Origin of the sequence: Brevundimonas sp. PWP3-1b1 (assembly GCF_049896065.1) — a bacterium.
GTDB lineage: Bacteria > Pseudomonadota > Alphaproteobacteria > Caulobacterales > Caulobacteraceae > Brevundimonas > Brevundimonas intermedia_B.
On sequence record NZ_JAFCTO010000001.1, the window covers coordinates 1565459 to 1621164 of the forward strand.

Here is a 55706-nt window from a genome sequence, read left to right on the forward strand (position 1 = left end):
TTGGCGGCGACGCGCACGGCGTGCCCCTCGTCCTCCAGCAGGCCGGACACCAGGTCGCGGATGTCGGCCTCGTCATCGACGACGAGAATGTCGGAACCGGTTGGTCGCATCTTGCCTCGCTATTCGGCGGCCAGGGTCTGGAGCCTGCGCTCCGCACCGTCGCCGCTTTTGCCATCGGGTTTCAGGGGGAAGATCATGCACACGCGCGCGCCGCGAAGCGTCTCGGCGTCGGCCAGCTTCAGCTCGCCGCCGTGGTCCTCGCAGATGCGTTTGACGATGGCCAAGCCAAGGCCTGTGCCCTTCTCGCGCGTGGTGACATAGGGTTCGGTCAGGCGGTCGCGGTCGCGTGCAGGCAATCCCACGCCATCGTCCTCAACCACGAACGTCGCGTGGCCATCCTCGACCGACAGGGAGACCATTACGCCTGCCGTCTCCGAGGCCGCCGCCTCGCCCGCCGCGAGACGGCGCGCTGCGACGGATTCGCCGGCGTTCTTAAGGATGTTGATCAGCGCCTGCCCCACCATGCGGCCGTCGGCCTGCAAGGTCGCCTTGGGCAGGGGTTCGGTGATGTCCACCACGATATCCGGCGCCGCCACCCGCTGGGCGAACACCGCCTCGCGCAGCATTTCGGCCGGGTCTTCGGGGGCGAAACGTGGCGCTGGCATCCGCGCAAACGACGAGAATTCGTCCACCATCCGGCCGATGTCCCCGACCTGTCGAATGATGGTGTCGGTGCAGCGATCGAAGATCTCGACGTCCTCGCCGATCCGCGCGCGATACTTCCGTTTCAGCCGCTCGGCCGATAGCTGGATGGGCGTCAACGGATTCTTGATCTCATGGGCGATGCGGCGGGCCACGTCCCGCCAGGCCGCATTCCTCTGCGCCGTCACCAGACGGGTGATGTCGTCGAAGGTCAGCACCATCTCGCCGCCCAGCCCGCCCTCGATGCGGACCCGTAGACGGCTGGTATCCCCGCCGCGACTGACGTCGATGTCTTCCTCGATATGAGCCTCGGCGCGGCGCACGAGATCGCTGAGTTCGGGCGACAAGGCCGCCAGTTCGTGGCCCAACACCTCGGCGTCTTCGATGTGCAGCAGTTGCAGGGCGCTGTCGTTGATGGCGGAAACCCGACCGCGCTTGTCCAGGCCGATGACGCCCGCGCTGACGCCGGACAGGACGGTCTCGATGAACCGGCTCCGGTCGTGCGCCTCGTCGCTGGCCGCCTTCAGCGCCGTCTGCTGCGCCTGAAGATCGCCGGTCATGCGGTTGAAGGCATCCGACAGGGTGGCGATCTCGGCCGGGGCGCCTTCGCTGTCCACCCGCGCGGTGAAGTCGCCGCCCGCCACCTGCCCCGCCGCCTTCACCAGCCGCCCGATGGGCGCCGAGATGCTGCTCGCTGCCGACATCCCCAGCCACACCGCCCCCACCAGCACCAGCAGCGCCGTCTCCAGATAGCTGAGGATGAAGGCCGATTGGATCCGCGCACGGCTGTCCTGCGCCTCGCGATAGGCCTGGATCGACTGGATCGACGTATTCATCCGCGCCACCAGCCCGTCCTGCAGCGGGCGCACCAGATAGAGATAGGCGTCGCCATAGGCCGGCAGAGCGATGATCGACCTTACGGCGTCCGGGTTCTGGGTGACGGTTTGCGGCGGTTGCCCCCCGTCGGCGGCGGCCGCCAGTTCGTCGCGTGGCGGCGCGAGATACGGAGGCGCGCCCGGCTTTTCCGCGCGGGCCAGCACCTCGCCTTGGCTGTCCAGAATATAGATGGCGGGATAGCCGAAGATGTCGCCGACCTGACCCAGGGCGTCATTGAACTGGATGCGATCGCTAAACAGGCTTCGTGCGCTGCCCAACTGATCTGAAATCGTCACAAGGTCGGCGTCCATCGCCGAGGACACGTCCTGAATATAGGCGCGCCCCACGATGGCGCCGTTTTCGACAGAAGCCTGCACGTTTTGGCTGAACCACTGGTCCACGCCGCGGTTGACCAGCACGCCGAACACCAGAGCGATCAGCACTGACGGGATCAGCGCCACCATCGAGAACAGGGCGACGAACCGTAGATGCAGCCGCGAACCCGCCTCCTCCTTGCTGCGGGCCAGGGCCAAAACGCGCCGACCGACGATAAAGGCCAGACCAGAAATCAGGACCAGATTGCAGGCCAGTACGATCAGCGCGATCTGGCTGCTCGATCCACGTGCCGCGCCCGATGTCGCACCTGGCGCTACGGCGACCAGCCAAATCGCCGCCGCCGTGATCGCCACGGCCAGGAAAAACGCCAACCCGAACCCGGTGCGCGCACGCTCCGTATCGACCCACCCCCAGAATGACCCGTCATCCGACGCGAGGTCGGGCGGAGAGGTCTTCGCTGAAGGCGTATCCGTCATGCCACAGCAGTCTCCAACACCTGTGGCGCATTTTCAACAGCAGACTTACGGATTTGCGGCAAATCCGGCCGCCACAGGTCCTGCATGGCCGCCTCGACGGCCTGAGGCTCGTCCAGTCGGCAAATTCTTGCCTTGGCCTCACGTCGGTGTTGCGGATCGGCCGGCCAGGGCGCCTGTTCGATATACCAGCCCAGATGCTTGCGGAACATCTTCAGCCCCAGCGGCAGGCCATAGAATTCGACCGACGCCCGCAGATGTTCGATCACGATGGCCAGCCGTTCGTCCGGCCCCGGCTCGTCCGGCGCCACGCCGTCGATCAGCGCCCGCTCCAGATGCGCCGCCAGCCAAGGCCGGCCATAGACGCCGCGCCCCAGCATCAAGCCATCGGCGCCGGATCTCGCCAGCGCCTGTCGCGCCTCGTCGGCCGTGATGATGTCGCCGTTGACGATGACGGGAATGCCGACCACCGCCTTGACCGCCCCGACCGCATCCCAATCCGCCCGGCCGGTATAGAACTGCTTGCGCGTGCGACCGTGAATCGTCACCGCCTTGACGCCGATCTCCTCGGCGCGCCGGGCCAGTTCGGCGGCGTTCTTGCTGTCGTCGTCCCAGCCCAGCCGCATCTTGACCGTCACAGGCCGGCTCGTCGCCTGAACCGCCGCCTCCATGATCCGGCAGGCCAGATCGGGCGCCCGCATTAGGGCCGACCCGGCGGCCGAGCCTGTGACCTCCTTGGCCGGACAACCGAAGTTCAGATCGACGATGTCCGCCCCGGCCTTTTCGGCCATGCGCGCGCCCTCGCCCATCTGTTCGGGATCGCGCCCGACCAGTTGGATCACCGTCATCGGCAGGCCCGCCCCCACGGCCGCACGCCGCACCACGTCGGGTCGGGCGCGCGCCAGCTCTTTTGCCGCCACCATTTCGGTCGCAACATAGGCGGCGCCCAGCCGCGAGGCGAGCACGCGGAACGGCAGGTCCGTGATCCCGGTCATCGGCGCCATCAGCACCTGGCCGTGCACGGTCACGTCGCCGATCTGTAAGGTCTTGGCCATAGGCGTCTTTCGCAGCATCCCAGCCCCCTTCGTCAAGCATGACCGCGGCCGATTGATGGTTTCGCCCCGTCGCGGCGCGCACTATCAAGGCCGCCATGACATTTTCGGGCATCATCGTTGCGGCCGGTTCCGGTTCGCGCGCCGGCGGCGACAAACAGTGGCGCACCCTGGGCGGCAAGCCCGTGCTGCGCTGGTCAGCCGAGGCTCTGCTAAACGCCGGCGCCGACGAACTGACCATCGTGGTCGCGCCCGACGCCCTGGATCGCGTGGCGGATCTGCTGTCCGACCTGCCCCGCTGGCGCGCCGTCGCAGGCGGAGACGCTCGCGCCGATTCGGTCCGCGCCGGTCTGGCGGCCCTGACCTGCGCGCCGGATCAGCCGGTGTTGGTTCACGACGCCGCCCGCCCTCTGCTGGAGCGCGCCGTCATCGAGCGCTTGCTGTCCGCCCTCGAAAACGCCGACGGCGCCCTGCCCGTCCTGGCCGTCGCCGACAGCCTGCGCCGAGGCGAAGCCCAGGTGATGACTGACGTGGTCGAACGCGACGGCCTTTGGCGCGCCCAGACGCCCCAGGCCTTCCGCCGTTGCGTGATCGAGGCCGCCTACGCCGCCTGGACCGATGCCGCCGCCCCGGCCGACGAAGCCGTGGTCGTCCAGCGCAATGGCGGCAAAGTCACACTGGTCCAGGGCGATCCACGCCTGATGAAACTGACCTATCCCGAGGATTTCGCCATGGCCGAGGCCCTGCTGCCCCGTCAGACCCGCATCGGCTCCGGCTACGATGTCCATCGCTGGGGACCGGGCGGTTCGGTCTGGCTGTGCGGGATCGAGGTGCCGCACGATCAAACCCTGATCGGCCATTCCGACGCCGACGCCGGTCTTCACGCCCTGACCGACGCCATCCTGGGCGCCATCGCGGCGGGCGACATCGGCGATCACTTCCCGCCCACCGATCCGAAATGGAAGGGCGCCTCGTCGGATCAGTTCCTGATCCACGCCGCCGAACTGGTCGCTCAGCGTGGCGGGCGCATCGTCAACGTCGATGTCACCCTGATCTGCGAGCGACCCAAGGTGAAGCCGCATCGCCAAGCCATGCGCGACCGCATCGCCGCCCTGCTGGACCTCCCGCTGGACGCCGTCAGCGTCAAGGCGACCACGACCGAAGGGCTTGGCTTCACCGGGCGCGGCGAAGGCCTGGCCGCCCAGGCCGTGGCGACCGTCGAGCTGCCAGCGCCCTAACGCGCCGCCATCTCCATCTGCCGGACCAGCGACCCGAACAGATTGAAGTAATCATCCGTCCACGGACGAACGGCCGTCGGCGACAGTTTACGCCAACGCCCATCTTCGCTGAAACCCTCCAGCGAGGCCTGGCTCTTGCCGATCAGCAAGGCCTCGGTCGAGGCCTCGGCCATCTGCCCCAGGCCCGACTGTTCGATATAGACCTGATGCAGGTGCGGGACCTTCAGCGCCTGCGCCGCCGCCTCGGCCGGCAGGGTGATCTCCAGGTTCCGGTTCGACAGGTGCAGCACCATGACCCCATCCGGCGCCAGCAGTCGCAGATAGCCCCGGATCGCCTCGACGGTCAGCAGGTGCGTCGGCACGGCGTCGGACGAGAAGGCGTCGATGACCAGCAGGTCGTAGGATCCCGCCGGCTCGCGATCCATCGTCAGCCGCGCATCCCCCATCACCGTCCGCACCGGCCCGTCCGCGCAGCCGTTGATGAAGCTGAACCATTCGGGATCGCGTGACAGCCGGTCCACCATCGGGTCGATCTCGAAGAAGGTCAGCTGGTCCTGCGCCCGCTTATAGGCCGCCATGGCCCCCGATCCCTGGCCCACCACCCCGACCCGCGCGCCGTCCAGACGGCGCGCCTGCATCTGCAGCATCGCCTGCCCCAAGGGTGTGGAGGTCGCGTAATAGAGCGTCGGCTGACAAAGTTTCTGCGCCCCTTGCGCCTGCGCTCCGTGCAGGGTCGTGCCGTGCATCAAGACGTGGACCGGCCCGCCCATCAGCGGATCGTCGATCTTGGCCACCCGCATCACGCCAAAGAAGCTGCGCTCCGACAGGGCCCAGTCATAACCACGCGCAAGGTGGTAACCAGACCAGACGATCGAGGCCAGAACCACGGTGAACAGCACCGCTCGATCCCGCACCAGAAACGCGAACAGGGTCGCGATGCCCAGTACGCCCTGCGCGATTCGCACCAGCTGCGCATCCGGGATGGTCGCACGCACGTCGGGCGCATAGCGCACAGCCTCCATTGACAGCGGCCCCAGGAAGGCGATGACCACGCCCGCGACGCAGCAGATGATCTCCCACGGGCGGATCTCGCGCCGGCTCCAGGGCCGCAGCAGCCCCGCCGCGACCAGCACCAGCGGATACTCCCACACCATGTTGAAGACGGCCGGCGCGATCAGGCCGTTGAAGACCCCGCCGACGACTCCGCCCAACGACAACAGCAGATAGAATTCCGTCAGCCGATCCGGCGCCGGCCGCCGCGCCGCCAGCCGCTGGTGACACATCAGGGCCGTGAAGAAGAAGGCCGCCAGATTGACCGTGAAGACCAGCAGCCACTCGCCGGTTCGGAACGCGATCAGGGCCGCGCACGCCGCCCCCGCCGCGGCCTGCAGCGCCAGCCCCAGGGCCGGCGGAATGGACGGTCGCGTCTGGAAGGCGATCACGAAGGTCAGCAGATACAGCGCCAGCGGTATGACCCACAGGAAGGGCGCCGAGGCCACATCGGTGGTCAGATGCGCCGTGACCCCCAGCATCAGGCTGGACGGCGCGGCGGCCAGCAGGACCAGCATCCCTTTCTCGCGCCAGGCGATGGGCGGGCTGATCGTCAGGGGCGCCGGATCGGCGGTCCCGACCTCGCGCCGCCGCCACACCTGCACCCCGAGCATCACGACCATCAACACGAACAGGCCATAGCCGAGGCTCCAGCCGATCCGCTGGTCTGACAGACTGGCCAGCGGCTCGATCAGCACCGGATAGGCCAGGAGCGCCAGGAAACTGCCCAGGTTGGACGCGGCATAGAGGACGTAGGGGTTCTTGCCGTCCGCATGGCCCGCGCGCACTCGCGCATACCAAGCCTGCAGCAAGGGCGCGGTCGCCGACAGCACCGCGAACGGCGCGCCGACCGACAGGGTCAGGGTCGCCAGCAGCCATAGCGTCGGCTGCGACGGATCGGGATCGCCCAGCAGGCCGCTGATCTGCAAAGGCAGGAAAAGCGCCGCCAGGATCAACAGCCCAAGATGCACCCCCACCTGCACCCGCATCGTCGGGATGCGCTGCAACAGGTGAGCATAGGCGTAGCCGGCCAAAAGGGCGGTCTGGAAGAAGACCATCGAGGCGTTCCACACCGACGGCGAACCGCCCAGCGTCGGCAGCACCAGCTTGGTCACCATCGGCTGGACGACGAAGACCAGACAGGCCGAGGTGAAGATGGCGACGGCGAACAGGATCGGCTGGGTGCGATCCCATGTCTTGGCGGCAGGGCGCAGCGGATCGACAGCCTCGGTCATGGCTCTGGTTAGAGCGGGACTCGCAGCCTATGAAAAGACCATGTTTGCCCAAGACATCCAGCGCAAGGCGCAACAGATCGTCGCAACCGCGACCGAACGCGGCCTGATGCTGGCCACGGCCGAAAGCTGCACCGGCGGCCTGGTCGCGGCTGCCCTGACAGCCATTCCAGGGTCCTCGTCGGCGCTGGATCGGGGCTTCGTCACCTACAGCAACGACGCCAAGGTGCAGATGCTGGACGTGCCAGAGGCGACCCTGGCCGCGCACGGCGCGGTGTCGGAGGCGACGGCACGCGCCATGGCCCTGGGCGCCGTCGCCCGGTCGCGCGCCGCCGTCTCGGTCTCGGTCACCGGCGTCGCCGGCCCCGGCGGCGGGTCGGACGAGAAACCGGTCGGCCTGGTGCATTTCGCGGCCTGTGGTCCCGCCGGCCAGATCCACCGCGAGGAGCGATTCGGCGACATCGGCCGCGACGCCGTTCGCCTGGCCAGCGTCCGCGTCGCTCTGGACATGCTGGCGGATCGGTTGGCGTGAGCGATTCCGTAGTCGTCGACGCAAAGGGCCACCGCTGCCCCGTGCCGAGTCTCAAACTGATGAAGGCGATGGCCGGCGCACCGCCCGGCTCGCGCTTCGTCCTGTTAGCTACCGACCCAATGGCGCGGATCGATGTGCCCTTCCTGATGTCTCAGAAGAACGGCCGGATGATCGGGGTCGAAGAAACGGAAGGCCTGCTGCGTCTTACGGTCGAGACCGGCGAATCGCGCGACGCTCCGACAGATTGACCACGCTGGCCGGTTCCTGGTCGGCCACAGCCCGCGCCCTGGCCGCCAATTCCATCTCGGTCGCGAAGGCGCCGCCGTAGAAGATGGCGTTGACGTTCCACGACAGCCAGATCAGCAGCACAACCACGGCGCCGACCGACCCATATGTGGCCCCCAACGGCGCGATCTGCTCGACATAGATGGCGCACAGCCACGACGACACGACCGACATCAGCGTCGCCACCAGGCCGCCTGCCGTCGCCGGCAGCCAGGCCACCGGCGTTCGGTGGCTCATGGCGTAGCGATAGAGCAGCGTCAGCCCGATCACGAGGCCGATGGCGGGCAGGAAGGCGTCCAGCGGCGCCATGCCGCTGCGCATCGGCGATCCCGCGGCCGCCGACGCATGGGCCAGGATCCGAACCGTCACGACCGCGCCGGACACCACGGTGAACAGCGCAAAGGCGAAAATGGCGACGAAGAAGGCCAGCAGGTTGAACTTGAAGAAGCCGTGCGGTTCGGTCTCGTCATGGATCAGGTTCAGTCCGGCCAACAAGGCCTTGAATCCCCTGTGCGCGGCATAGGCGCCGACGACCAGCGCAAAGGCGCTCTGGGCCGACACCGTCCGCGCCGAGGCGTTGCTGAGCCGCGTGATCTCACCCTGGAAGATGTTCTGCGCGGCCTTGGGCAGAAGATCCGATAGGGCGGCCGCCTGGGCGCTGACCTCGCTGATCGACAGGCCCAGCTTGTAGAAGCCGATCAGGATGGCGATGGCCGGAAACACCGCCAGCAGGGCGAAGAACGACACCCCGCCCGTATAGAGCATAACGTCGCGGCCCCAACTGCGGGCGAAGGCCCGCACGGCCAGTCCGCCCCAGAATCCGGGCGCCTTCAGGACCGATCGTGTCAGCTGTTCGCTCAAGCCGGTCCCCACAACCGTTGCAACAAGCGGCGGAACCTAGCGGATTTCGTCGGTCGCGAAAGTCTCATCCGCGTGAGGACGGACTTTCTCGTGGACGCCTCGGTTCCGCCCGCCGTGACATTGCATCCTTAACACCCTCGTCGCTATGGTCTGCGCGTCTCCGGCTGGGTATGGGCGCGGCGACTTACGGAGACGACCGGCTTGGCTTTCGACGCGCGTGTATTGATCCTGGCGGCTGACGACGGCCGGATCGGGCCGCTCGCTGCGGGGCTGGACGCGCTGGGCTGGCGCACCGTCACGGCGCGCGACCTTGTCTCGGCCGAGATGACGCTTCAGGACTTTCCGCTGGAAGCCGCAATCATCGACATCGCTGCCTTTGGCCTGGACGTGGCGACCCGCCTTCGCGCGGCGGCCGAGCCGCGCCGCCTGCCGATCTTGGTCATCGGCGCCCGGCCTGATTCGGTGCAGGGCGCGGACCTGACCATGTCCACCCCGCCCCATCCGGCGCAGGCCGCCCTGCGGCTGGAACAATTGGCTCGCGCCGCCATCGCCGAGGAAGAGTTTCACCTGCGGGTGACCACCTTTGCGAAGCAGGACATAAAGCTGGATGTCCGTTCCGATGATGATGGGCCGCTGCGGGTTCTGGCCGCAGGCGTCGCGGATCGCCGCTTCCTGGCCCTGTCCAACGCCCTGACCGCTGCGGGCGTCGAGGTCGTCGCCGCCCCCACCCCCTACACCGCCTTCGACTATCTGCACGAAAGCCCGTTCGACGCCGCCGTTCTGTGGGGCGCCGAGGATCATGCGCCGGCCCTGTCCATCGCGGCGGGCATGAAGCGCAACACCCGCCTCTATCACATCCCGCTGATGCTCTATCTGCGTGGCAAGAACGAGATCAGCCTGTCCGAGCTGTTCAACCGCGGTTTCGCCGACGTCGCCTCTGCCGACACGCCGGAGGGCGAGACGGCCGAACGCATCCTGGCCCTGGCCGGCGCCCACCGCACTCACTTGGGCATCCGAAAGACCCTGGATTCGGTACGCAGCCTAGAGCTGATGGATCCCGCGACGGGTCTGTTCACGCCCGAATTGTTCGCCAGCCACCTGGGCCGCGTCGCCGAGGCGTCGCGCGCGCGCAAACGCCCGCTGTCCGTCTGCGTCCTGCGCGTTCGCGAAACCGAATCCGTCACCTGGGCGCGTCAGGGCGGCTGGCTGGACCGCGCCATGCCCCAGATCGGGGCCATGGTCTCGCGTCTGGTCCGTGTCGAGGACACCCCCGCCCGCCTGGCCAAGGAGGTCTTCGCCCTGGCCCTGCCCGCCACCCATGCCGAGCCGGCGCGTCTGGCGGCCGAGCGGATCGCCGCCGTCATCGGCTGCACCGCCTTCGACGCGGGCCCCGACCGCTCGCCCTTCGTCGCCGAGTTCGACGTGGGCGCCGCCGAGATGCAGCCGAACGAAAGCGCCGCCGCCCTCTTGGAACGCGCCTCCGCCGACCTGTTCGAAAAAACGCGCTGAGGGCTTACGCCCCCGCCACCCGCGCCAGGTCGGCTGTGATCCGCTCCGCCACCTTCAGCCGCTCTTCCGCCGTCGGCCAGTCGCCGGACACCACGATCTTCTGATCCGGCCTGATCTTCCAGAACGCCTGGTTCTTCTGGATCAGTCCGATCAGACCCGCCGGATTGGGGAAGCTGTTGTCGCGAAGGGTCAGAACGGCCCCACGCGGTCCGATGTCGATCTTCTCGATACAGGCCCGGCGGCAGTTCGACTTGATGCCGACGATCTTCAGCAGCTGCTGCGCCTCGTCTGGCAGAGGCCCGAACCGGTCGATCAGTTCGGCGGCCAGGGCCTCGCGATCCTCGGCCTGTTCCGCGTCGGACAGGCGGCGGTACAGGCTGAGACGGACATTCAGGTCCGGGACGTATTCCTCTGGAATCAAAACGGAAGCGCCGACGTTGATCGACGGCGACCAGCCGCGATCTACGGTCAGCCCCTCGCCCTTCTCGCGCAGCTCGGCGACCGCGTCTTCCAGCATCTGCTGATACAGTTCGACCCCTACCTCGCGGATATGGCCTGACTGTTCGTCGCCCAGCAGATTGCCGCCGCCGCGCTGGTCCAGGTCGTGGCTGGCCAGTTGGAAGCCGGCGCCCAGATTGTCCAGCGACAGCAGCACCTGCAAACGCCGCTCGGCCGACAGGGTCATCGGCTTGACCGCATCCGTGGTCAGATAGGCGAAGGCCCGCGCCTTGGACCGGCCGACCCGGCCCCGGATCTGGTACAGCTGCGCCAGGCCGAACATGTCGGCGCGATGCACGATCAGGGTGTTGGCCGTCGGAATATCCAGCCCGCTCTCGACGATGGTGGTCGAGACCAGCACGTCGTACTCCCCCTCGTAGAAGGCGCTCATCACCTCCTCCAGCTGGGTCGCCGACATCTGGCCGTGGCCGACCACGAACTTCACCTCGGGCACCTGCTCACGCAGGAATTTCTCGATGGCCGGCAGGTCCTTCAGGCGCGGCGCGACATAATAGGCCTGGCCCCCGCGATATTTCTCGCGCAGCAGGGCCTCGCGCACCAGCACCGGATCCCACGGCGTCACATAGGTCCGCACCGCCAGGCGATCGACCGGCGGGGTGGCGATGATCGACATCTCGCGAATGCCCGACAGGGCCATTTGCAGGGTGCGCGGGATCGGCGTGGCGGTCAGGGTCAGCAGGTGAACATCCGCGCGCAGCGACTTCAGCTTCTCCTTATGCTTGACGCCGAAGTGCTGCTCCTCGTCGACGATGACCAGGCCCAGGTCGCGGAAACCGACCTGTTCGGACAGCACCGCATGGGTGCCGACGACGATCTCGACCGAGCCGTCCTTCAGGCCGGCCCGCGTTTCCGCCGCCTCCTTGCCCCCCACCATCCGCGACAGTTGGCGCACCTTCACAGGCCAGCCGGCGAACCGCTCGGTGAAGGTCTTGTAGTGCTGGCGCGCAAGCAGGGTCGTCGGCGCCACGATGGCCACCTGCTGCCCCGTCATGGCCACCACGAAGGCGGCCCGCAGCGCCACCTCGGTCTTGCCGAAGCCGACGTCGCCGCAGATCAGCCGATCCATCGGCGTGCCCTTGCCCAGATCCTCCAGCACATCGCCGATGGCGTTCAGCTGATCGTCCGTCTCCTCATAGGGGAAGCGGGCGCAGAATTCGGCGAACAGGCCCGGCGGCGGCACGACCGCATCGGTCTCGCGCAGCGCCCGCTTGGCGGCGAGCGCGATCAACCCCTCGGCCATGGCGCGCAGGCGCTCCTTGGCCTTTGACTTGCGCGCCTGCCATCCGGCCCCGCCCAGCCGGTCCAGCTGCGCGCCTTCCGAGTCCGAGCCGTATCGGGTCAGAAGATCAATGTTTTCAACCGGCAGATAGAGTTTGCTCTCACCGGCGTACAACAGCTCCAGGCAGTCGTGGGGCGCCTGCTGGATCTCCAACGTCTTCAGCCCTTCGTAGCGCCCGATGCCGTGATCCAGGTGAACCACCAGATCCCCGGTCGTCAGGGCCGAGGCCTCGGCCAGGAAGTTCGACGCCCGCCGCTTCTTGCGCGGCCGCGCCAGCCGGTCGCCCAGGATGTCGGTCTCGGAAATGACCGCGACATCGTCCGTCGCAAACCCATGTTCGACCGGCAGGACGCCGCGCAGGTACAGGTCCTTGGGCGCCGCCCGAACATCGGCCCAGTCGCGCACGGCGACGATATGATCCAGGCCATGGTCGGCCAGCATGGTCGACAGACGTTCCGACGAGCCTTCGGTCCACGAGGCGAACAGCACCCGCTTGCCGTCGGCCTTCAACGCTGCAGCATGGGCCGCCACCGCCTCGAACAGGTTGACGCTGTCCTGCGCCCGCTCGGCCGCGAAGGTCCGGCCCAGCCGGCCGCCGGCGTCCTCGCCACCGCCGGAAAACGGCGTGAACCGCCGCACGGCGCGACCCGCCAAGGCCTGGTTCCAGTCGCTGGCGTCCAGATACAGCGACCGGGGGGGCAGCGCGCGATTGGCCGCCGCATGCCCCTTGGTTTTCGCCGCTTCCGTCCGCCCTTCATAGGCGTCTGCGATCAGGTCCCACCGCTCGGCCCGCGCGCTCTCGGCCTGATTGTCCAGGAAGATCTGCGCTTGGTGCGGCAGATAGTCGAACAGCGAATCCAGGCTCTCGTAGAACAGCGGCAACCACTGCTCCATGCCCTGACGCCGCGCGCCCTCGCTGATCGTCGCATACAGCGGATCGTCGCCCGGCGCCCCGAACAGCTTCAGATAGCCGGTGCGGAAGCGCGAGATCGCGTCCGCATCCAGCAGGGCCTCCGACACGGGCGCCAGCGACACCGCCGTCATCTGGCCGGTCGATCTCTGGGTCTCGGGATCGAAGGTGCGGATCGATTCCAGCTCGGACCCGAACATGTCCAGACGCACCGGCTCCTCGAAGCCCGGCGGATAGACATCCACCACCCCGCCCCGCACCGCGAACTCGCCGCGCTCCGACACGGTCGAGGCGCGGACATAGCCGTTGGCGGCGAAATACCGCTCCAGCGCCTGGATATCGAGATCGCGCCCGACCTTGGTCTCGAACCCCGCCTGGGTGGTCACCGACCGGGGCGGCGTCCTCTGCATGGCTGCGCCGACGGTCGTGACCACCAGAACCGGCGCGTCGTTCGTCTTGCGTTGAGCCAACCGCGTCAGGGTCGCCATCCGCTGGGCCGCGATCCCCGCCGTCGGGCTCAGCCGGTCATAGGGCAAGCAATCCCAGGCCGGATATTCAAGGATTTCTATATCTTGAGAGAAGAAACGGAACGCCTGAACAAACCCACCCGACCGCTGATAGTCGCGCGCCACGAAGACGCCGACCCCGCCGCTCGCCTTGATCCGCTCGGCGACGACAAGTGCGTCCAGTCCTTCCGGCGCCCCACCCAGGTCGGCGTCGGTCCGGTGTTCCACTTTCGCGTCCATCAGCCGATGCCCTTGCCGACCTCGGCCGCCACATGCTCGCGCATGAAGGCCCGGACCTTGGCCATCACCGGCGTCTCGAACTCGGCCGGCGTCGGGTCACGCTCGATGATCCAGCCGTAGAGCCACTGGTCTTCTTCGTCGATCAGCAACTCGAACTGGTCCAGCTCGGCGTCCGTCAGCGTCGGCGCCACCTGGTCCGAAAACGGCCCAAGCACCATGTCGGCCTCGCGGAAGCCCCGCCGCCAGGACCGGAACTGGATTCGGCCCAGCCGCTGCTTGCGGGCCAGCGCCGCTTGGTCGCCACTGTCGTCTTGGGGCTGCGCGTCGATGTCGGTCACAAGAATCCTTGCCCGTTGAATATGCCAGGTGCGCTCAAGCAGAGAGCCGCCGCGCGGCAAGCGATAGCGCACCCGGAATGGAAGAAGCGCAGATAGCGCTCCTTCGCCCACTTCGCCACCCGTCATGGTCACGCTATGTTCCCGGCGATGCGTCCGCAGATTCTCTTTCCCCTGTTCGCCGAGGTCTCCAGCTTGAGGGGCGTGGGCCCCCGCGCCCTGCCTCTGGTGCAGAAGGTCGCGGGCCCGCTGGTGCGCGATCTGGTCTTCCTCAGCCCCTCCGGCGTCATCGTTCGCCGGTCCATGGAGGCCGCGACCGCCGTGGACGGCGAGGTCGGGATCTTCGAGATCGTCATCGACCGTCTGTTCGTCCCCAGCCGCCCCGGCGCCCCGCTGAAGGTCCGCGCCAGCGACCCGACCGGCTTCGTCCATCTGGTCTGGTTCGGCGGCTCGCCCCAGCATGTCGACCGCCTGCTGCCGCGCGGCGAGACCCGGCTGGTCTCGGGCAAGGTCGAGCGCTTCAACGGCGAGGTCCAGATCGTCCACCCGGACATCGTCACGCCCGACAAGGCCGCCGACATTCCCGCCTCCGAACCCGTCTATCCGGCGACCCAAGGCCTGACCTCGCGCCAGCTGCGAAAACTGGTCCAGGCCGCCCTGCCCGCCGCCCCCGACCTGCCGGAATGGCAGGACCCCGCCTGGCTGAAGAAGCAGAACTGGCTCTCTTGGCGCGCGGCGCTGGACGCCCTGCACGCCCCGACGGGCGAACTGGACCTGACGCCCGACGCCCCCGCCCGCCAGCGCCTGGCCTATGACGAATTCCTGGCCCATCAGCTGGCCCTGGCCCGCCGCCGCCGCGCTCGCGAGATAAAACCCTCGCCCATCATCACGCCGGGCGCCGCCTCCGACCACCTGCTCCAGGCCCTGCCCTTCACCCTGACCAACGCCCAGGCCCAGGCCGTCGCCGAAATCCGCCGCGATCTGGTTTCGGGTAAACAGATGGGCCGGCTGCTTCAGGGCGACGTCGGCTCGGGCAAGACCGCCGTCGCCGCCGTGGCCCTGGCCGACGCGGCTTCCAGCGGCTTTCAGTCCGCCCTGATGGCCCCGACCGAAATCCTGGCCCGCCAGCATTACGAGAAACTCGGCCCCCTGCTGGAGTCGGCCGGCGTCGCCTCCGTCCTGCTCACCGGTCGCGACACCAACGGCCAGAGGCGCGAGAAACTGGCCGCCCTGGCCTCCGGTCACGCCCAGGTCGCCATCGGCACCCACGCCCTGTTCCAGGACGCCGTCCGCTTCGACCGCTTGGCCCTGGCCGTCATCGACGAGCAGCACCGGTTCGGCGTCAGCGAGCGCCAGCGGCTCCAGGCCAAGGGCGACCCACGCATCGGCGCCGTCCACCTTCTGACCATGTCGGCCACCCCCATCCCCCGCACCCTGGAACTGACCCAGTACGGCGAGCTGGAGGTCAGCCGCCTGATGGAGAAGCCGCCGGGCCGCACCCCCGTCACCACCGCCGTCGTCCCCCTGGCCCGGATCGGCGAGGTCGCCGCCCGGTTGAAGACGGCGCTCGACGCCGGCGCCCAGGCCTATTGGATCTGCCCCCTGGTCGCCGAATCCGAAGCCATCGACCTGGCCGCCGCCGTCGATCGCGCCGACGACCTGCGCCGCCTGCTGGGAGTCGAGGTCGGCCTGGCCCACGGCCAGATGCCGGGCGCCGAGCGCGAAGCCGTCATGGCCGACTTCGCCGACGGCCGCCTCCCCCTGCTGGTCGCCACCACCGTGGTCGAGGTCGGGGTCGACGTGCCCAACGCCTCCATCATGGTCATCGAACACGCCGACCGCTTCGGCCTGGCCCAGCTGCACCAGCTGCGCGGCCGCGTCGGCCGGGGCTCAAAGGCCAGTTCCTGCATCCTGCTGTACGGCGGCCAGGACGGCGCCCTCGGTGAAACCGCCAAGGAACGCCTCGAGACCCTGCGCCGCACCGAGGACGGCTTCGTCATCGCCGAGGAGGATTTCCGCCTTCGCGGCGGCGGCGACCCCCTGGGCCTGAAACAGAGCGGCTTCCCTGCCTACCGTTTCGCCGACCCGATCCGCCACCGGTCCCTGATGCTGGCCGCCGCCGACGACGCACGCCTGATCCTGAACCGCGACCCAGACCTGGCGTCAGAGCGCGGTCAGGCCGTGCAGGTGCTGGAGGAACTGTTCGACTGGAAGGGGCATAAGGCTGGGTCGGACTGAGGGGCGGCCTCGCCCACACCCAACACCCAACACCCGTCATCCTAGGCCTTGTGCCTAGGATGACGGTGATCCGACGGGCCCCGCCACGTCTGCTGATGTTCCACACGGCGGACTTGGGGTGGAGGCGAAGAGCGCTATCGTTTCAGGCCCTGGTCGCCTCCATCAGCGGCGTGGTTCCCAGCACCGCCCTTTGAATCTTGCCTCATGCGTTTGGCGTCGCGACCAGCTAGAACGCCCCGGATGTTGCGCCTGTCAGAACTCAAGCTGCCCCTCGACCACCCGCCGGAGGCCTTGCCCGCCGCAATCGCCGCCCGCTTGGGCGTGCCGCCGCACGATCTTGTCTCTTGGTCGATATGGAAGCGGGCGCACGACGCCCGCAGGAAATCCGCGATTCTGAAAGTCTACATCCTCGACGTCGAGGTGAGGGATGAATCGGCGGTGCTGGCCCGCCTTGCGGACGACGTGCACGTGGCGCCGACGCCAGACGTCGCCTATCGCCCGGTCGCTGTTGCGCCCAAGACCGAGCGCCTTCGGCCGGTCGTGATCGGGGCCGGGCCGTGCGGCTTGTTTGCCGGGCTGATCCTGGCCGAGATGGGGTTCAAGCCGATCATCCTCGACCGCGGAAAGGTGGTGCGGGAGCGGACGAAGGACACCTGGGACCTGTGGCGGAAAGGCAAGTTGGACCCGGAATCCAACGTGCAGTTCGGCGAGGGTGGCGCGGGCACCTTCTCCGACGGCAAGCTCTACAGCCAGATCAAGGATCCGCGTTTCCTGGCCCGCAAGGTGTTGACCGAATTCGTCGCGGCCGGGGCGCCGGAGGAAATCCTCACTGAGGCCCACCCGCACATCGGCACCTTCCGCCTGGTGACCATGGTCGAGGCCATGCGCGAGAAGATCGAGGCCCTGGGCGGCGAGTACCGCTTCGAGCACCGGGTCACCGACATCGATCTCGACAAGGGCGCCCTCCGGGGTGTGCGTCTGCACACCGGCGAGACGCTGGAGGCCGATCACGTGGTCTTCGCCATCGGCCATTCGTCGCGCGACACCTTCCAGACCCTCTACGAGCGCGGCGTCCATATCGAGGCCAAGCCGTTCTCGATCGGCTTCCGCATCGAGCATCCGCAATCCTGGATCGACAAGGCCATGTTCGGCCCCTGCGCCGGCCACCCCGATCTTGGCGCGGCGGCCTATACGCTCTCGCACCATTGCAGCAACGGCCGCACCGTCTACAGCTTCTGCATGTGCCCGGGCGGCACCGTGGTCGCGGCCACCAGCGAGCCCGGCCGCGTCGTGACCAACGGCATGAGCCAGTATTCGCGCAACGAGCGGAACGCCAACTCCGGCTTCGTGGTCGGCATCTCGCCCGAGGATTACGGGAGCGACCATCCGCTGGCGGGCATCGAACTGCAACGAGAGCTGGAGACCCGCGCCTATGCGGCCGGCGGTGGCGACTATTTCGCGCCCGGCCAGCTGGTCGGCGACTTCCTGGCGGGCCGGCCCTCGACCGCGCTGGGCGAGGTCGTCCCCAGCTATAAGCCCGGCGTGCGCCCGACCGACCTGGCGCCCCTGATGCCCGACTATGTGATCGCCGCCATGCGTGAGGCCCTGCCCGTCTTCGGCCGCAAGATCGCCCGCTACGACGACGCCCAGGCGGTTCTGACGGGCGTCGAAACCCGCAGTTCATCCCCGATCCGAATGACCCGCGGCGCCGACTTCCAGAGCCTGAACGTGCGCGGCCTCTTCCCTGCCGGCGAAGGCGCCGGCTATGCCGGCGGCATCCTGTCGGCCGCCGTTGACGGCATCAAGGTGGCCGAAGCCGTCGCCCGCTCGATGGTCGCGAAGGTGGCGGCGTAGACAAAAGGCAGCGCATGGGCTGCGCTGGCTGCCTGCGCTTTCCGCCCCGCCAAACCTGCCCACCTCAGCCGGTCATCCAGCTCCAGCCGTCGAACCCAACCTCGACGTTGGCGGGAACAATCGCTGACAGTGTGTTGTAATCCATGTCGACATGCAGGTTCGTCAGCACCGCGCGCTCCACGTCCGCAGCGGCGATCCATTCCAGCGCCCGGTCCAGATGCGCATGGGTCGGGTGCGGCGCGTAACGCAGGGCGTCCACGATCCAGATCTTGCACCCAGCCACGGCCGCCAGCGCCGCCTCGTCCAGATCGGACACGTCGCTGGAATAGGCCATGTCGCCCAGCCGATACCCCACAGACCGGATCGGCCCGTGCGCCTGATCGAAGGTCGTGACCGGGATCGCCCCACCCGCCCCCTCGACCGACCAGGCCGTCCCGTGGGCCGGAATAATCCGCCCGTCCAGCAGCGGCGGATAGCCGAACTTGCTCTCGAATATATAGTCGAACCGATGCGTCAGCGAACCATGCGTCGCCTCATCCATCCACGCCGGAATTCGCTTCCTCGACCGCGCGGCGAAGGTGCGCAGGTCGTCGATCCCGTGGGTCTGGTCGGCGTGGTCGTGGGTGTACAGGACCGCATCCACATGCTTCGTCCCGCTGGCCAGCATCTGTCCTCGCAGGTCCGGCGAGGTGTCGATCAGGACATTGGTGACGCCGTCAGCGCCTGTCTTCCTCGCCAGCATCGAGCATCGCGTCCGTCGGTTCCTCGGCTCGGCCGGATCACACGCGCCCCAGTCCCCGTCGCCGCGCGGCACCCCGCCCGACGATCCGCTACCCAGGATGACGACTTCGAAGCTCATGCGGGTCTCGGTATCCGGTCAAAGAGGCCGAAGAAGGCCTCGGTGGTTCTCTGGTCCGCCTCCTCTGCGCTCCAGCCCCGGATCTCGGCCAGCTTGTCCAGCACATGGCTGATATAGGCCGGCTCGTTGCGCCGCCCCCGATGCGGGATGGGCGCCAGATAGGGGCAGTCGGTCTCGACGATGATCCGGTCGCCCGGCATGTCCCGGATCACCGCCCGCACATCCTCGGCCGCCTTGAAGGTGGCGATGCCCGAGACCGAGAACCAGGCCCCCAGTTCCGCTGCGATTCCAGCCAGTTCCGCCCCACTGGTGTAGCAGTGCATCAACATCTTGAACGGCCCGGCGGCGTGCTCCTCCTTCAGGATCGCCCCCATGACCGCGTCCGCCTCGCGGGTATGGATCACCAGCGGCAGGCCCGTCTCCCGCGCCGCCGCCACATGCTGGCGGAACACCGCCGCCTGGATCTCGCGCGGGCTGAAATCATAGTGGAAGTCCAGCCCGCACTCCCCGATCCCCACCACCTTGGGCCGCTGCGCCAGATCGATCAGGGTCGCCGCCGTCAGGTCCGCCGCATCCTTGGCCTCATGCGGATGGACCCCGACCGTGCACCAGATGTCGTCGTTGGCCATGGCGATCCCATGGGTCGCCTCAAAGGTGGTCAGCTTGTCCGAGATCTCGACCATCAGGCCGACCCCGGCTTCGCGCGCCCGGGCGATCACGTCGTCCCTGTCCTCGTCGAACTGGGGCGCGTGAAGGTTCACATGGCTGTCGATCAGCATCAGCCCATCCGCGCCTGCTGGGCCTGGACCCGCTTCAAGTCCGCCAGCGCCCCGGCCAGCACATCGGCCTTGTCTAGGTTCAGCCCCGCCGCCCGCTCCGGCAGGGGCTGCAGCCGCTCCCACAGCTCGGCCCAGCGGTTGCCCGCGCCAGCCGGGCTGCTCAGGGCCCGCATCCGCACCGCCGCGATCAGTCGGTCCATCAGGGTCTCGAACCGCTCCTGCCCCTCCGCGCCCCGGAACTTGTCGGCGATGGCCAGGGCCTCGGCCCGGTCCACATCCCCCTCGACCCAGCGCCGCGCCAGCTGATCCATCTCGAAGGTCGCGCCCGACGCCAGAGCCAGGGCCGCGCCGGGCGATCCGCCCGCGATGGCCGCCGCATGCTCCGCCTCCTCCGGCTCGGCCCCCGTGCGGTTGCGCACCAGCGTCTCCAGCCGCTCGGGCGTCCAGATGGGGAAGCTCAGCCGCCGACAGCGCGACCGGATCGTGGCCAGCAGCCGTCCGGGCGCATGGGTCACCAGGAACAGCACACCCCGCTCGGGCGGCTCCTCCAGCACCTTCAGCAAGGCGTTGGCCGCATTGATGTTCAGGTCGTCGGCCGCATCGATGATCGCCACCCGGTGCTGGGCCTGGGACGGGCTCTTGGAAAAGAACTCCGGCAGGTCGCGCGACTGATCAACCGAGATCGACTTCTTGGTCTTCCCGCCCTCGACCAGCCGCTCCAGCACCAGCAGGTCCGGGTGCGACTGGGCTGAGATCAGCCGGCTGACCGGATCGTCGCGCCCGGTGCCCAGCGGCCCGCGCGCCGGATCGGCCGCCCCCCCCAGCAGCCGCCGCGCCGCGCGATAGGCGAAGGTCGCCTTGCCGGTCCCCTCGACCCCGCACAACAGCCAGGCATGGTGCAGCCGCCCGCGCTCCCAGGCATCCAGAAAGGCCGCCTCGGCCGCAGCATCAGGGACCAGGTCGAACCGGTCGCGGGGATGGTCCTCGCTCACAGCAGCCGGTCCTGGACCGCCCGCCACACCCGCGCCTCGACCTCGTCCAGCGACCCGACCGCATCGATCAGCACGCACCGCTGCGGATTGGCCTCGACGATGCGCAAAAAGCCCTCGCGCAGTCGCTGGTGGAACTCCAGCCCCTTGGACTCAAACCGCGTCTCGAACAGGCCGCGCCCGAAGGCCCGCTCCAGACCCACCTCGACCGGCAGGTCGAACACCAGGGTCAGGTCCGGCTGGTCGTCCCCGACCACGCCGGCGTCGATCTGTTCTATAAAGCTCTGGGCCACACCGCCGCCCGCGCCCTGATAGGCCCGACTACTATCGGCGAACCGGTCGCACACCACCCAGTCGCCGGCCGCCAGGGCCGGGCGGATGGTCCGCTCCAGATGGTCGGAGCGGGAGGCGTACATCAATAGGGTCTCGGTCATGGCCGACCAGGGCTCGGCGTCATTGGCGACCACTAGATTGCGGATCACCTCCGCCCCCTTCGATCCGCCCGGCTCGCGGGTGCGCACCACATTGCGCTCGCCCAGCACAGGCTGCAGCCGCGCGACCAGCCGCCCGACCTGGGTCGACTTGCCGGCTCCCTCGCCGCCTTCGAAGCTTATGAATTGTCCACGGGTCACGCGCCTTCATGGCGCGCGGGCGCCGTCCGGCGCAAGCCCGTGCGCGCGATCAGTTGCCGGATATCAACAGGGCGCCCGCGTAACCTCGCGCCACGACCGACTGTCGGGCGGCTTCTGCCGCATTGGCGCTGTCCCACGGCCCGACCACGACGTTGAACCGTCCGCCGTTCAGATCGGCCCTTACCCAGCCGCTCAGGCTGTCGGCGATTCGCCGGGCCTCGCCCTGATCCGAGAAGGTCCCCGCCTGCACCCAATAGATCGAGACCTCAGCCATTACGGGCGCAGCCGGTGCGACGGCGGCCACCTGCACAGGCGCACTCACCGGGGCCGAGACGCGCGGCGCGGGCGCCGACGCCCTCAACAGCGTGCCCCCGCCCTGCTGCGGCGCTCGGCCCAGATAGCGCACCCGCACCCGCCCCACGCCCTGCGACAGCATCCCCAGCTCATTCGCCGCCTCGCGTGACAGGTCGATGATCCGGCTGTCCACGAACGGCCCCCGGTCGTTGATCCGCACCACCAGCCGCCGCCCGTTGTCCAGGTTCGTCACCTCGACCAGACCGGGCAACGGCAGGGTCTTGTGCGCCGCCGTCAGGGCATGCATGTCGAACCGCTCGCCGGTCGAGGTCGGCCGCCCGTTGAAGGCGTCGCCGTACCAGGACGCCATCCCGACCTCTTCGTAATCCGGCTGCTCCTTGGGCGTGTACCAGCGTCCGCGCACCTGATACGGCCGCATCGTCCCCGATACGATCGGCGCCGGATCCTTGACCACGGGCATGCGCGCCTCGTCGCGCGTCCCGCCCAAGCTTGCGCCGCCCGCCGTCGAACAGGCGGCCAGCAGCGAGAACAGCCCCAGGATCAGGGCGCCGCGCACCCATTTTCCACACGTCATCGATCCGCCTCGTCAAGGAATACGAGAAACAGGATGATCGAAGACATTTCCGCTTTGGTTAATGACCCGTTCGCCTGCTATGGCGTCCGCCTCCGCTCCGACGGCAAGGAAGTGTGGCCGAGTGGTTTAAGGCACTGGTCTTGAAAACCAGCGACGGTGAGAGCCGTCCGTGGGTTCGAATCCCACCGCTTCCGCCACTCCCGTTGATTTTGTTGAAGAAATCGGCCCGTTACGCCGACACCCGCCTATACACCCGCCTATCCGGCGACCGATTGGGAGGGTGTTCCGGGACGTTTCACCTGTGTTCATTTTGCCCACTCGCGCGCCGCCAGCGACACCTGACAATCTGGCGAACGCTTCAGAACGCGGCCGGTGATGAGGCCGATAAGCGAAGCGCAGGCACGTGCATGGACCTTGCCCGTCTCGAACTTTCTTGATTTCGCGGCGGGCGATTTCCGTGGCGAGGGACTCCTCGCACCCATCGGCCCTGATGGCCTGGTCAATCCGCTGGCGCGGTTTATCAGCCCGCTATGGGTGGCGGAAAGCAGCCGTCAGATTGTGGGATTGCGCGCAACGGATGCAAACGATAACGTCAAAGCTGAGCCGTTCTGACGGCTCGCTCTAGCGGGGAGCTAAGGGCCGGCGGTTCCGCAAACGCCCCGGCCCATCACGACCGATGCTTGACGGAAGCGCATACTTCGAGGTCCCCATGCAGAAGGCGCTCGTGATCTGGTACGTCGAGAGCGACTGGCAGGAATGGTTGAAGATCGATCCGAACTTCCTCCCGACATACAGGGAGTGGCTGACTCGCACCCAGGCCGAGCTCCCAGAATATAGAGAGTTGGGCCTGACCCCTGAGCCCGTCACCGTGCGGGTCAAAGATTTCAAGCGTTGGGCGGCCGCCAACAACAAGCCAAGACGTCAGGAAAGCGTTTCCGCCTACGTCATGGAGCAGGTCAACCGCGACACTGGCGCTCAATACAGGCGAACCTGACGGCCTCAGGCCTGCTCGATCGATCCGGCGCGACCTGTTACGCCGACGCCATCGGCGAAGTTCGACAACGTGTTTTGCATGGGGGCCTCGACCGCATCGCTGGACGTGACGGCCTCGATGTTGGGGTGGCGCGCACTTTCGGCCAGCGCCCCTAGGAAAACACAAAGATCCAATGTCGCGCTTGAGGGAGATGCGAACGGCGCGCGCATGTGCTTAGGTTCCAGCCATGCCGATGCGTCACGACAATGGAAGCCCACTATGGGGCGCGCCTGAACCGAAGTGGTCGGGCAAGGTGCGGGTGGTGGCCCTGGTCGTCGCTGGCCTCGCAGCCTGGGCCGTTATCGCCGGGGGCGTCTTCCTGTTCACGCGATGGGCGGCCGGTTAGGCTCGCCGACCGTCAATACGACCCGACATGTGACGGCCTTTGACAGATCTCAGGATGAAAAGCCTGCACCCGCGGACGAAAGACACCCTCGCCTGCCCCGTCGGCCTGCTTCGCAAGCCTATCCGCGCCCCGTGCCCACACGCGACCGGCCCTGCTACAGGTCGCGCCCTGGAGGACGACCGCGCTTTCGAGACCTGCAGGCATTCGCTTTGAATCGATCGCCGACAGCCGCTGAACGTCTTTCAATGGGACTGTCATGACAAGAACCCCTTCATCGGGTCCCTGGAAGTTCTGGATCGACCGCGGCGGCACTTTTACTGACGTTGTCGCCTGCGCACCCGACGGCGCGTTGCAGACCCGCAAGCTCCTGTCGGTCAATCCGGAACAGTACGCCGACGCGGCCGTCGAAGGCATCCGCCGCATTCTGGGCGTCGGTTCGGCCCCCTTACCTTCCGGCCTGGTCGAGGACGTGCGGATGGGCACGACTGTGGCGACCAACGCTCTGCTGGAACGCAAGGGCGAGCCGACGCTGCTGGCGATCACCAAGGGCTTCGGCGACGCCCTGCGTATCGGCTGGCAGGCGCGGCCCGAGCTGTTCGTGCGCAACATCATTCTGAACGATCAACTGTATGATCGCGTGATCGAAATCGAAGAACGTGTCCGGGCGGACGGCGCGATCGATCGACCGCTGAATGAAGACCAGGCGCGCTCGGATCTGATCGCGGCGCATGCCGCAGGCCTGCGCGCCGTCGCCATTGTTCTGGTACACGGCTGGCGTTTCACCGACCACGAAGTCCGGCTGGCGCAGATCGCGCGCGAGGTCGGGTTCGAACAGGTTTCGGTCAGCCATGAGGTCGGGGCGCTGATCAAGCTGATCGGGCGCGGCGACACCACGGTGGCCGACGCCTATCTGTCGCCGATCCTGCGGGCTTATGTCGACCGGGTCGGGGCCGACCTGGGTGAAGCGACGCCGCTTCAGTTCATGCAGTCGTCGGGCGGGCTCACGGCGGCCGACGCCTTCCGCGGCAAGGACGCCATCCTGTCGGGACCGGCGGGCGGCGTCGTGGCCATGGCCGAGACGGCCAGGGCGGCCGGTTTCGACCGCGCCATCGGCTTCGACATGGGCGGCACCTCGACCGACGTCTCCCATTTCGCCGGCGACTATGAGCGGACGTCGGACGCCGTGGTCGCCGGCGTGCGGCTGCGGGCGCCGATGCTGAGCATCCACACGGTCGCGGCGGGCGGCGGCTCGATCTGCCGGTTTGAGGGCGGCCGCCTGAGGGTCGGACCCGAATCGGCCGGGGCCGTGCCGGGTCCGGCCGCCTACCGGCGCGGCGGACCGCTGACGGTGACCGACTGCAATGTCATGCTGGGCAAGCTGAGCCCCGACTTTTTTCCGGCGGTCTTCGGGCCGAACGCCGACCAGTCGCTGGACGCCGAGGCCGTGCGGGACCGATTCGCCGCCCTCGCGGTCGAGGTAGAGGCCGCGACGGGGCGCGCGACGACGCCGGGCGAACTGGCCGAAGGCTTCGTGACCATCGCCGTCCAGAATATGGCCGAGGCGATTCGTTCGATCTCGATCCAGCGCGGCTATGATGTGACGCGCTATGTGCTGAACTGTTTCGGCGGCGCGGGCGGGCAGCATGCCTGTCTGGTCGCCGATGCGCTCGGCATGACCAGGGTGCTGCTGCATCCGTTCGCGGGCGTCCTGTCGGCCTATGGCATGGGCCTGGCCGAGGTGCGGGCCATCCGCCAGGCGACCGAGGCGACGCCGCTCTCCGCCGCACGCGACACGGCCCTGGCCGACAGGATCGCCGAGCTTTCGACGGCCGCGCGCGCCGATCTGAAAGCCCAGGGTTTCGCGGCCGACGCCGTCTCCACGGTCGCGCGCGCCGAGATCAAGTTCGCCGGCTCCGACACGCCCCTGGTCGTGTCCTTCGGTCCCGCCGATGCGATGGCGGAGGCCTTCGAGGCTCTGCACCGTCGCCGCTTCGGCTTCTTCGCCGAAGACAAGGCCCTGGTCGTCGAGACGCTGGAGGTCGAAGCCATAGGCCATTCGGACCAGGCGCCGTCTGCACACACGCCGACCACCGTGGGCGGTTCACTGCAGACCGTCGCCGAGCTGACCGTCCGCATGGCCGGTGAGGACCGACACACCCCCGTCCACCGCCGCGACGCCCTGACGCCCAGCCTGGCCATCGACGGCCCGGCCATCCTGTTGGAAGACACAGGCACCACTGTCGTCGAGCCCGGGTGGCGCGCGACGGTGGACGCCCGGGCCAATCTGCTGCTGGAGCGGGTCGTCGCCCTTCCCGCTCGAACGGCCATCGGCACGGATGTCGATCCGATCATGCTGGAAGTGTTCAACAGCCGCTTCATGGCCTGCGCCGAACAGATGGGCGAGGCCCTGCGCGCCACCGCCTATTCGGTGAACATCAAGGAGCGGCTGGACTTCTCCTGCGCCATATTCGACGCGACCGGCGCCCTGATCGCCAACGCTCCGCACATCCCGGTCCACCTGGGCTCGATGGGCGAGAGCATTCGCACGGTGATCGCCTCGCGCGGAGGCGGCGGCATGAATCGGGGGGACGTCTATATGCTGAACGCCCCCTACAACGGCGGCACCCACCTGCCCGACATCACCGTCATCATGCCGGTCTTCCTGGACGATGACGCCGCGCCGGCCTTCTTCGTCGCCGCACGCGGACACCATGCCGACGTAGGCGGAACCACGCCCGGCTCCATGCCCGCCTCGTCGCGGACGGTGGACGACGAGGGGGTGCTGATCGACGACTTCCTGCTGGTGGACGCCGGGCGGCTGCGCGAGGCCGAAACCCGGGCCCTGTTCGCCTCGGGCCGTCATCCGTCGCGCAACATCGATCAGAACCTGGCCGATCTGAAGGCCCAGATCGCGTTCTGCACGCGCGGCGCCGACGAACTGGTCCGCATGACCGCGGAGTTCGGCCGCCCGGTGGTCGCGGCCTATATGGGTCATATCCAGGACAATGCCGAGGAGGCCGTGCGCCGCGCCATCGCCGCCCTCAAACCCGGCGCCTTCGCCTATGAAATGGACGACGGCGCCGTCATCCACGTCCGCATCGACGTTGACGCTCAGGCCCGCAGCGCCGTCGTGGACTTCACCGGAACCAGCGAGCAACGCCCCACCAACTTCAATGCGCCCCTGTCGATCACGCGGGCGGCCGCCCTCTATGTCTTCCGCACCCTGGTGGACGACGCCATCCCGCTGAACGAGGGATGCCTGAAGCCGATCGAACTCATCGTGCCGGAGGGGTCGATGCTGAACCCTCGCTATCCGGCGGCCGTGGTCGCCGGCAATGTCGAGACCAGCCAGGCGGTGGTGGACACCCTGTACGGCGCCCTGGGCGTGCTGGCCGCCAGCCAGGGGACGATGAACAATTTCACCTTTGGCGACGATGCGCGTCAGTATTACGAGACCATCGCGGGAGGCTCTGGCGCCGGGCCTGATTTCGGCGGGACCAGCGCGGTCCAGACCCATATGACCAACAGCCGCCTGACCGATCCCGAAGTGCTGGAAACCCGCTTCCCTGTCCTGCTGGAAGAGTTCTCGATCCGTCGAGGCTCCGGCGGCGCGGGTCGCTGGACGGGCGGCGACGGCGCCGTGCGACGGGTGCGGTTCCTGGAGCCGATGACCGCCGCCATCCTTTCCAACCGCCGCCGGGTCCCGCCGTTCGGGGTCGACGGCGGCAAGCCCGGCGCCGCGGGGATCAACCGCATCGAACGCGCGGACGGGACGGTCGCCCCCCTGGCCTCGACGGCCGAGGTCTGCATGGCGCCCGGCGACGTCTTCGTCATTGAGACCCCGGGCGGCGGCGGCTTCGGCGAATGAGGCTTCCGCAGCCGCTCGAACCGCGCGATCCTGCGTATCGAGGGGGATGAACCATGCTGGTGCTTATCGGGATCGCGATCGTGGTCGTGGGCTTCGTCGCCCGAATCAATCCGCTGGTGGTGATCCTGGTCGCGGCGATCACGACCGGGGTGCTGGCGGCGGTCGGACCGGGCGTCGATGCGCGCGCCCTGCTGATGGCGGGGATCGACACCATCAGCCGGTTCGGCGAGGCCTTCAACGACAACCGCTATTTCCACATCACCTGGCTGGTCCTGCCGGTCATCGGCCTGTTGGAACACGCCGGACTTCAGGAACGGGCGCGTGATCTCGTGACCCAGGTCAAGGCGGCGACGGCCGGTCGGCTGCTGCTGATCTATCTGATCGTGCGCCAGGCGACCTCGGCCCTGGGCCTGACCTCGCTGGGCGGTCATCCGCAAATGGTCCGCCCCCTGATCGCGCCGATGGCCGAGGGCGCGGCCGAGACCGAACATGGCCCCCTGACGAACAAGGCCCGGTTCCGGATCCGCGGCATGGCGGCCGGCACCGACAATATCGGCCTGTTCTTCGGCGAGGACATCTTCATCGCCATCGGCTCCATCGTCCTGATCGTCGGCTTCCTGGAGCAGGCCGGCGTACGGGTGGAGGCCCTGCACGTTTCGCTGTGGGCCATCCCCACCGCCGTCGTCGCCCTGCTGGTGCACGGCGCCCGCCTGCTGATGTTCGACCGTCAGGTGCGAAGGGACATGACCGTGCCCGACGTCGTCGAGGACGGGGAGCCCAAGACGGGGATGGGGCGATGATCACCCTGGAACACGCCTATGTGGCGACAGGCCTGATGTTTGCGGCCTTCTCGATCCTCAGCCTGCGCGATCCTTTGAACCCGACGCGGTTCCGCAGCGCCCTCTTCTGGGGCCTGATCGCCGTCTCCCTGCTGTTCGGCTCTTGGTTGGGCGGCCTCGGCAACGGCCTGCTGGTCATCGCCCTGGTCGTGATCGGCGCGATGGGCAGGCTGGGCGTCGGCAAGCCCGTCACCACCACCGGCGAGCAGCGCCAGGTCAGCGCCTCACGCTGGCGCAACGCCCTGTTCGTGCCGGCCCTGATGGTGCCGTTGGTGGCCGTCGGCGGGACGCTTCTGGCCAAATACACGCCGACCGGCGCCTGGCTGATCTCGCCGGTGCAAACGACCCTGATCTCGCTGGGTTTGGGCTGCGTCGTGGCGCTGGTCGTCGCCATGGTCTGGTTCCGACCGCCGGTCATGGCTCCGGTTCAGGAGGGGCGTCGATTGATGGATTCCATCGGCTGGGCGGCGCTTTTGCCGCAGATGCTGGCCTCGCTCGGGGCGGTCTTCCTCGCCGCCGACGTCGGTCAGGTGGTGGGCGATCTGGTGGCCCAGGTCATTCCCATGACCTCGGCCTTCCTCGCCGTCTTCGCCTATTGCGCGGGCATGGCCCTGTTCACCGTCATCATGGGCAACGCCTTCGCCGCCTTCCCGGTCATGACCGCCGCCATCGGCCTGCCCATCGTGGTGCGTCAGTTCGGCGGCGATCCCGCCATCGTCTGCGCCATCGGCATGCTGGCCGGGTTCTGCGGGACGCTGATGACGCCCATGGCGGCCAACTTCAACGTCGTGCCCGCCAACCTGCTGGAACTGCCCGACCGCAATGCGCCGCTCAACGGCGTCATCCGCGCCCAGCTGCCGACCGCCGCCATCATGCTCATCGCCAATATGCTGCTGATGTATTTCCTCGCCTTCCGGTTCTGACATGACGCAAAACCTAGACGCCGCCCTCGCCGCCCGGTTCGCCGCCACCGCCCTGGGCCATGTGACGCGGGAGTATCCGAACCACATCATGCATGTGCTGACCGGGCCGCAGGACGCCCGCACCCCGCGTGACATGCATCCGATCTTCTTCGGCAGTTTCGACTGGCATTCGTGCGTTCACGGCTGGTGGACCCTGTTCACCCTCTATCGCCTGCATCCCGACATGGCCGAGGCCGACCAGGTTCGCGCCACGGCCGACGCCCTGTTCACACCAGCCAATGTGGCGGGCGAAGCGGCCTATCTGGACCGACCGGAAGCCCGTGGGTTCGAACGTCCCTACGGCTGGGCCTGGTTGCTGATGCTGAGCGCCGAACTGGGTCGCCATGACACGGATGAAGGCCGCCGCTGGTTCGAGAGCCTGCGTCCCCTGGCCCAGGTCATCGCCGAACGGTTCAAGGCCTTCCTGCCGCTGGCGGATTATCCGGTGCGGGTCGGGACCCACTACAACACCGCCTTCGCCCTGCGGCTGACGCTGGACTACGCCGACGCCCATGACGCCGATCTGGCGGCGGCCTGCCGCGACGCCGCTTTGAGGTGGCACGCGAACGACCGCGACTGCCAGGCCTGGGAACCGTCGCAGGACGAGTTTCTGTCGCCGGCCCTGATGGAGGCGGAACTGATGCGACGGGTCATGCCGGCCGCTGAGTACCGCGCCTGGTTCGACGCCTTCCTGCCGCGCCTCGCCGAAGGCGAACCGGCGACCCTGCTTTCGCCGGCCCGCGTCAGCGACCGCACCGACGGCAAGATCGCCCATCTCGACGGTTTGAACCTGAGCCGCGGCTGGTGCTGGCGCGCGATCGCGGCGGCCCTCCACGAATCCGAGCCGCTGAAAGCCGTCGCTACGGCTGCCGCCCAGCGACACCTCGACGTCGCCCTCCCCCACGTCACCGGCGACTATATGGGCGAGCACTGGCTGGCCAGCTTCGCCCTTCTGGCGCTCATGGATCCGGCGCACACACGACTGAGATCGTTACCTTGACCCAGATGAGGCCTTCAGGCGGACCTGGGTTCTCACCTTTTCGCCGAATACCGCTTTGATACAACCTTTCCCCGCCTGCACATGAGGGCCAGCAACCCGCCAGCAAGGGTCATTTGCTGAGCGGCGGATACACGACGTTCAGCCTTAACCTCCGAGCTTGCCAACGTCCGCTTTTCGGTGCGACGCCTTCGGCGGCTCTCGACCCCTTGCGGACTTTCGGAAGGTCCTACAGCGCGAAAGCTCTCGATACATTTGCCCCCAATATCAATCACCTTGCCGTCCAAGTCGGGGGTTCCCTACGGTCGGGTGGCCACTTCTTCGAGTCAGACCGAATGTCCATCGCTAAAATCAGTGCATTCGTTATCGCGGCAATCGCGCTGACTACGACGCTGCTCTTTGGTAGCGTAGCGGCGTTGGACGTCATAGAGCCGTGGGTTGCGACGACCTCCGGCGCGCTTGTCGGAGCCGGGGCCTCGGGAGCGGATCTGACCCGGTTAGTGGGCACTCTGTGGACGGGTGTGATGCTTCTGGCTACGTGCCTCGGCGTCTTCATTCCTCTCCGGCTCATCTTCAGAACCCGCCTCCTCTCCATACTCACGACAACCAACGCATTCCGCTGGCGCTTAGCGACCTTGGGTTTCGCTGTCATGTTCGCCATCCAGAGTGCGGCCCTCATCGCGACCATCGGAATGGATCGTACGTACGGCTTAGTTTCCGCAAACGTCGCAGGGGGCCTAGTCTTTGGTCTTACGACACTGCTGGTATATCTTCTGGCCGCGCCGCTGGAGGAGATCGTCTTTCGACGCTGGCTGTTGCTTTTCAGAACCGGCACAGCGCTGCGATGCCTATTCTTGTCGGCAACATCAGCCTTCGTTTTTAGCCTAGCTCACCTTTCCGATGACTGGACCATGGCGACTGCACACTTCGTTTCCGGCTTGGCCTACGCCTGGCCGGTGGTCCGACTAAGAGGACTCGAATTCTCGATGGGAGCCCATGTCGCTAAAAACGTGAGCTTGGCGTACCTGATCGGCCTTCCTGGCGAGCGCAAGTGGGGGGATGAGGTCGCCACTGCGGTGCTTGCCACAATGGGCGCGTCCGTCGCCATCGCGCTCGTTGCGGAAGCCATCTACCGGCGCGGCGCTTCCACGGACGGTATCCACCTTCGTCCGGGCGTGACGCATCCGACCGGAACCGTGTGAACCCGCGCGTCGCGGCCGCTTACGGGTCGGACCGCATTGTCTGCTTTCCACCCACCCCTGACATGGACAGTCCGTTCTAAGACAGTCGGCTTTCAGCTGACTCCACAAACCCGGTTTGTCGTGCGAGCGTCGCGCCATGTGCAACCTCTATCGCCAGCGCTCCGGCCCCCAGGCCATCATGGACATGGCCAAGGCCATGCGCTCGACGGTGGGCAACCTGGCGCCAGGAGACGTCTATCCCGACTACCCCGCCCCGATCGTCAGGACAGCCGGCGATGGCGTTCGCGAACTGGCCCTGTCCCGCTGGGGAATGCCGTCGTCATCGAAGGCGATCTATGAGGCCGCGACCAAGCGGGCCGACAGACTGCGGGCCAAGGCGACGGAATTCGACTTCCAGGATCTGCTGAACAAGGAGCCGGACAGCGGCACGACCAACGTCCGCAACACCAGCTCCGCTCACTGGAAGCGATGGCTGGAGCCGTCGCACCGCTGCCTCGTCCCGTTCACCGCCTTCAGCGAACCCGGCCGCGACGCCGCCGGCAAGTACCAGCCGGCGTGGTTCAAGCTGGCGGGCGACGACGCTGACCCTCTAGCCTTCTTCGCCGGCATCCACCTCCCGGCCTGGGAGGGCGTGCGGAAGATCAAGACCGGCTGGGAGCAAGCCGACCTGTTCGCCTTCCTCACGACCGATCCCAGCGAGCCGGTAAAATCGATCCACCCCAAAGCCATGCCGGTGATCCTGACGGAGCGAGACGAGATCGAGGCCTGGATGACGGCGCCCTGGTCGGAGGCCAGCGCGCTGCAGCGCGCCCTTCCAGACGGCGCGCTGGCGACGCTCTGAACGACTCGGCCTAAAGGCTGACCGTATGACGGCCTGACGAACTGAATGACGCCCTGGACGCAATGCAGGCCGCAGCCGGCGACGACGCCAATAGGCGACCCGGTCTGATCGAGGTCCGATCCGACGCATGGGTCGATGGACTGGCGGACATGCCGGTCGCGAAACCCAAGACCATCGTCGACGGGATCCGTATTCGCGACATCAAGGTCGCGGTGAGCGCGGGCGTTGTCTCCAGGGTCTTGCCCCGCGCGGAGGCGGGCGAGCGAGGCGAGCCGTATCGCGATCTGGCGGCGCGGACCTAGACCGTCTCGGGCGCTGTCGCCGACTGGCCTAGTGAACCCGCTTTGGGATATCCCATGGACGAAGGGGAGCTGGGTCAGCGACCCGGGATGAATGCGCTGATGATCGCGGTCGCGATCGAAAAGCGGCCTGCAGTTCCTGCCCGCCCTCGCCCTGGGACCGATCGTCGAGCACGTCCCGGAACCGAGGTGACGAAGCCCGCTAGAAGCCGAAGTCCGTCTGGGCAGGATCCGGACCCCGCGACCGACGTCGAGGGATCGGCGCCGGGGCGGCGGGCGGCGGAAGCGGCGGCGAAACCGACCGCATCGGCGGCGGGGCGGCCGGCAGCGCCCGCGTCGATCTCGGCATGCCCGGCAATCGCGGCGCGCTCGGCGGGCTGAAACGCCGTCCGTCGCCAGGCGGCCGGACGGTCACCGGTTCGGCGGATCGCCTCTCCTGTTTCCAGGCGTTCAGCTCGCTCTCCCACCATCCGACCCGTCCCGGGGACACCGGGACAGGCCCCGGAAACAGTCCTGCCCGCTGCATGCGCCACGCCGTCGTCCGACTGAAGCCGACGAGTTTGCGCACCTCGGGCCAGGGCAGAAGCCGGTCCTCCGGACCGCCGGGCTCAAGGCCCCAGTTGTGTGAGCGGATCGCGGTCGTCCGCCCTCTTGAAGGCCGAACCGGCGTCGGCGCCTCTAAGCGCTCCAGGATCACCCCTGTGACGATGCGCCCCCTCGCCGCCTCCGGGATGCCGGCGAAGAGGTCCGGGACGTCGGATCGGTCCGGCCGTCGGTCAGCCACGGCGACGGCCCTGCGCTGCGGCCGGGGCGCCGGTGCGAAGCTCGGACACCTGGCTCGTCGCCCAGGCTTCGAGCAGATTGCGGGGATACAGCGGTTTGGACCGGACGTGGCGGCACGGCGGGCCGTCGGACCGGGTTGACCATAGCCGCGCCAGCGTGGCCGGCTTGAGCCTGATGCCGCGCTGCGCCAGGAAGGCGGAGGCCTCGGCGCGCGTCAGGAGCGGGCCCTCCTCCAGGGTCGAGCCAGGGGATTCCGTCGTCATAATGCGCCGCCCTGAGCGCGGCATTGCCGGACGGTGAACACCCTGCGTCCCGCCGCCAGGGCGAGATAGCAGTCCAGAACGTTCGCGACGTACTGGCGGGTCTCGGCGATGGCGGGGATCCGTCCGACCCGCGCGACACGGGATGGACCGGCGTTGTAGGCGGCCAGGGCCAGCCGCACGTCGCCGAATCGGACCAGCTGCTGGGCCAGATAGGCGGCGCCGCCGCGCAGGTTTTCCTCCGGCGCAAAACGATCCCGGACCTGAAGGTCGGCGGCCGTCCCCGGCATCAGCTGGGTCAGGCCGCAGGCGCCGGCGACCGAGCAGGCCTCGGGCCGATAGGCGCTTTCCACAATGACGACCGCGTGGAGGAGCTTTTCATCCAGGCCATGACGCCGGGCCGCCGCCTCGACAGCCGCCTGATACGGCTGGCTGAGCACGGGGACCCTGTCGCCATGTCCTTCCAGTCCGGCGACAGCGTCCGCGTCGTCCGGCGCGACGCCGAACAGGCCGCCGCCGGCGGCGGACCAGTCGACGGCCTGGGCCCGCGCCGCGCCAACGCCCGAGACCAGGCTGACGAACGACAGGACGAAAGCCGCACCGATGGCCCGCCTCACCACAGCACCGCCTCCCGATACACGCCGGTCACGCGCCGTCGGTGGACCGGCCCGAAATACCGGCTGTCGAAGCTCTCCGCCGTGTCCCCCAACAGAAAGAGTTCGCCGCTCTCCAGCACACGACAGCCCCGCCACTGCGGCAAGGCCGCGCCGTTGCGGTCTACAAGGCTTGCGACCACGGTCCTTTCCGGCGTGACGACCCGACCGGCCGTCCGACAGACGCGATCCCCTTCGCGCGCGGCCACCCGCTTGATGAGCAGGACGGTCGCGGGCATGCCCCGATCGCCGAGATAGGCGCGCGCCACATCCGGCTGAGGCATGGCGACGATCGCGCCCGGCGACGGTTGTCCGCGAAAATCCCGCACGTAGAGGCCGCGCGGCAGACTGGGACTCTCGTTGATCAGGGCGACGTCCGTCGGGTGATGGGCGGCAAGGCCCAGGCTGGAGACCAGGCCGACCCAGGCCGACGGCGCCGCCCAAGCCCTCAGAAAAGCGAATAGCGCGCTCATGGCTGGTACGGCTCCAGAACCAGATCGCGGGTGATCATCACCCGCACAGGAGCCCCCGCGCCCAGCCGGATGCTCGGGCGGACGCTGAGCTCGCGGTCCACGAGCCTGCCGCCGATCTGGGCGCCCTCGATCGCCGCCGCATCTCCGGCGTCGCCCAGCAGGCCGCCGCCGCGATCGCCGTCCCGCGCCGCCTGCCCGAGCGCGGTGATCGCCCCGCCGATCAAGGTCCCGAGCGCCAGGGGGAAGAGCCTGCGATCGACCCGTCCGCGGACCCCGACGGCGCCCTGGGCGTCGACGCCCGCCTCGTCCTCCAGCAACAGGCTCTTGCCATTGGGCAGGATGATCCTTTCCCAGGCGATGAAGGCCCGACGGTCGCCGTACCGGCTCTCGCCTTCCGTCGCGCCGACCAGACGCGTCCCCTGGGGCAGGAGGAGATATCGTCCCGAGATCGTGTCGAAGACATTCTGCGTCACCGTCGCGACGACGGGGCCAGGCCGCGCGGTGTCGATCGCGGTGAGCAGCACAGCCGGCACCATGGCTCCCGCCTTGAGCTCGTAAGGGGAGACCGGCGCCGTCAGCCGGTGGGGATTGTAGGCGGCGCTGACGCCGGCCCCCTCCCGGCGGCCTGACGCGGCGGTCGCCGGCTCGGGCGAGGCCGCAGCCGATCGTCCGCTCACGCCCCCGCCCGCCGGTTCGGCGAAGAAGAGGCTGGACTGGGCGGCGAGCGCCCGGGGGCTCGGCGCCGAGGCGGCCGGCCGCGCGTCATAACGCACGGCCCTCGGCGCAGCCTCAGGCGGGGGCGTTTCAGCCGACGCAGTCGCGCCCTGGGTCTGGGCCGTGCGCGGAGGCGGCAGTCGATCATAGGAGGCGGGCTGGTCAGCGACCGCATCCGCAGGCCGGACGTTTCGGCGCGCCTCGTCACGCTGGTCTTCGCCTGCCTGGTCCTGCGCCGCGACGCGCAGTTCCGGCTGGACGACAAAGGCCCAGGCCAGGGCGCCGGACACGAGCACCACGCCGCCGACCATCACCAGCCTGACCACGGAGCCGCGCAGCCGCACGGCCCTGGGTCGAGGCGCGCGCGCGGACAGGCCCGGCGGAAGCTCCTTGTCGTGAACAGACGGTTCGGGCGAGGACTGCGGGTTCGTATCGCTCATGTCGGCGCTCCCGGCAGCCGGCGCAGCACGACCACCTGAGGCCGGCGGTCTCCGAGACGCAGCTCGGCCCGGTCGAACACGCGATCCACGACGAAGAGACCGAACTGCTCCCTCGGCAGATGCGCCATGGCCGCCCGCACATAGGCCTGGAGCGCGCTCCAGGAAGTGATGACCGGGCGACGGCAGGCCTCGACCCGGACAAGACGCACGGCCAGTTCACGCAGAACCTTCAGGTCTGACAAGGCGGCGGGCCCCATCAGGAACCGCCGCGTCAACTCCGACGAGTCCGCCGCCGCCACGGCGGCCACGCTGCTGAAGCGCGCGAGCAGGTCGCCCGCCAACTGATCCGGATCACCGTGGGACCGGTCCAGAATCAGCGCAAGCAGGCTGTGGTCGTCCAGGGTTTCGCAGTCAGGAATCGAGATCGAGGGGGGCTTGCCCGCGACGTCGCGGAGACAACGATCGGAGGCTGGATCGGGCTTGACGGTCATGGCGGTGTCCTTTGCCGCTCCACCACGGAGCGCCCTCCGCTAGCCTTCCTTTCTCCTCCACCCGGTTCAGCGCTCCCCCGCTCCGACGGCCCGCTGGCCGATCGCGATCGGTGCGGATCACCCCGCCGGTCGCACCCGTCTCCAGGCCGGGGCGCCCGATCTATCGCAACTGGCTGTCCTTGCTCCCCCGGCGATTGATCGCCGAGTGCGCGATGCGGCCGTCGCGACCGGACTGACAGTGGACGCAGGTCGTCGCGCCGGGCATCGCCTTGCGTCGGGCCTCGGGAATCTCCTCACCGCATTCGACGCAGTACCGCGTGCCTTCTCCGATCGGGATGCGGGCCCGCGCATTGAGAACGCCGTCGAGCACCGTGTCCTCGATCTGATCGAGAACCGCCCCATCCCGCGTCCAACCGCCAGCCATGGCGCTCTCCCACTCCCGTCAGGTCTTCGCCTGCTCCGGTAGAGCGCCAGGCCGACGTCGAGGTTCCAACCTCACGGAGGGGCGTGTCTCGGGACCGCCCAGCCGACGCCGCCTTGTCGTCGAGCTACCCAAAAGAGAGCCTGTCGCGGTCGGCAGAGATGCGATCCACGCCACGCTCGACAATGGACGACTCGCCTTGTCCATTTGAGCCTGTCTCGCCGTTCTAGGATCCGCGGCTCGCAAAGCCCGCCTTCGGCGTCCGGGTCGGTGCTCGTCAGTCACGTCGCGCCGATGACCGTCAGGCGAAAGTCGCACCGGGATCGTCATCTGCGGCGCACCCGCTGAACGCGCGGCGTGACCTGCTGACCGCGCCGCAGAGGCTGGCGTCCTTCTGACGTCTCGGGAAGAGAGCCAAGGTCAGATCGCAGTCTGCGGCCTTCGTGACCGCGACGCCGCCTCGCCCCGATTCCCCGATCGGTCTGCCTCTCGCCGCAACCTTCCCACCAGCGCTCCGTTGTCCCAGCCCTGCCTCATCCGGCGGGCGCCGCAATCACCGTTCCACACTAAATGTCCGTAGGATCGCCATGTCCGTCATCGTCATTACCGGTGCTAGCGCCGGCGTCGGATTGGCCGTCGCGGAGCGCTTCGCCAAGGCCGGCTGGCAAGTCGTGGCCGTCGCCAGACAGGCCGAGCGTCTCGTCAGCGCCGTGAGTTTGCTGACACGTTCGGGCGGCCGCGCCATAGGCTTGGCGGGCGACGTTTCGGATCCTGAGTTCGTTGCACGGGTGGGTCACGAGGTCACCGAAGCGTTCGGTGGAATTGACGTGTGGGTGAACAATGCGATGTCGACGGTGATCGGCCGCGACGAGGACCTGACCGACGCCGACTATCGTCGCGTCACGGAAACCACCTATCTGTCGCAAGTCTACGGCACGCGAGCAGCGCTCAACGCCATGCGTCCTGTGGATCGGGGCGCGATCATCCAGATATCTTCGGGCCTCGCGCTCCGACCGGCGCCCTTGCAGGCCGCCTACTGCGGCGCCAAGGCGGCCGTTGACGGCTTCACCGAGGCGCTTCGCGCCGAACTCATCGCCGCCGCTTCGAAGGTTACTCTGACGACCGTCTACCTCCCCGCCGTCAATACGCCCCAGCCCCTGTGGTCGCGTAATCGCACCGATAGAGCGCAAGTCATCCCTGATCCCTTGTTCGATCCCCGTCTCTGCGCGGAGGCCGTGTGGTCGGCCGTCCGGAGGCCCAGCCGCAAAATCTTCGTCGGACGGTCCACTTGGCTGATGGGCCTGGCCCAGACCCTGACGCCGGCGTTGGCCGACCAAAAGGCGGCGGGCATGATCGCAGCGCAGCAGGGCGACCCTCAACTCCCCCGCCAGGGCAATCTTGACCTCCCGGAGGAGGGGCCAGCCGCGATTGACGGGCCGGACACGGCGCGGGTGGTGAAACCCTGGATCGGTTTCGTCTCCAGTCGCCAGGTCGCTGGCCTCAAGTGGGCGGCCTGCGGCGCGGCGGCGAGCCTCGCCGTGGCCACAGGCTTCGCGATCGGATCCGCCAAACGATGATCACGACGGCCTTTACGCCCCACCCCGGCCGTTCCTCGGACGCGCTCCGCCCCGATGGATACGCTGCGCTCGAAGACTATGGGGTTCTGGGCGAAGGCCGAACGGTGGCCCTGTCCGCGCTGGACGGGAGCATCGACTGGTGGTGCGTGCCCGCGATCGACGCGCCGCCGCTTTTCGACCGCCTCCTTGACGCCGACGGCGGGCGGTTCTCGATCTCGCCGATAGGGCCGTTCACGGCCACGCGCCGCTACCGCCCCGACAGCAATGTGCTCGAAACCGAATTCACCACAGCCACGGGTCGCGCCCGACTGACCGAGAGTCTCAACAGCGGAACCGCCGGGCGACTGCCCTGGTGCGAACTCGCCCGCCGGATCGAGGGCCTCGACGGACAGGTGGCCTTCGCCCTGGAGATGCGTCCGGGACGCCGGGGCGACACCGCCAACCCGTATCATTCCAAGATCGGCGACCACACCGTCTTCCATGTCGAGCGCGTCCTTGGCCTGTTCATTCATGATCCCCGCATCGCGTGTGAATGGTCCGACGAAGGCATCGTCGGAACGATCGCGGTGAGCGCAGGCGAGCGTCGCACCGTAGCCATCGTCGCGGGTCGAGACGAGCCGCTGGTCGCGCCGTGCATCGCGGAGATCGACGCCCGGATCGATCTGTCGGATCAGGAATGGCGGGACTGGGCGGCGCGACTGGACTGTCCCGGCCTCTATCGCGACGACTTCATCCGCAGCGCCTTGGCCTTGAAGCTTCTGCTCTACTCTCCGTCCGGCGCCATCGCCGCCGCGGCCACCACCTCCCTGCCCGAGCGTCTGGGCGGCGAAAAGAACTGGGACTACCGCTACGCCTGGCTGCGCGATGCCGGCTATACAATCGAAGCTTTTTTGGCGGCCGGAGCCCAGGCGGAGGCCAAAGCCGCCTTCAGCTGGCTGCTGATGCAGCTGAAGCGTCACGGCGCCAGGGTCTGCTACAGTCTGGACTGCGAGATCGTGCCGACGGAAACCCATTGGGACATGCCGGGCTACAAAGGCTCGCGTCCTGTCGTCACCGGCAACCGGGCCGCGGATCAGGCCCAGCATGGCGTCTTCGGCGACATCTTCGAAACAGCGTCGCGTTTCGTCGGCTGCGGCAACATCCTCGACAGCGCCAGCGCCCAGCAGCTTTCTGAACTGGCGGATCAATGCGCGGACGCTTGGCGTCAGCCCGACGCCGGCATGTGGGAGCTGGAGGACGAGCAGCACTACACCATGTCCAAGATCAGCTGCTGGCAGGCTCTGGCCCGTGCGGTCGAGCTGGCCGACGCCGGACAACTGCCGACGACCTGCCGGGACCGCTGGTCCAGGGAGCGAGACCGTATCTTCGCCTGGGTCGAGGACAACTGCTGGTCGGAACCCCTCCAGGCCTTCGTCATGTATCCGGGCAGCGACAAGCTGGACGCCGCCGTGGCCCTGGCCGTGCGGTTCCGGTTCGACGGCGCGGACCGGCTGCGATCCACCCTTGAGGCGCTCGATCGACGCCTGGGCGCCGGCGTCTTCCACTATCGCTACACCGGCATGGAGTCCGAGGAAGGCTGTTTCGTCGCCTGCTCCTTCTGGATCGCCGAGGCCTGGGCGACGCTGGGCGAACCGGACAAGGCCCGCGCCCGCATGGACGGCCTGCGCGAAGCCTTGGGCGGCCGTTGGGGCATGCTCACGGAAATGATCGACCCGAATACCGGGGCCTACCTTGGCAACATGCCTCAGGGCCTAAGCCACCTCGCCCACCTGACCGCGCTGACCGCCGTCGGCAAGGCGCAGACCTCTTCCCCCACCCCCGAAACGGAGACCTCCCATGACTGACCGCCTGACGCTGCAGGATCCGCGCGAGCAATATCCGAAGCCGCCCTTCCCTCGCCAGCCGCAGCCCCTTCCGGGCGAGGCCCGGGCCATGGATCCTAAACCCGACCACGGCGAGGAGAGCTATCGGGGCGCTGGAAAGCTCAGGGGCCGCAAGGCCCTGATCACCGGCGCCGACAGCGGCATCGGCCGCGCGGCGGCGATCGCCTATGCGCGTGAGGGCGCCGATGTGGCCCTCTCCTATCTGCCGTCCGAGCGCCAGGACGCCGCCGAAGTCATCGCCCTGATCGAGGCCGAGGGCCGCAAGGCCATTGATCTCCCCGGCGACATCACCGACGAAGGCTGGTGCCGACAGATGGTCGAACAGGCCGTGTCGGAACTCGGCGGACTGGACATTCTGGTCATCAACGCCGGGCGCCAACAGTATCGCGAGGACATCTCCCAGGTCACGTCCGAGGATTTCGACAAGACCTTGAAGACCAATCTGTACGCCATGCACTGGATCGCCCAGGCGGCGGTGCCGCACCTTCCGGCAGGCGCCTCAGTCATCACCACAGCCTCCATCCAGGCCTATGAACCTTCCGCCATCCTGCTGGACTACGCCACCACCAAGGCCGGGATCGTCGCCTACACCAAGGCCCTGGCCAAGCAGCTGATCGAGAAGGGCATCCGCGCCAACGTCGTCGCGCCGGGTCCTTTCTGGACGCCGCTGCAGTCATCGGGCGGCCAGCCGCAGGAGGCTGTGATGAAATTCGGCGAACAGGTGCCGCTGGGCCGGCCGGGCCAGCCCGTCGAGATCGCCCCGGTCTATGTCCTGCTGGCGTCCCAGGAAGGCAGCTACATCACCGGCGAAGTCTTTGGCGTCACAGGCGGGATGGGCGTCGCCTGATCAAAAAATCGGCGGCGGGACAGTCCCGCCGCCGATCTTTTTCTTCTTCGCCTGATCAGCCGGCGATGGTGGCGACCGACCCTGAGTCGACCCGGAGGCCCGCGCCGTTGATGAAGCTGGCCCGCTCCGAACACAAAAAGGCGACAGCGGCCGCGACCTCTTCAGGCTTGCCGCGGCGATCCAGGGTCATTCCGGGACGCTCTTCCTTCAGGAAGCTCTTGATCGCCGCCTCGAAGGTTTCGCCCCGTTCTTCCGCGCGCTTCTTCATCATGGCGTCGGTCATCGGCGTGGCGATGAAGGCCGGCGAGACGGTGTTCACCAGGACATTGTCGCCGCCGTACGCCTTGGACAGGCCCTTGGCGAGGCTGAGGATGCCGGCCTTGGAGGCGCAATAGGCCAGTTCGTCGACATAGGGCTGAACCGCGTCTTCGGAGGCGAAGAGGACAATGCGTCCCCACCCTGCGCGGCGCATCGCCGGGATGGCCTGCCGGCACATCCGCACGGCGCCCATCAGGTTGATGTCGAGCGTCTCCAGCCAACCGGCGTCGTCCACTTCGAGAAAGTCTCCCGTCGCCCCCGTCACGCCGGCGGCGTTGACGTAGATGTCGGGATCGCCGAGGCGGTCGCGGACCTCCGCCCAAATGCGCAAGACCTCTTCGGTCTTGGTGACATCGCCGGTGACGCCGATGCACTCTCCCAAGGGAGAGAGGTCCCTGACGGCCTCGTCCAATGCGCCATCCGGCTTGTCGGTCAGCGCCACGCGGACGCCGGCCTCCAGCAGAAGCCGCGCGGTCTCCTTGCCCATGCCGGAATCGGCGCCGGAAATGAGGGCGATCCGCCCCTTGATCCCAAGGTCCATAGAAAATCTCCTGTTCGTGTGCATTCAACAAGCCGGCGGCGGCAAGGCGGCCGCGCCGACGGTCGTGGCGAAAGCGCCGATAAGATCAGCCAGACGATCTGGCTGCTCTTGAGGGATAAGATGCGCAGCGTGCGGGACGACCACGACGTCGGCGGCGCGAAAATGGGGCGCGTTCCACCTTCGCTGCGCCGCCTCCCCGAGGTCTGCGTCTTCCGCGCCGGCGATGATCAAGCCAGGCAAAGCGAGCACCCCAGCCTGGGCCGACCAGTCCTCACGCGACCCTTCGGCGAGCCACCCGCGCCAAGCCTCCGGTGATGTCCGTCTGAAATCAGCGACCGCCTGTCGACCCGCCGCCTCCGGCAGGCCGTCGGCGGTATTGTCCTCAATGAACCGCCGCGCCGTGTCTGAGGTCTTCGTCGGATCGTCGAACCAGGTGAGCATGTCGGCGCGCCGGTCTTCATCCATGGGTTCCGGCGACGGAGGCGATCCTGCAACCAGCACGAGGCCGAGGAGGCCGCTCAGACCCGCTGCGCCGTCGCGCGCTCGGGCGGCGATCAAGGTCGCGAATTTGCCGCCCATGCTGTGGCCGACAAGGACCCAGCGCGTCAGATCAAGGTCGACAAGGCGTCGGCAAAGATCGTCGAGGACCGTCGGGATGCCCTCGCCGTCCTGGTCGCCGCGATCGCCAAAGCCTGGGAGATCGAGTGCGATCGTGTCGAAACGCGCCTTCAGGCGCTCGGACACGCCATCCCATTCGTGACGACTGGACCCTAAAGAATGCAGGAAAACGAGTGTGGAACGAGAGTCTGAGGGCATGAAGGGGCGCGTCTGAAGGCCTAAGCAAGACCGCCCGCTGAGGGTCAGCGGGCGGTGTGTGAGCTTATTTTTCCGGGTGGCCGTCGCCCGGCTCGGTCGTCTTGGGCGACTTGCCGTCCTCGACGCGGCCCTCGTTGCGCAGATCGCGGCCTTCTTGCGCTTTGCGCTGAGCTTCGGCGCTGTCGCCGTGCTCATTCATCTCTTCCTTCACGAAGCCGGCGGCTTCCTTGATCTGACCTTTGATGCTCATCGCTGTCTCCTGACCCACCGCAATCCGGTGCGCCGGTTCAGCGTGTCAGCAACGAATTCGCTCCCCAAAAACAGCTTCGATCTCGAAGCCGTCGATCTCAACGGCGCCGCCCCCGGTCGGCTCGACCGCACCCGTCCGCTGCCGACTGACTTCACCCGCCCCCTCATCCGCACGAGGACGGCGCTTGACGCAGCCCGTTCCTGCAGAGGCGGATGGCGGTCGGGGACACTCCGATTGAACCATGGCCTCGTTCATGTCCTGCAGAAGCGTCGAAGGGTCTCGATCTGTCCCGCGGTCACCGGGAGCTGACGCAGGACGTCTCGCCGAACCGAACCCACGCCGCGAAGCGCGACGTCCTTGTCCGTCGGGGTCACCCCGCCGCAAAGCCAGGGCTTATATGGTTTCGCCTTATCGATCCTCTCCACGGTCGCTTAACCTCGCGCGCGTACAGTGGCGGATCATGACTATCCTCCACCGCAACAATGTCGTCGTGACGGGCGACGCAGGACCCGTCCTGGTTTTCGCCCATGGCTTCGGCTGTGACCAGACCATGTGGCGCGCCGTCGCTTCGCCCTTCGCCGGCTCGGCCCGCGTCGTCCTGTTCGATCACGTCGGCTCCGGGAACTCGGACAGCGCCGCCTTCGATCCTGGGCGGCATGGACGGCTTGAGGGTTACGCCGCAGATCTCGTGGAGGTCATCGACGCCGTCGGCCTGGGCCCGGTGATCTTCGTCGGTCATTCGGTGAGTGCGACCATCGGCGTGATCGCGGCGAACCAGCGACCCGACCTGTTCGCCTCACTCGTCCTCGTGTGCGGCTCGCCCTGCTATATCGATACGGACGATTATCGCGGCGGGTTCGCCCTGGCGGATGTCGAGGACCTGCTGGACCTCATGAGCAAGAACATGATCGACTGGTCCGCCCAGATGGCGCCGTCGGTCGCAGGACTACAGGCGCCAGGGGCGCAGGCCGATTGGGCGGCGAGCGTCTGCCGGCTTGATCCCGCAGCGGCGCGGGCCTTCGCCCGCGCGACCTTCCTTTCCGATCACCGCGCCGCCTACGCCGCCGTGCCCGTCCCCACCCTGCTTCTGGACAGTCTGGACGACGCCCTCGCGCCCTCTTTCGTCGGCGCGTGGATGCAGGCCAATATCCCTGACTGCGAGCGGGTCGTCTTGCCGACGGAAGGGCATTCTCCGCATATGACCGCGCCGGACATCACCCTCGCCGCCCTCGCGCGCCACCTGGATAGACCCCGCGGTCGTCAGGTCGCCTGACCGTGGCCTTGGAGGACCCGGCTGCGCTGCTCGATCTGGTCCGCCAGGCCCCCTGCGGATTGGGATTGATGACAATTGAGGGCCGACTTCTGTGGGTCAACGACTATCTGTCGGCCATTCTCGGACTCTCACCAGGGCGGGCAGAGACCGACGGGCGACGCCTGCTCGATCATCTGACACCTGCCAGCCGCATCCTCGTCCAGACCCGCTTTCGTCAGGAGTTGGCCTTGGGGGGTCGCATTGAGGAGCTGGCGCTGGATGTCGTCGCAGCCGACGGCTCCCGATTGCCCGTGATGGTCAATGCCGCACAGCTGGCCGGCGAGGCCGGCGCCCCGCCGCGCATCGCGCTCTCGATCTCCCGCGCTCCGGTAAGACGCGCCTATGAGGCGGAGGTCCCACTGGCCAAGCGACGCGCCGAAGCGGAGCGCGAGGCCGCCGCGGCGGTCATTGCGGCCTTCGTCCGGCATTCGCCTGTGCCCCTGGTGATGACCGACCAAGATTTGGTCGTCACAAGGGTCAGTCACGCCTGGGAGCAACTCTATCGCCGCGACGCCGCCGAGATCGTCGGCCAACGGATCGACGCGCGCCCTGATCCCCGAGGTTCGGCCGATACGGCCTGGCCGGACATCTATGCGCGAGGGTTGGGCGGAGAGTCCTTGAGCAGCGATCGACCTGTGAGGTCGGTCCATCGGGACATGTGGTTCGAATGGGCGGTGATCCCCTGGCGAGACGCTCAGGGCGAGGTCGGCGGCCTCCTTTTGATGAATTTCGACGTCACCGCCCTGGTGCAGGCCCGCGACGCCGCAACAGCAGCCGACGGGGCGAAGACGCGGTTCCTCGCCAATCTCAGCCATGAACTGCGCACCCCTATGAATGGTGTCCTGGCCCCGATCGCCCTGATCCAGCGCCTGGACCTGCCGTCTCAAGCCAGGGACCATCTCGACGGCGTCGCGCGGGCCGGCGCCGATCTCGCCCGGAGCCTGACGACGCTTCTGGATTTCTCTCAGCTGGAAAACGGCGACTTCGCCACCCAGATCGCTCCCGTCTCGGTTCGCAAACTCTGCGACGATGTGCTGGCGGACTGCGCGGACCTCGCGGACGGCCGAAATCTTGTCTTGAACGGACCAGCCGATGTGGACGTCGTCGTCCTCACCGACGAGGACGCCCTGAAGCGCATCCTCGTCCAGCTCGTGGCGAACGGCCTTAAGTTCACGCAAGCCGGCGAAGTCTCGCTCGAGGCGCGCCATGACGGTGCAACCCTCGTGTTCACCGTCGCGGACACCGGAAGCGGATTCGACGCCGCCGAATTCTCCACTCTGCTTCAACCGTTCCATCAGAGAGACGCCTCCCGCACAAGACGCCATGGCGGGATGGGGCTGGGACTCGCGCTCGCCCAGGGTTTGGCGGCCCGGCTAGACGGAGCGTTGAGCGCCGAGAGCGTGCCTGGACGGGGAAGCCGCATCAGCCTTCGCCTGCCCGCCGCATCCGCCGAGGCGTCGATCGCCGACGTACGTGCCCCTGAGGCCCCGCCCTCGGCGCTTCGCGTTCTGGCCGTCGACGACCATCCCGCCAATCTGGCGGTGCTGACCGCCATCCTGTCCGGCCTGGACGCGGAGGTCGTCCTCGCCGGGGACGGCCTGCAGGCGGTCGAGGCGGCCCGAGCGGCAAGGTTCGACCTCATCCTGATGGATATCCAGATGCCGGTCATGGACGGCCTGACCGCCATGCGCGCCATTCGGGCGGAACACGCGAACCCGCCGCCGATCATCGTCATCAGCGCCAATGTCTCTCGCCCGGAAATCATCGAGGCCCGTCTCGCCGGCGCCGCCGAGGTTCTGGGCAAGCCCGTCAGCGCCTTGGGGTTGCTGCGTGCGATTGCGACGGCGATCCCCCAACCCGCCGACGAGCGGCCTTCAGACCAATCTGGCGACAGGGACGCCCAGTCGGCCTGAGAGGGCGTCGGCATCGAACGAACCGTCGCACGGCCCAGGCTGGAATGGGAATGCGCAATACGCTCCTCAAGCCTGGCGAAAAATGACGGGTGCGACGACCGGCAGTCATCGCCGCTGCGACGATCGCGTCATTCACGCAACGATGGATCCCGGCAAATCAGGCGTCGTAAGGGGGCCGCGCCGCCTCGATCTGATTGAACGCCGTCTCGAGCTGGGTCTGGGTGTAGGGCTTGGGCAGGAATAGGCCCCGATCCGGCATCAGGTCGGCGGCCGGAACCAGGGCGCCTGACGTCAGGATGATCTCGATCGGCGGCCATCGGTCGCGGATGGCCGCCGCCAACAGGAGGCCGTTCATCGCGCCGGGCATGTCGATGTCGGTGAAGACGATGCGAATGTCTGGCCGGCTATCGAGAATCCGCACCGCCTCGAGGGCGTCGTGAGCCTCCACCGCCGTATAGCCGGCGTCTTCGACCATCTGGATCGCGCTCAGCCGGATGAGGGGTTCGTCCTCGACCACGAGCACAAGCGGCCCCGTCGGCGGCTTTGGTCGTCGTTCACCTTATCGCTCCGTCAGGATTGCGATAGGGGCCGTGAATTCGGCCGTCAAACCCTCAGGCTCGTAGCGCAACTGCGCCCCCCCGGTTCCCGTCAGCCCGAGATCGATCAGTTTGGAGCCGAAGCCGCGACGGGTGGGAGGCGCCGCAGCGGGGCCGCCGCGTTCACGCCACACCAAGACCAATTCTTCACGGGACAAGGTCCATTCGACCGCAATCCCGCCCCCCTCGACGCTCAAGGCGCCGTGTTTGAGGGCGTTGGTCGCCAGTTCATGCCCCAGCAAGGAGACGGTCTGCGCCACGCGCGCCGAGACCTGGATCGCCGGCCCTTGCAGCGTAAACCGTTCGGAATCGAGGATCTTGTCGAGTGATCCGGAGATGATCTCTTCAAGGTCAGCGACCGCCCAGTCGCGCCTTAGCAAGATGTCGTGGGCGCTCGCGAAGGCCTGAAGACGATCCTCGAACGTCTTGACCAGAGCCCGATCGGCCAGACCGCGCAGGCTCTGCTTGGCGATCGCCTGGACCATGGCGAGGGTGTTTTTCACACGGTGGGTGGCCTCGTGGACCAGGAGGCTTTGATTGCGTTGCGCCAGGACGGAGCCGGTGGTCTCGATGGCGATGTCCAGAATGCCCATCACCTCTTCGTCCTGAAGAAGCGGACTGTAAGAAAAGGTCCAATAGGTGTCTTCTGGATAGCCGTTTCGGCTCATCACCAGATGGAGGTTTTCGAGAAACACCCGTTCGCCAGCCTTCGCCTTGGCGATGAGCGGCGCAATCTCGTCCCAGACATCGTGCCAGACCGTCTGGATGGGACGGCCCAGGGCGGCGGGATGACGGTCGCCCAGGAAGGGGATGTAGGCCGCGTTGTAGAGCAGCGTCTGCGCGTCGCCCCAGGTGGCGCAGGCGGCGAACCCCGTACCCATCAGGATGTCGTAGGTCGTCTGCAGAGCCGGCGACCAGCCCGCCTTCGGACCGAGCGGCGTCTGTCCCCAGTCGAACTGATCAATCAACTCCGGCATCTGCGCCCCGCACTCCATCGACGCCGTCCGGACGCGGCGCGGCATGGAGAGGATTCAGCCTATAGCGCCGCCGCTCACGGCAGGTAAATCCCGCCGTGAAGCCCCCCCCAAAGGCCGCAGGCAGACGCAGGCTGTTCAGAGCGCTCAGCCCGTGGTCTCAAGCCGCCCCCTCCCCTCCTGCGGCAAAATCTAGCCGGCTAGTCCAAGGTCGGATCGATCAGGAACTTCTCGCCGGTCGCCTTGCGCTCATAGGCCTGCAGAACCTCAGGCTTGAGCGCCTCCGCCAGACCAATCGTGCGGGTGTAACGCGTGGCGAATGTGGTCGTGAGTTCGTCGAAGACGCGTTTGCGCAGGCGCGCCGTGGTCTCGGCTCCGACCCGTTGCAGGAAGGGTGTGAGGAGCCACCCGGAGACGCTCCACTGGAAGCCGAAGGCGAGCCGGTCCAGGACCATAGGCGACGGATCGAGCGCGCCGTACACATAGAGCTGTTTGAACTGTGCGGAGCCGTATCGGCTGTACTCCGTCATGCGATTGACCGCGCCCTTCTCCATCGCCCGCATGATGTCGCCGCCCAGCCCACCGCCGCCGATGGCGTCGAAGGCGATCGTCGCCCCGGTTTCGGTGACGGCGTCGACCAGCTGCGTTCGGAAATCTTCGTCCCGGCTGTTCAGGACATGGGCCGCCCCCATGTCCCTCAGCAGACGGACCTGATCGCCAGAGCGCACAATGTTGACGAGCGGCACGCCGTCGCGCGCGCAGATCCGTTGGAGCATCTGGCCGAGACTGGACGCCGCAGCCGTATGAACGATGGCGGAATGCCCCTCGGCGCGGGCGGTTTCGACGAAACCGAGCGCCGTCATCGGATTGACGGTCAGGGCCGCGCCCTGGGCGGCCGTCACGCCTTCGGGGATCGGCAGCGCGTCGCGCGTCCTGATCTTCTTCAGATCGGCGTACATACCGCCGCCGATCATGCCGACCCGACGGCCGATCCAATCTTTCGCCTGGTCACCGGCGGCGACGACCGTCCCCGCCCCTTCGTTCCCCACGGCGAGCGACTGGCCGATCCGCCCCGCGACCCCGCCGCGACGCGCATCGGGGATGTCAAACCGAAGGCGAGGCCGACCCTCGGAACCCTCCGCACGGACCGACGCTGCGTCCGCCGGGCCGAGCAGCAAACCAAGGTCGCTGGGATTGATCGGCGCCGCCTCGATCCGGACCACGATCTCATCGGGGGCGGGGTCGTCCAGGAGGACGTCCTCGAGCGTCAGCGTCAAGCCGCCCTCCTCATCCACTGTCGATCGCAATTCCCGTGCGGTGAGCGTCATGGCGAGGTTTCCTTATAGAGGCCAAAGATGGAGGGCGCTGACGGCGTCGCCGTCTAGCGCGTCTTCTGCGGGCCGCCATGATCTGGGCGCCCACGCGTCCGTTGCAACACTCCGGGCGCCATTCGCTGGGACGGACCCTGGATCAGCTCGACATCTCGCAACCCCGCACGACGTCGCCACAGTCGTGGCGAAGCGTTCCAGGGCGACGCTCGCCTGCCTGCCGTGACATCCGCACGGCCTGGTCAGAGCCCGAGTGACAAGAGTGGCGACGCCCCGGACTTCCAACGCACTGGAACGTCGCGGTCCGGTCTCCGTTAGCTGTCGCAGTCACAAGGAGAACCGCCATGACCGACCTCTCACAGATCAAAGCCCATATGGACGTCATCGGCGCAGACGGCGTCCACCTCGGCACGGTCGACAAGGTGGAAGGCGACCGCATCAAGCTCACCAAGGCCGACAGCGGATCACACAGCGATCATCACCATTATCTCTCCGGCGGTCTGGTCGCCGAAATCGAAGGCAACCAAGTCCGGCTGTCGGCCAACGCCGCTAACGCCGCCCTGCTGGAAGAGGAAGAGGCCGGCGAGGCGATCGCCGACCTGAAATAGCACCCATGACCACTGACAACGCGGCGGTCACCGCCCGACTTCTGGCGATCCGCGAGGACCTTCAAGCCCAGGTCTGGCCGACGGCGGTCGAGGCCGCGAGTTCCGGCGATCACGAACGCATTCGCGATCTGGTCAAGCTGAAGGTCGATATCGAAGCCATCGATTTCGCCCTCGGACATCGCCCCGCAGGATCCGCTGAAGACGGCGACACATGAGTGACCTCAACACGGCGACCGCCGAGGCGTTCGACGGCGTCGAGGGATTGCGCGGTCATGGCTTCGAGGTCGTCCGCTGTCGTGAGGAACGGGGTCGCTTCACGAGCCTTCGCCAACGCGACGCGGCGCCCGGTCCGGCCGGCAAGAGCGACGGGGTCGGCGCCCAGGTTTCGGTCGAAGCGGGCTGATACAGCTCACGCCGCAGCGACGATCGCTGCGGCGGATGCCGCCTCTCGGTCCGGACCTGAAGACGCGTCCTCAATCCATCCTGATCCGCCCTCCCGCATCGTCTGAGCGATGCCCCCTAGTCAGAGCGCGGTAGGGGCGTGTCCGCCGCGAACAATGATCCATCTGATGCCGTGATATCTCGAGGGCGTCTTCACCCTCAGGACAGGGCTTAAAACCTTCGACGCGCTCGCTCCGTCCTCCAAGAGCCGTCAGAGCAGAGACGCGGCTTGCCCCCATCGTCGCGGCCGATGCGACACGGATCGAAGCGGACGCTTCGCTTGCTCTTCCTCGTCGCATCAATCGTCTCGTGTGTCTGTAACCGCGCAGAACCCACGGCCTTTTTCGGAGTTGGTGCACGGCAGTTTCGGACCTTGCATGACCCAGACCTCGACGCCCATCGCCGGCCCCCTCCCGCTCGTCGACGGTCCGGCGCCCGCCCCCGACGACAGGGCGCCCGCGCGCAAGACCCCGCCGGCCGCCGTGGCGGCGAGGCTTATGGCGGCCTGGAGCCAGGAGGCCGGCTCAGACCTGATCTTCGTCGCCGCAAGCGAGCGTCGCGCCGACGAAATCGCCCGCGCACTGGAGGCCATGGCCGCGCCCGCGGGTCCGGTCGTCCTCGTCTTCCCGCCGTGGGATTGCCTGCCCTATGACCGAGCCGCGCCGTCGCGCGAAAGCATGGGGCGGCGGATGGCGGTCCTGCATCATGCGACCGTTCCCGGCACGGCGGCACGTCTGGTGATCACCTCCCCCGAGGCCATGCTGCAGCGGACGCCGCCCGAAGGCGTCGCGACGGCCCGCTTTTCCCTGACGACCGGCGACCCATTGGATCGTGAGGCGCTCGAAGCCTTCGCCCGACGGACCGGCTACATGGCCGACGAGCGCGTCGACGAGCCCGGCGAAATCGCCATCCTGGCCGAGGTCATCGACGTCTACCCGCCTTCGGCGCTGACGCCCTATCGGCTCGTCATCGATCCGGATGGGACGGTGGCCGACATCAAGCCGTTCGATCCGGTGACCCAGCGCTCCCACGACAGCGTCGCCAGCCTGACCCTGACGGCGGCCTCCGAGCTCGTCGTCGCCGAGGCCGACGACAGCGACCGGGCGGACCAGGACCCGCATGCCCTTGCGCGCTTCTATGACGCGCCCCTCGGCACGCTGTTCGACGCCTTCCCTGACGCCCGCCTCCTGCGCGACGACGATGTGGAGGCTCGCCTTACACGCGTCTGGGACCAGATCGCCGAGGCCTATGAGTCCCGTCGCGGGTTCGGCGAGACCGACGGCGCGGCGGCGCCGGTTCCGGATCGCCTCTATCTCTCGCCGGCGGAGGCGACGCGCGCGCTCCGGGACGCGATCGCGCTGGACCTGGAGGGCGTCAGTTCGACGCCCGGCTTCGCGACGGAGCGGAGCCCGGGCGCGGCGCTCAAACACTATATTCAGGATCAGCAATCCCAAGGGCGATCGGTCGTCCTGGCCGGGTTGGCCCATGAGCATCGCGTCATGGCCCGGCTCATGAAGCGAAACGGTCTCGTTCCGCCGGCGCCCGCCCCGTCGTGGAACCCGCTCGCCGGGAACGAATCCGGCGGGCTGACGGCGGTCCTGGCGGACCTTGACGGCGGCTATGAGGACGCCCGCTCGGGCCTGACCGTCCTGACCCCGACCGATATCACCGGCGGCCGGATCGCACGGGCGTCCGGCGCCCCGAATCCGGGCCTGGGCGAGACGGACATCCGTCCGGGCGATGTCGTCATTCATGAGGATCACGGTCTGGGCGTGCTGACGGCGATCGAGGCGTTCGAGGCCGACGGCGTGGTGCGCGACGTCGTGCGGCTGGAATATCATAACGGCGCAACCCTCCTGGCGCCGGTCGAAGAGTTCAACCGGATCTGGCGCTACAGCTCGGAGCCCGCCAGCGTCAGCCTGGATCGGTTGAACACCCAGGGCTGGGCCAAGCGCCGCGCGGAGGTCAGCGCCCAGATCGATGCGACCGCGACCCGGATGGTCGAACTCGCGCGCGCCCGGGAGGCGAGGCGAACCCCTGCCGTCGTCCCGCCCCGAACCGCCTATGCGCGGTTCACGGCCCGGTTCCCGTTTCCGGAGTCCGTCGATCAGCTGTCCGCCATCGACGCCGTCCTGGCCGATCTCGCCTCCGGTCGTCCGATGAACCGGTTGGTCTGCGGCGATGTCGGGTTCGGCAAGACGGAGGTTGCGCTCCGCGCCGCCGCCGCCGTCGCCCTGTCGGGCCGGCAGGTCATGATCGCCGCCCCCACGACGGTGTTGGCCCGCCAGCATTACGAGACCTTCCGTCGCCGTTTCGAGGGCTCGGACGTGACCGTCGCGGCGCTTTCCCGGCTCGTCGAGCCCGGCGAGGCGCGGCGCGTCCGCGACGGCCTGGCCGATGGGACGATCGGGATCGTCGTCGGCACCCAGGCCCTGGCGCAGGAGACGCTCGCCTTCGCCGATCTGGCCCTCGTCGTCATCGACGAGGAACACCGGTTCGGCGCGACTTTGAAAAAGGATCTGGCGGCGCGCGGGGACCATCTCCTTATGATGTCGGCCACGCCGATCCCGCGCACCCTCCAGAGCGCCATGGTCGGCGTTCAGGACGTCAGCGTCATCGCCAGTCCGCCCGCCCGACGCCGGCCGATCCGCACCTTCCTGACCGCATTCGACGAAGCGTCCGTCCGCACCGTCCTGTTGCGCGAGAAAGGCCGTGGCGGCCAGAGTTTCGTCGTCGTGCCGCGGATCGAGGATCTTGAGCCGCTCTCAGAGCGACTGGCCAGGCTCGTTCCGGAGCTCTCCGTCGCCGTTGCGCATGGCAAGCTGTCGGCCGAAGCCCTGGAAGCGGTCATGACCGATTTCGCCGAGGGGCGGGGCGACGTTCTTCTGACCACCAACATCATCGAGAACGGCCTGGACGTGCCGCGGGCCAACACCCTTCTGGTCTGGCGTCCCGATCGCTTCGGGCTGGCGCAACTGCACCAGTTGCGCGGCCGGGTCGGACGCGGACGCCGTCAGGGCTTCGCCTACCTCCTCAGCGACCCTGAGGCGCCTCTGGCCGAAACGACGCGAACGCGACTCCAGACCCTTGAAGCCCTGGATCGGCTCGGCGCCGGGTTCGCCATCAGCGCCCGGGACCTCGACCTGCGCGGCGGCGGCGATCTCGTCGGCGACGAACAGGCCGGGCACATCCATCTGATCGGCGCCAGCCTCTATCAAAGCGTGCTCGCGCGCGCGCTGCGGGCCGCCCGGGGCGAGGCGGCGGCCGACCCCCGCCCTCCCGTCGTGAACTTTGGGACCACGGGGCGGATCCCGCCGGACTATGTGCCGGACGCGACCGTGAGACTCTCGCTGTATGCGCGGCTCCTGCAGATGACCGCCGTCGAGGCGATCGACGCCCTTCAGGAGGAGATCGAGGATCGGTTCGGGCCGCTCCCCGAGGCGGCCGAAACCCTGTTGAGCACGCACAGGCTGACCGCGCTCGCCGCGTCCGCCGGCGTCACGGAGATCAGCTGCGGTCCCAAGGCCACGGCCTTCCGCTTCGACGCCGAGCGGGCGAAGGGTCTTTCGTCCACTCTGTCTTCCTCGCCGGATCGGCGTTGGTCGCGAGAGCGGCTGATCTTCGACACCGCCGCTGAGGCGCCTCACGCCCCCGCCGATCTTGAGGCCTTGCTGGAAACCCTGGCGGCGGCCTGATCGGCGGTCCTTCCTCACCGGGGCGAGAAGGCGCGTTCGCGCCCGGCGTCGCCGCTAGAAGACCGCGCTGGAAGGCCGCTTGGCGGCGGCGAGCTCCTCGGCCGTGGGCGGCCTCAAGACCCGCAGGTCGTCCGATGTCCAGTCGATCAGGCCCATCGCCCGCATGTCGGCGAGCCAGCCGTCCATAGGCCAGACCCCCCAGCGGTGATGGAAGGTGCGGGCGTTGGCCACCAGGGCGGCGAAGTGCTGAAGCGGCGGGTCATAGGCGTCGTGATGCTGGTGATAGACCGCGCCGTCGCCCGTGAAGACCATGGGCACGCCCGCCTTGGCGACCCTGAACCCAAGATCGGTGTCTTCCGCCCCATAGCCGACAAAGGCTTCGTCGAAGCCGCCGACGGCGAAGAAGGTCGAGCGACGCATGCCGAAGGCCAGGGACCAGAGCAGGCCGGGATTTATTTCGATCCGCGCGCCCTGCGCGGGAAACCGTCGCACCGGATGCGCGACGCCCGCCTGATCGAGGTCCGCTTCCGTCCAGGCCGCACGCGCCGCGCCGGACAGCAGGTAAAGGACCTTCGGACAGGCCACGACATCCTCGGCCTCCAGCAGGCCGGCCACGACGCCGCAGGTCGCGGCCGCCGGGATACAGTCGACGTCCAGGAACAGCAGCTGTTCGCCTTGGGCCAAGGCGGCGCTCCTGTTGCGCGCCGCCGCCAGCGGCAGCCTCTCCCCTGGAAGGCGCTCGATGCGGATCGGAAAGCCCGCCTTCGGCGTCGAAATGGGCCGATCGCTCATGTCGATGATGATCAGCTCGGCCGGCGCCGCGACGCTGCGATCAAGACCGGCGATCAGCTGGTCGAGGTGGCCTTGGCGATTGCGGACCAGGGTCAGGACGCTCAGGGTCATGGTCGTCTCCACAGATCGAGCCGATAGCCCGGGTGACGCGCGTCGAGAGACACGCTGAGGATGTCATCCAGGTCGCGCCAAAGCCTCGTCACGGCGCCGTCTCCCGTCTGCGGATAGTCGGTCTTTCCCGTCCAGTGCACCAGAAGGACCAGGCCACCGGGCACGAGATGGGCGCGGACGAACGCCGCTGCGGCCGCCAGATCCTGGTCGCTCCAGTAGTAGGCGACTTCGGACAGGACGATCAGGTCGAAGGGGCCGGCGAGCGCCACGTCATGGGGAAAGGCGGCCTGGCGAAACGCGAGATGCGGACGGTGTCCCAGTCGACGCCGGGCCCGGTCCAGGGCGGTCCGGCTGATGTCGAGCGCCACCAGCGCCTCGCATCGGTCCGCCAGCCGCGCCGTCAGGGCGCCGCCGGCGCATCCGACCTCGAGGCCGCGCCGAAACCTTCGGTCGCCCAGGCTCGCGACCGTGCGGGCGTGTTTCTCGGCTTCGTAGGGGCGGCTTTCCAACCCCCAGGGGTCGGGATCCCCCGAGAAGACGTCCTCGAAATAGTCCGCGCCGAGGGAGGAATCAGCCATGGGGAGCCTTTCGCAGATAAAGTCGGTCGCAGGCGGCCGAGAGCCGATCCGGCGTCTCCAGACGGAATCCCGGCCCCATCATCGGCGTCCGTTGGCTCCGATGCGCGGCCAGGGCGAGGGCTCGTCGGCCGGCCGCCAAAGGACGGGTCGCCAACTGCAGATCGCCCTGCGCCGCCGGCCGCGCCCAGACGCCATATTCGAACAGGGCGACCGGCCGGCCGGCCAGTTTGACCACCCGACGCGCCAACCGTCCTGCGGCTTCGTGATCGCAATGGGGTTCACACACCGCCGTGACGGCGAGCGCGTCGATGCGGAGGCGGCGACAGAGC

At 67.9% G+C, this 55706-nt stretch carries 54 protein-coding genes and 1 tRNA gene (2 of these 55 running past the window's edge); 26 read left to right on the forward strand and 29 right to left on the reverse strand.

The annotated features are described in order from the left end of the window. The 3 genes in view from ACP69V_RS07715 to dusB are tightly spaced (at most 9 nt apart) and all read right to left on the reverse strand, a layout consistent with a single transcriptional unit that may run on beyond the window. Positions 1 to 110, reverse strand: partial view of a sigma-54-dependent transcriptional regulator gene (locus ACP69V_RS07715; protein WP_426023331.1) — the start only. Its footprint begins 1297 nt before the window's first position; only the first 110 of its 1407 coding nucleotides appear in the window; the start codon lies at positions 108 to 110; the stop codon falls past the left edge of the window. A gap of 9 nt (positions 111 to 119) precedes the next feature. After that, the gene (locus tag ACP69V_RS07720) at positions 120 to 2390 is read right to left on the reverse strand and encodes an ATP-binding protein (RefSeq protein WP_426023332.1); all 2271 of its coding nucleotides are present in this window, start codon (positions 2388 to 2390) and stop codon (positions 120 to 122) included. Continuing rightward, positions 2387 to 3442: a tRNA dihydrouridine synthase DusB gene (dusB, locus tag ACP69V_RS07725; RefSeq protein WP_426023333.1), complete on the reverse strand. Its 1056-nt coding sequence runs from the start codon at positions 3440 to 3442 to the stop codon at positions 2387 to 2389. The genes ACP69V_RS07720 and dusB overlap by 4 nt, the downstream gene beginning before the upstream one ends. A 95-nt stretch (positions 3443 to 3537) precedes the next feature. On the opposite strand from dusB, the gene ACP69V_RS07730 reads away from it, so the two are divergent. After that, entirely contained in the window at positions 3538 to 4677 is a 1140-nt protein-coding gene (locus ACP69V_RS07730) for a bifunctional 2-C-methyl-D-erythritol 4-phosphate cytidylyltransferase/2-C-methyl-D-erythritol 2,4-cyclodiphosphate synthase (protein WP_426023334.1), read from the forward strand. Here ACP69V_RS07730 and ACP69V_RS07735 read toward each other — a convergent pair. Beyond that, a complete protein-coding gene (locus ACP69V_RS07735; protein WP_426023335.1) occupies positions 4674 to 6962 on the reverse strand; it encodes a spermidine synthase in 2289 nt (762 codons plus the stop codon). The two genes, ACP69V_RS07730 and ACP69V_RS07735, sit on opposite strands and share 4 nt — an antisense overlap. 40 nt (positions 6963 to 7002) lie before the next feature. On the opposite strand from ACP69V_RS07735, the gene ACP69V_RS07740 reads away from it, so the two are divergent. Then, a complete protein-coding gene (locus tag ACP69V_RS07740; RefSeq protein ID WP_426023336.1) occupies positions 7003 to 7491 on the forward strand; it encodes a CinA family protein in 489 nt (162 codons plus the stop codon). After that, positions 7488 to 7739, forward strand: a complete 252-nt coding sequence (locus ACP69V_RS07745) for a sulfurtransferase TusA family protein (RefSeq protein WP_426023337.1) — start codon at positions 7488 to 7490, stop codon at positions 7737 to 7739. The genes ACP69V_RS07740 and ACP69V_RS07745 overlap by 4 nt, the downstream gene beginning before the upstream one ends. Here ACP69V_RS07745 and ACP69V_RS07750 read toward each other — a convergent pair. Beyond that, positions 7696 to 8541, reverse strand: a complete 846-nt coding sequence (locus tag ACP69V_RS07750) for a YihY/virulence factor BrkB family protein (RefSeq protein ID WP_426024042.1) — start codon at positions 8539 to 8541, stop codon at positions 7696 to 7698. The genes ACP69V_RS07745 and ACP69V_RS07750 overlap by 44 nt on opposite strands. A gap of 297 nt (positions 8542 to 8838) precedes the next feature. On the opposite strand from ACP69V_RS07750, the gene ACP69V_RS07755 reads away from it, so the two are divergent. After that, complete coding sequence (locus tag ACP69V_RS07755) at positions 8839 to 10146, forward strand: diguanylate cyclase domain-containing protein (RefSeq protein ID WP_426023338.1); 1308 nt, start codon at positions 8839 to 8841, stop codon at positions 10144 to 10146. 4 nt (positions 10147 to 10150) lie between these two features. Here ACP69V_RS07755 and mfd read toward each other — a convergent pair whose 3' ends face one another. Further along, positions 10151 to 13600 (reverse strand): transcription-repair coupling factor, encoded by a 3450-nt coding sequence (gene mfd / locus ACP69V_RS07760; RefSeq protein ID WP_426023339.1) that lies wholly within the window; start codon positions 13598 to 13600, stop codon positions 10151 to 10153. Then, a complete protein-coding gene (locus ACP69V_RS07765) occupies positions 13600 to 13938 on the reverse strand; it encodes a succinate dehydrogenase assembly factor 2 (protein ID WP_426023340.1) in 339 nt (112 codons plus the stop codon). Before ACP69V_RS07765 ends, mfd begins: the two co-directional genes overlap by 1 nt. A gap of 147 nt (positions 13939 to 14085) precedes the next feature. Between ACP69V_RS07765 and recG the strand changes: the two genes are divergently transcribed. Both recG and ACP69V_RS07775 read left to right on the forward strand, forming a co-directional pair. Beyond that, positions 14086 to 16173 carry an ATP-dependent DNA helicase RecG gene (gene recG / locus ACP69V_RS07770; protein WP_426023341.1) on the forward strand — a complete coding sequence of 696 codons (2088 nt, stop codon included), beginning with the start codon at positions 14086 to 14088 and terminating at the stop codon, positions 16171 to 16173. A 240-nt stretch (positions 16174 to 16413) separates the two neighbouring features. Further along, positions 16414 to 18027 (forward strand): NAD(P)/FAD-dependent oxidoreductase, encoded by a 1614-nt coding sequence (locus ACP69V_RS07775; RefSeq protein ID WP_426023342.1) that lies wholly within the window; start codon positions 16414 to 16416, stop codon positions 18025 to 18027. Positions 18028 to 18091: 64 nt separating this feature from the next. Here ACP69V_RS07775 and ACP69V_RS07780 read toward each other — a convergent pair whose 3' ends face one another. Genes ACP69V_RS07780 through ACP69V_RS07800 form a run of 5 tightly spaced genes read right to left on the reverse strand, consistent with a single transcriptional unit; the run spans position 18092 to position 22175 of the window. After that, positions 18092 to 18886, reverse strand: coding sequence for an MBL fold metallo-hydrolase (locus ACP69V_RS07780; protein ID WP_426023343.1), 795 nt, complete (start codon positions 18884 to 18886; stop codon positions 18092 to 18094). Continuing rightward, complete coding sequence (locus ACP69V_RS07785) at positions 18883 to 19665, reverse strand: TatD family hydrolase (RefSeq protein WP_426023344.1); 783 nt, start codon at positions 19663 to 19665, stop codon at positions 18883 to 18885. The genes ACP69V_RS07780 and ACP69V_RS07785 overlap by 4 nt, the downstream gene beginning before the upstream one ends. Beyond that, entirely contained in the window at positions 19665 to 20657 is a 993-nt protein-coding gene (locus ACP69V_RS07790; RefSeq protein WP_426023345.1) for a DNA polymerase III subunit delta', read from the reverse strand. The genes ACP69V_RS07785 and ACP69V_RS07790 overlap by 1 nt, the downstream gene beginning before the upstream one ends. After that, positions 20654 to 21286: a dTMP kinase gene (tmk, locus tag ACP69V_RS07795; RefSeq protein ID WP_426023346.1), complete on the reverse strand. Its 633-nt coding sequence runs from the start codon at positions 21284 to 21286 to the stop codon at positions 20654 to 20656. Before tmk ends, ACP69V_RS07790 begins: the two co-directional genes overlap by 4 nt. Before the next feature lie 49 nt (positions 21287 to 21335). Continuing rightward, positions 21336 to 22175, reverse strand: a complete 840-nt coding sequence (locus ACP69V_RS07800; protein ID WP_426023347.1) for a septal ring lytic transglycosylase RlpA family protein — start codon at positions 22173 to 22175, stop codon at positions 21336 to 21338. Between the two features lie 107 nt (positions 22176 to 22282). Here ACP69V_RS07800 and ACP69V_RS07805 point away from each other — a divergent pair. From ACP69V_RS07805 to ACP69V_RS07815, 3 genes are all read left to right on the forward strand, one after another. Continuing rightward, a tRNA-Ser gene (locus ACP69V_RS07805) sits at positions 22283 to 22372 on the forward strand. 217 nt (positions 22373 to 22589) lie between these two features. Continuing rightward, positions 22590 to 22787 carry a hypothetical protein gene (locus ACP69V_RS07810; protein WP_426023348.1) on the forward strand — a complete coding sequence of 66 codons (198 nt, stop codon included), beginning with the start codon at positions 22590 to 22592 and terminating at the stop codon, positions 22785 to 22787. Between the two features lie 97 nt (positions 22788 to 22884). Next, positions 22885 to 23169: a hypothetical protein gene (locus tag ACP69V_RS07815; protein ID WP_426023349.1), complete on the forward strand. Its 285-nt coding sequence runs from the start codon at positions 22885 to 22887 to the stop codon at positions 23167 to 23169. Between the two features lie 5 nt (positions 23170 to 23174). On the opposite strand, the gene ACP69V_RS07820 is transcribed toward ACP69V_RS07815, so the two are convergent. Further along, positions 23175 to 23378, reverse strand: coding sequence for a hypothetical protein (locus tag ACP69V_RS07820; RefSeq protein WP_426023350.1), 204 nt, complete (start codon positions 23376 to 23378; stop codon positions 23175 to 23177). A gap of 17 nt (positions 23379 to 23395) precedes the next feature. Here ACP69V_RS07820 and ACP69V_RS07825 point away from each other — a divergent pair, with 17 nt between their 5' ends. From ACP69V_RS07825 to ACP69V_RS07860, 8 genes are all read left to right on the forward strand, one after another. Then, the gene (locus ACP69V_RS07825) at positions 23396 to 23554 is read left to right on the forward strand and encodes a hypothetical protein (protein ID WP_426023351.1); all 159 of its coding nucleotides are present in this window, start codon (positions 23396 to 23398) and stop codon (positions 23552 to 23554) included. Between the two features lie 256 nt (positions 23555 to 23810). Continuing rightward, positions 23811 to 27422, forward strand: coding sequence for a hydantoinase B/oxoprolinase family protein (locus tag ACP69V_RS07830; protein ID WP_426023352.1), 3612 nt, complete (start codon positions 23811 to 23813; stop codon positions 27420 to 27422). 53 nt (positions 27423 to 27475) lie between these two features. Next, positions 27476 to 28222, forward strand: coding sequence for a DUF969 domain-containing protein (locus ACP69V_RS07835; protein ID WP_426023353.1), 747 nt, complete (start codon positions 27476 to 27478; stop codon positions 28220 to 28222). After that, positions 28219 to 29184 (forward strand): DUF979 domain-containing protein, encoded by a 966-nt coding sequence (locus tag ACP69V_RS07840; RefSeq protein ID WP_426023354.1) that lies wholly within the window; start codon positions 28219 to 28221, stop codon positions 29182 to 29184. Before ACP69V_RS07835 ends, ACP69V_RS07840 begins: the two co-directional genes overlap by 4 nt. A gap of 1 nt (position 29185) precedes the next feature. After that, positions 29186 to 30223: a DUF2891 domain-containing protein gene (locus ACP69V_RS07845; protein WP_426023355.1), complete on the forward strand. Its 1038-nt coding sequence runs from the start codon at positions 29186 to 29188 to the stop codon at positions 30221 to 30223. A gap of 332 nt (positions 30224 to 30555) precedes the next feature. Next, the gene (locus tag ACP69V_RS07850) at positions 30556 to 31422 is read left to right on the forward strand and encodes a CPBP family intramembrane glutamic endopeptidase (protein WP_426023356.1); all 867 of its coding nucleotides are present in this window, start codon (positions 30556 to 30558) and stop codon (positions 31420 to 31422) included. 136 nt (positions 31423 to 31558) lie between these two features. Next, positions 31559 to 32263, forward strand: a complete 705-nt coding sequence (locus ACP69V_RS07855; RefSeq protein ID WP_426023357.1) for an SOS response-associated peptidase — start codon at positions 31559 to 31561, stop codon at positions 32261 to 32263. Between the two features lie 62 nt (positions 32264 to 32325). Continuing rightward, the gene (locus tag ACP69V_RS07860) at positions 32326 to 32565 is read left to right on the forward strand and encodes a hypothetical protein (protein WP_426023358.1); all 240 of its coding nucleotides are present in this window, start codon (positions 32326 to 32328) and stop codon (positions 32563 to 32565) included. A gap of 199 nt (positions 32566 to 32764) precedes the next feature. On the opposite strand, the gene ACP69V_RS07865 is transcribed toward ACP69V_RS07860, so the two are convergent. From ACP69V_RS07865 to ACP69V_RS07895, 7 genes are all read right to left on the reverse strand, one after another. After that, positions 32765 to 33346, reverse strand: a complete 582-nt coding sequence (locus ACP69V_RS07865) for a helix-turn-helix transcriptional regulator (protein ID WP_426023359.1) — start codon at positions 33344 to 33346, stop codon at positions 32765 to 32767. Next, positions 33339 to 33608 carry a hypothetical protein gene (locus ACP69V_RS07870; protein ID WP_426023360.1) on the reverse strand — a complete coding sequence of 90 codons (270 nt, stop codon included), beginning with the start codon at positions 33606 to 33608 and terminating at the stop codon, positions 33339 to 33341. The genes ACP69V_RS07865 and ACP69V_RS07870 overlap by 8 nt, the downstream gene beginning before the upstream one ends. Further along, positions 33605 to 34222 (reverse strand): lytic transglycosylase domain-containing protein, encoded by a 618-nt coding sequence (locus ACP69V_RS07875; protein WP_426023361.1) that lies wholly within the window; start codon positions 34220 to 34222, stop codon positions 33605 to 33607. The genes ACP69V_RS07870 and ACP69V_RS07875 overlap by 4 nt, the downstream gene beginning before the upstream one ends. Beyond that, positions 34219 to 34731, reverse strand: a complete 513-nt coding sequence (locus ACP69V_RS07880; protein WP_426023362.1) for a S26 family signal peptidase — start codon at positions 34729 to 34731, stop codon at positions 34219 to 34221. The genes ACP69V_RS07875 and ACP69V_RS07880 overlap by 4 nt, the downstream gene beginning before the upstream one ends. Next, positions 34728 to 35885 carry a TrbI/VirB10 family protein gene (locus ACP69V_RS07885; RefSeq protein WP_426023363.1) on the reverse strand — a complete coding sequence of 386 codons (1158 nt, stop codon included), beginning with the start codon at positions 35883 to 35885 and terminating at the stop codon, positions 34728 to 34730. The genes ACP69V_RS07880 and ACP69V_RS07885 overlap by 4 nt, the downstream gene beginning before the upstream one ends. Continuing rightward, positions 35882 to 36376, reverse strand: a complete 495-nt coding sequence (locus ACP69V_RS07890; protein ID WP_426023364.1) for a hypothetical protein — start codon at positions 36374 to 36376, stop codon at positions 35882 to 35884. The genes ACP69V_RS07885 and ACP69V_RS07890 overlap by 4 nt, the downstream gene beginning before the upstream one ends. Before the next feature lie 160 nt (positions 36377 to 36536). Then, positions 36537 to 36800 (reverse strand): DksA/TraR family C4-type zinc finger protein, encoded by a 264-nt coding sequence (locus ACP69V_RS07895; protein ID WP_426023365.1) that lies wholly within the window; start codon positions 36798 to 36800, stop codon positions 36537 to 36539. A 584-nt stretch (positions 36801 to 37384) separates the two neighbouring features. On the opposite strand from ACP69V_RS07895, the gene ACP69V_RS07900 reads away from it, so the two are divergent. The 3 genes from ACP69V_RS07900 to ACP69V_RS07910 are packed head-to-tail and all read left to right on the forward strand — an operon-like array spanning position 37385 to position 41104. Next, a complete protein-coding gene (locus ACP69V_RS07900) occupies positions 37385 to 38374 on the forward strand; it encodes an SDR family oxidoreductase (protein ID WP_426023366.1) in 990 nt (329 codons plus the stop codon). Beyond that, on the forward strand, positions 38371 to 40218 hold the full coding sequence (locus tag ACP69V_RS07905; protein ID WP_426023367.1) for a glycoside hydrolase family 15 protein: 1848 nt from the start codon (positions 38371 to 38373) through the stop codon (positions 40216 to 40218). Before ACP69V_RS07900 ends, ACP69V_RS07905 begins: the two co-directional genes overlap by 4 nt. Beyond that, positions 40211 to 41104, forward strand: coding sequence for an SDR family oxidoreductase (locus ACP69V_RS07910; RefSeq protein ID WP_426023368.1), 894 nt, complete (start codon positions 40211 to 40213; stop codon positions 41102 to 41104). Before ACP69V_RS07905 ends, ACP69V_RS07910 begins: the two co-directional genes overlap by 8 nt. Before the next feature lie 55 nt (positions 41105 to 41159). Here ACP69V_RS07910 and ACP69V_RS07915 read toward each other — a convergent pair whose 3' ends face one another. The 3 genes from ACP69V_RS07915 to ACP69V_RS07925 form a co-directional block, all read right to left on the reverse strand. Then, entirely contained in the window at positions 41160 to 41963 is an 804-nt protein-coding gene (locus ACP69V_RS07915; protein WP_426023369.1) for an SDR family NAD(P)-dependent oxidoreductase, read from the reverse strand. Positions 41964 to 41987: 24 nt separating this feature from the next. Then, positions 41988 to 42779: an alpha/beta fold hydrolase gene (locus ACP69V_RS07920; protein WP_426023370.1), complete on the reverse strand. Its 792-nt coding sequence runs from the start codon at positions 42777 to 42779 to the stop codon at positions 41988 to 41990. A 64-nt stretch (positions 42780 to 42843) separates the two neighbouring features. After that, complete coding sequence (locus tag ACP69V_RS07925; protein WP_426023371.1) at positions 42844 to 43029, reverse strand: hypothetical protein; 186 nt, start codon at positions 43027 to 43029, stop codon at positions 42844 to 42846. 460 nt (positions 43030 to 43489) lie between these two features. On the opposite strand from ACP69V_RS07925, the gene ACP69V_RS07930 reads away from it, so the two are divergent. Continuing rightward, the gene (locus ACP69V_RS07930) at positions 43490 to 44302 is read left to right on the forward strand and encodes an alpha/beta fold hydrolase (RefSeq protein ID WP_426023372.1); all 813 of its coding nucleotides are present in this window, start codon (positions 43490 to 43492) and stop codon (positions 44300 to 44302) included. 68 nt (positions 44303 to 44370) lie between these two features. Further along, entirely contained in the window at positions 44371 to 46254 is a 1884-nt protein-coding gene (locus tag ACP69V_RS07935; protein ID WP_426023373.1) for a response regulator, read from the forward strand. A 157-nt stretch (positions 46255 to 46411) separates the two neighbouring features. On the opposite strand, the gene ACP69V_RS07940 is transcribed toward ACP69V_RS07935, so the two are convergent. From ACP69V_RS07940 to ACP69V_RS07950, 3 genes are all read right to left on the reverse strand, one after another. Continuing rightward, positions 46412 to 46771 carry a response regulator gene (locus ACP69V_RS07940; RefSeq protein ID WP_426023374.1) on the reverse strand — a complete coding sequence of 120 codons (360 nt, stop codon included), beginning with the start codon at positions 46769 to 46771 and terminating at the stop codon, positions 46412 to 46414. A 42-nt stretch (positions 46772 to 46813) separates the two neighbouring features. After that, on the reverse strand, positions 46814 to 47872 hold the full coding sequence (locus tag ACP69V_RS07945) for a sensor histidine kinase (protein ID WP_426023375.1): 1059 nt from the start codon (positions 47870 to 47872) through the stop codon (positions 46814 to 46816). Between the two features lie 152 nt (positions 47873 to 48024). Beyond that, positions 48025 to 49101, reverse strand: a complete 1077-nt coding sequence (locus ACP69V_RS07950; protein ID WP_426023376.1) for an NADH oxidase — start codon at positions 49099 to 49101, stop codon at positions 48025 to 48027. A 395-nt stretch (positions 49102 to 49496) separates the two neighbouring features. Here ACP69V_RS07950 and ACP69V_RS07955 point away from each other — a divergent pair, with 395 nt between their 5' ends. From ACP69V_RS07955 to ACP69V_RS07970, 4 genes are all read left to right on the forward strand, one after another. After that, a complete protein-coding gene (locus ACP69V_RS07955; protein ID WP_426017031.1) occupies positions 49497 to 49760 on the forward strand; it encodes a DUF2171 domain-containing protein in 264 nt (87 codons plus the stop codon). A gap of 5 nt (positions 49761 to 49765) precedes the next feature. Then, positions 49766 to 49975, forward strand: a complete 210-nt coding sequence (locus tag ACP69V_RS07960; protein WP_426023377.1) for a hypothetical protein — start codon at positions 49766 to 49768, stop codon at positions 49973 to 49975. Continuing rightward, positions 49972 to 50163 (forward strand): helix-hairpin-helix domain-containing protein, encoded by a 192-nt coding sequence (locus tag ACP69V_RS07965; protein WP_426023378.1) that lies wholly within the window; start codon positions 49972 to 49974, stop codon positions 50161 to 50163. The genes ACP69V_RS07960 and ACP69V_RS07965 overlap by 4 nt, the downstream gene beginning before the upstream one ends. A gap of 415 nt (positions 50164 to 50578) precedes the next feature. Further along, complete coding sequence (locus ACP69V_RS07970; protein WP_426023379.1) at positions 50579 to 53896, forward strand: DEAD/DEAH box helicase; 3318 nt, start codon at positions 50579 to 50581, stop codon at positions 53894 to 53896. Positions 53897 to 53950: 54 nt separating this feature from the next. Here ACP69V_RS07970 and ACP69V_RS07975 read toward each other — a convergent pair whose 3' ends face one another. The 3 genes in view from ACP69V_RS07975 to ACP69V_RS07985 are tightly spaced (each overlapping or abutting the next) and all read right to left on the reverse strand, a layout consistent with a single transcriptional unit that may run on beyond the window. After that, positions 53951 to 54799, reverse strand: a complete 849-nt coding sequence (locus tag ACP69V_RS07975; RefSeq protein ID WP_426023380.1) for a glycosyltransferase family 2 protein — start codon at positions 54797 to 54799, stop codon at positions 53951 to 53953. Further along, on the reverse strand, positions 54796 to 55377 hold the full coding sequence (locus ACP69V_RS07980) for a class I SAM-dependent DNA methyltransferase (RefSeq protein WP_426023381.1): 582 nt from the start codon (positions 55375 to 55377) through the stop codon (positions 54796 to 54798). The genes ACP69V_RS07975 and ACP69V_RS07980 overlap by 4 nt, the downstream gene beginning before the upstream one ends. After that, positions 55370 to 55706, reverse strand: partial view of a PIG-L deacetylase family protein gene (locus ACP69V_RS07985; RefSeq protein WP_426023382.1) — the end only. The gene runs 371 nt beyond the window's last position; 337 of the gene's 708 nt are visible here — the last part of the coding sequence; its start codon lies beyond the right edge, outside the window; the stop codon is at positions 55370 to 55372. The genes ACP69V_RS07980 and ACP69V_RS07985 overlap by 8 nt, the downstream gene beginning before the upstream one ends.

Excerpts from the sequence above, each read along its gene's own strand:
- ACP69V_RS07855 (WP_426023357.1), top strand. The coding sequence starts at position 31,559 with ATGTGCAACCTCTATCGCCAGCGCTCCGGCCCCCAGGCCATCATGGAC.
- ACP69V_RS07885 (WP_426023363.1), bottom strand. The coding sequence starts at position 35,885 with ATGAGCGATACGAACCCGCAGTCCTCGCCCGAACCGTCTGTTCACGAC.
- ACP69V_RS07920 (WP_426023370.1), bottom strand. The coding sequence starts at position 42,779 with ATGCCCTCAGACTCTCGTTCCACACTCGTTTTCCTGCATTCTTTAGGG.
- ACP69V_RS07925 (WP_426023371.1), bottom strand. The coding sequence starts at position 43,029 with ATGAGCATCAAAGGTCAGATCAAGGAAGCCGCCGGCTTCGTGAAGGAA.
- ACP69V_RS07910 (WP_426023368.1), top strand. The coding sequence starts at position 40,211 with ATGACTGACCGCCTGACGCTGCAGGATCCGCGCGAGCAATATCCGAAG.
- ACP69V_RS07945 (WP_426023375.1), bottom strand. The coding sequence starts at position 47,872 with ATGCCGCGCCGCGTCCGGACGGCGTCGATGGAGTGCGGGGCGCAGATG.
- ACP69V_RS07775 (WP_426023342.1), top strand. The coding sequence starts at position 16,414 with ATGTTGCGCCTGTCAGAACTCAAGCTGCCCCTCGACCACCCGCCGGAG.
- ACP69V_RS07720 (WP_426023332.1), bottom strand. The coding sequence starts at position 2,390 with ATGACGGATACGCCTTCAGCGAAGACCTCTCCGCCCGACCTCGCGTCG.
- ACP69V_RS07895 (WP_426023365.1), bottom strand. The coding sequence starts at position 36,800 with ATGGCTGGCGGTTGGACGCGGGATGGGGCGGTTCTCGATCAGATCGAG.
- ACP69V_RS07955 (WP_426017031.1), top strand. The coding sequence starts at position 49,497 with ATGACCGACCTCTCACAGATCAAAGCCCATATGGACGTCATCGGCGCA.
- ACP69V_RS07870 (WP_426023360.1), bottom strand. The coding sequence starts at position 33,608 with ATGACGACGGAATCCCCTGGCTCGACCCTGGAGGAGGGCCCGCTCCTG.
- ACP69V_RS07860 (WP_426023358.1), top strand. The coding sequence starts at position 32,326 with ATGCAGGCCGCAGCCGGCGACGACGCCAATAGGCGACCCGGTCTGATC.
- ACP69V_RS07735 (WP_426023335.1), bottom strand. The coding sequence starts at position 6,962 with ATGACCGAGGCTGTCGATCCGCTGCGCCCTGCCGCCAAGACATGGGAT.
- ACP69V_RS07930 (WP_426023372.1), top strand. The coding sequence starts at position 43,490 with ATGACTATCCTCCACCGCAACAATGTCGTCGTGACGGGCGACGCAGGA.
- ACP69V_RS07975 (WP_426023380.1), bottom strand. The coding sequence starts at position 54,799 with ATGACCCTGAGCGTCCTGACCCTGGTCCGCAATCGCCAAGGCCACCTC.
- ACP69V_RS07890 (WP_426023364.1), bottom strand. The coding sequence starts at position 36,376 with ATGACCGTCAAGCCCGATCCAGCCTCCGATCGTTGTCTCCGCGACGTC.
- ACP69V_RS07825 (WP_426023351.1), top strand. The coding sequence starts at position 23,396 with ATGCCGATGCGTCACGACAATGGAAGCCCACTATGGGGCGCGCCTGAA.
- ACP69V_RS07815 (WP_426023349.1), top strand. The coding sequence starts at position 22,885 with ATGCAGAAGGCGCTCGTGATCTGGTACGTCGAGAGCGACTGGCAGGAA.
- ACP69V_RS07935 (WP_426023373.1), top strand. The coding sequence starts at position 44,371 with ATGACAATTGAGGGCCGACTTCTGTGGGTCAACGACTATCTGTCGGCC.
- ACP69V_RS07850 (WP_426023356.1), top strand. The coding sequence starts at position 30,556 with ATGTCCATCGCTAAAATCAGTGCATTCGTTATCGCGGCAATCGCGCTG.
- ACP69V_RS07880 (WP_426023362.1), bottom strand. The coding sequence starts at position 34,731 with ATGAGCGCGCTATTCGCTTTTCTGAGGGCTTGGGCGGCGCCGTCGGCC.
- ACP69V_RS07835 (WP_426023353.1), top strand. The coding sequence starts at position 27,476 with ATGCTGGTGCTTATCGGGATCGCGATCGTGGTCGTGGGCTTCGTCGCC.
- ACP69V_RS07845 (WP_426023355.1), top strand. The coding sequence starts at position 29,186 with ATGACGCAAAACCTAGACGCCGCCCTCGCCGCCCGGTTCGCCGCCACC.
- recG (WP_426023341.1), top strand. The coding sequence starts at position 14,086 with ATGCGTCCGCAGATTCTCTTTCCCCTGTTCGCCGAGGTCTCCAGCTTG.
- ACP69V_RS07840 (WP_426023354.1), top strand. The coding sequence starts at position 28,219 with ATGATCACCCTGGAACACGCCTATGTGGCGACAGGCCTGATGTTTGCG.
- ACP69V_RS07800 (WP_426023347.1), bottom strand. The coding sequence starts at position 22,175 with ATGACGTGTGGAAAATGGGTGCGCGGCGCCCTGATCCTGGGGCTGTTC.
- ACP69V_RS07980 (WP_426023381.1), bottom strand. The coding sequence starts at position 55,377 with ATGGCTGATTCCTCCCTCGGCGCGGACTATTTCGAGGACGTCTTCTCG.
- ACP69V_RS07915 (WP_426023369.1), bottom strand. The coding sequence starts at position 41,963 with ATGGACCTTGGGATCAAGGGGCGGATCGCCCTCATTTCCGGCGCCGAT.
- ACP69V_RS07960 (WP_426023377.1), top strand. The coding sequence starts at position 49,766 with ATGACCACTGACAACGCGGCGGTCACCGCCCGACTTCTGGCGATCCGC.
- ACP69V_RS07750 (WP_426024042.1), bottom strand. The coding sequence starts at position 8,541 with ATGCTCTATACGGGCGGGGTGTCGTTCTTCGCCCTGCTGGCGGTGTTT.
- ACP69V_RS07905 (WP_426023367.1), top strand. The coding sequence starts at position 38,371 with ATGATCACGACGGCCTTTACGCCCCACCCCGGCCGTTCCTCGGACGCG.
- ACP69V_RS07830 (WP_426023352.1), top strand. The coding sequence starts at position 23,811 with ATGACAAGAACCCCTTCATCGGGTCCCTGGAAGTTCTGGATCGACCGC.
- mfd (WP_426023339.1), bottom strand. The coding sequence starts at position 13,600 with ATGGACGCGAAAGTGGAACACCGGACCGACGCCGACCTGGGTGGGGCG.
- ACP69V_RS07740 (WP_426023336.1), top strand. The coding sequence starts at position 7,003 with ATGTTTGCCCAAGACATCCAGCGCAAGGCGCAACAGATCGTCGCAACC.
- ACP69V_RS07970 (WP_426023379.1), top strand. The coding sequence starts at position 50,579 with ATGACCCAGACCTCGACGCCCATCGCCGGCCCCCTCCCGCTCGTCGAC.
- ACP69V_RS07965 (WP_426023378.1), top strand. The coding sequence starts at position 49,972 with ATGAGTGACCTCAACACGGCGACCGCCGAGGCGTTCGACGGCGTCGAG.
- ACP69V_RS07820 (WP_426023350.1), bottom strand. The coding sequence starts at position 23,378 with ATGCGCGCGCCGTTCGCATCTCCCTCAAGCGCGACATTGGATCTTTGT.
- ACP69V_RS07900 (WP_426023366.1), top strand. The coding sequence starts at position 37,385 with ATGTCCGTCATCGTCATTACCGGTGCTAGCGCCGGCGTCGGATTGGCC.
- ACP69V_RS07780 (WP_426023343.1), bottom strand. The coding sequence starts at position 18,886 with ATGAGCTTCGAAGTCGTCATCCTGGGTAGCGGATCGTCGGGCGGGGTG.
- ACP69V_RS07785 (WP_426023344.1), bottom strand. The coding sequence starts at position 19,665 with ATGCTGATCGACAGCCATGTGAACCTTCACGCGCCCCAGTTCGACGAG.
- dusB (WP_426023333.1), bottom strand. The coding sequence starts at position 3,442 with ATGGCCAAGACCTTACAGATCGGCGACGTGACCGTGCACGGCCAGGTG.
- ACP69V_RS07730 (WP_426023334.1), top strand. The coding sequence starts at position 3,538 with ATGACATTTTCGGGCATCATCGTTGCGGCCGGTTCCGGTTCGCGCGCC.